The organism is Kovacikia sp. CALU 1929, from assembly GCF_056784235.1.
Genome location: NZ_JBXBCF010000055.1, coordinates 1 through 57,671, shown reverse-complemented (window position 1 = coordinate 57,671; position 57,671 = coordinate 1). Strand labels below are relative to the sequence as shown.

Sequence of the window (57,671 nt, the reverse complement as noted above, 5' to 3'; positions counted from 1 at the left end):
GGCTGGCAGCCTCCCATTTTCATCCCCAGGGTAGTCTCAGTCTGGTCAGTGCAGGCAGTGTGGCTTGCGATCGCCACCCCCAACTGGGAATGTTCATGGCAGCCGGTTTCTGGTTCGCGTCTTCCCGGTTGATCCAGGAAGTCCCCTACGAGCCTCATCTTTACTTCTACGGCGAGGAAGTCAATTTGGCGGTCCGTGCCTGGACAAACGGATGGGACATCTACCACCCTCATCAAATTGTTTGCTATCACGAGTACACCCGAATTGGTAAACCCCGTCATTGGGAAGATCATCCGCAATGGTGGCAGTTTGACCAGGTTGCTCAGCAACGCCTGCAACAACTTCTACAACTGGAACCAGGCAGAAGTCATTTAGGTCAGTATGGCTTGGGTTCTAGCCGTAGTCTCAGCGCTTACCAAATGTTCAGCGGCATCGATTTTAGCAATCGAACTATTACCGATAGAGCCAGGAAGGGCATGCCACAGGTTGAAACAGTTGAATGGGTTTTTCCTGGTTGAGACCTGGGAGCCTATCCAATGCTGCCATCCAAGCAACTATCGCTACAATGGGAATTAAAACCTATTCGAAAAACCCCCAACTGCCAAAGCCCAGTCATCCATCCAGGAAGTTTTCGGATAGGCTTTAAAGGTCAATTGCAATTTTTCTTGAGTTCCCTATTGGGCTGACCATTTCTGCAAGATCCTGTACCAGGAGAACATACTTTAAATGTCGGGACAACTCTTGTTAGTAGATGATGAACCGGGTTTGCGCGAGGCAGTGCAGGCTTATCTGGAAGACAGTGGTTTTGCGGTTGATGTGGCCAGCAATGCAACCGAGGGACTGGAACTGGCACACCAAAAGCTGCCCGATCTGGTCATCACTGACATTATGATGCCCCAGGTGGATGGATACCAGTTTCTTAGACAACTACGAGAAGATCCCCAGTTCAAAACCCTGCCGGTGGTATTTTTGACCGCACGGGGTATGACATCCGATCGCATCCAGGGCTATAACGCAGGTTGCGATGCCTACCTCTCCAAGCCTTTTGATCCGGATGAACTGGTGGCAATTGTCACTAATTTGTTGGAGAAACAAACTGCCCTGCGTCAGTCAGTCGAAGGCGATGAGTCCCACAACATCGCAGATATGGCGCGGCAGATCGCTGAAATCCGCTCCATGCTAATGCAGAAAGGGGCGATCGCCCAATCTCCTTCCTCCATCAAAATCGACTTCACCCCTCGCGAACAGAGCGTCCTGGAACTGGTTGTTGACGGCTTAATGAACAAAGAAATTGCCCGCCGTCTGGAAACAAGCGTCCGCAATGTCGAGAAATATGTTAGCCGCCTATTCAGCAAAACGGGCACCAACAGCCGTACAGAGCTAGTCAGGTATGCCCTGGAAAATGGCTTGACAAGAACCTAGTGGTCTGTCAAAAAAATTATTTTGTGAGTTGAAAACCCTAAAATAATCATCCCGTTCCTATCCCAGACTCATAAGCACAAAGTTGACAAATCACTAGGGTGGATGGGTAGATGGGGGGATAGGTAAATGGGTGAGTGGGTAAATGAGGAATAGGTAGATGATCCCCTCATCCACTCCCCGCCCATCCACTCCCTACTCCCCCCTCCCCTCTATATGGCATCGAAAATTCCAGTAACGGTCATTACAGGCTTTCTCGGCAGCGGAAAAACCACCTTAATCCGTAATCTGCTCCAGAACAATCAAGGCAAACGAATTGCTGTTCTGGTCAATGAGTTTGGTGAATTAGGCATTGATGGAGATCTGCTGCGCTCCTGCCAGGTTTGTGACGAAGAAGGGGGCGATGATCAGGGCACACCTACATCCTCAACCTTTGATCCCCAAGTCCCCCAAATCGTGGAACTGACCAACGGTTGCCTCTGTTGCACCGTTCAGGAAGAATTTCTGCCGACAATGCTAGAACTGATCAAGCGGCGAGACAGTTTGGACTATATCCTGATTGAAACCTCCGGGCTGGCACTTCCCAAACCGCTGATCAAAGCCTTCCGCTGGCAGGAAATCCGCCATGCGGCAACCGTTGACGGTGTAATTACGGTGGTAGACTGTGAAGCGGTTTCCAGTGGCGCGATCGCCAGTGATTTAGCGGCATTGGAAGCACAGCGTCAGGCAGATCCCAATCTAGATCATGAAACGCCCATTCAAGAGTTATTTGAAGACCAGTTAGCCTGTGCGGATCTGGTGATTTTAAATAAAACCGACCTGGTTACTTCGGACACCCTGTCTCAAGCCATGGAACGGGTACGACAGGAACTACCCAGATCAGTGAAAATGGTTTCAACCAGTCATGGAAAACTCGATCCCGATGTGTTACTGGGTTTTGCGGCAGCCGTTGAAGATAATTTAGAAAGCCGTCCCAGCCATCACGACGATCAAGAAGACCATGACCATGATGACGAAATTAGCTCTACCCACCTGATCCTGAATCGTACTTTTGATCCCGAGGCGCTCAAGCAGCAGTTAGAAGCCTTGGTGCAAGAACAGGAAATCTATCGAGTCAAAGGATTTGTTGCGGTTCCCCAAAAATCAATGCGCCTGGTTTTGCAAGGAGTGGGAACTCGTTTTGATCAGTTCTACGATCGCCCCTGGTCTGCTGAAGAATCCCGCCAGACTCGTCTGGTGTTTATTGGTCGCTGCCTCAATGCTGGAGAAATTGAGTCCAGATTAGCCAATCTACCTGGATAGTGGTTCACTAAAGGAGCTTTGCCTGGTAGTCTAAACTCAGAAAAACCAATTTGCGGAACTTTGAAGGATTTGCAGCCCTTTAAAATCTGCTTAGCAGACGGCTAGCAGGATGAGTCACTAAATTCTTTCGCCACAGACATCAACTAGGTAGCAGAGTGAACGAAATCGTAAGCTTACCAACTGTTCATACAGGGGGTTTAACTTACAGAGGGGGGGAATGTGCGCCAGTTTACGCCCGAACAGGATTAGATCTCTTTCAAACGGGCACTGACCGGGGATCACTTTGTAGATGAGCCGCGCTAAGCGGCGGTTATTAACTTCTAGACCATCAAGCCACTGACGAAGTGGGTTTAAAGCGTCAAAACTGAAGGAATTGGATTGGACTGCTTTCGTGGCGTGCAGACTTTCACCGAATATGGAATCAGACATGGTACTACTCCCTGTTGTCTGGATGACCTCAATTACGTTTGTGAGTTCTGTGTTTGTGGGTTTTATAAGGCTTTTGATGTTGTAATTGATTGATTGTTCCCTCTCTATCAAGATACAAATCAAAATTTGGGTTTCCGTAAAGTTAAGGAGAGAATTCGCAGACTTAAAGTGAACTTGCAGTGAAATACAAAACTCCATTCCATGCTAAGACTGACTCTATCTGTCACCGAAAAGATGAGTAGAGCTTAAGAGAGTTTTCAGAATGAGCTTTAATATTGGCGCTTTATAAAAGCTAAATAGAAGTTCCCAATCGGAAGATCTAACTTCCATCTTCATCCTTGGATTACCTCATACAAGGCTCTTCAACGGGATCCGGATTTCTATATTTTCCTTTGCGTTATCTTGATCAAAGCAAAACCTTAGTAAAAACACCCAGTACCCTAAGGGGGAAATTTTCCTACTTATAAAGTTTCAGTAAAAACTAGGAATTTTTTTTAACCCTTCATCCAAAAGATAGAGAGTCCTAATATTTATCCTGATTCGATTGTGATTAACATCACAGGAAAATAGGATTTAAATCTCCTGATTAGATAGCAGAATATTTGAAAATTGGATGAAGTTCGATACATCATTGCATCGGTTCCTGAAATGACAACACAGGCTCATCTACCTCGCCCGAATATTGAGCAGATGGTGAATAAAATTACTACTTGTGGCAAGATTACTCGCGCTGATCAGCAACAGTTTATGTCTGCTCTTTTATCCCAAAAAGTAATTAATCAGGCAGAGCAAGAGTTGATCAACCGAGTCTTTGAGCTTTTGCGTGCTGGTCGGCTCAGGGTCGTTGACTAGCCAGGGTCGCTGACTAGCATAGTAAGTTGGGTTGACAATAAGGAAATCCAACATCACCAACCCCGCAGGCTACACAGGCTCAACCCAGCCGACAGCGAGGGGCGATCTCACTCTTGATGGAAAGCTGTGCGATCTCGGTATTGGATGGATTGATGCGCTAACGTTGGATTCACCTGATACCTACCACCTACGCCCTCATTTCCTAGGCGATCGGACTATTTGGCGACAGCAACGTTGCTCGAGTAAGCGGCTCAGTTTCGGATGCCGCCCATTTGTAATAGTCTGCTAACAGATGATGCATAAGGCGTTGTTTGACGGTCATCAGCACACTCTTCAGCAGACCGTTGCCAGTAGTTTCCAAAATTGGTTTGGGGGTGAACATAAGTGGGGGGGGCATTTCTACCCGCACTTCCAGATCTGCTTTGCCCTTCAAATGGGTTGTTCCCTTAATCTGGCAGGATTGCAGCTTACCAATCAGGTTGAGAGAGAATCGTTGGTTAATGTACTCAACCCCTCGGATTTCGCAGGCGAGCGATCGCAAATGAAGGGTTCCATCCGGTTCTGTCCAGACCCGCATATCCACCGTAGGCTGGATACTTAGCATCATGAAGCTGAGAGGGCGCATCTTTAACCGAAACAGGTCATCACCCAACTGCTCAATCTGGCTGGAAGTTGCCAGAGCATTGACGAGACGCTGCGGCTGGCGCAGATAGTGCTGGATGGGGATGGGTTGTTCTAGAACCACCATCTCAACTGTTTGGGAAGCCGTGAAGCGAGTATCCATTTGGAGAAACCAACGAATTAATTGAGCTTACTGTAAACAATTCTAAACAATTCTTAAGGGATTGAACGGCTAATACGGCAGTGTAAATACTGAGATCCTATGACAAATCATTTTTACAGAGTTTGGCACCCTAAATTCACAGTTTTTAAAGAGTCAAGTGTGTAGATTTATGAAATCGTTACATTTGTTTTCAGTATCTACCACGTTTAGAACCTTCAAACGCTAATAGACGGGAGGAAGATGGAAGAACGCTGATGGCTTTGTGCCTGTCCGCCGGGGTGGTCTGTCAAGAATTATTTTGTGGGTTGAAATTACCCCTTTCCTTCCCAGACTCACAAACACAAAGTTGACAAACCACTAGGATAGTTCTGGATTCTATTTTCTCAAGTTGAGCTTTATGACCTTATCTATTGCCCATTTGGGACCATCGGGCACGAATGCAGAAACGGCAGCCATCCTATATGCCAACTGGTTCGTTCAAGTGATGGGGCAGAATCTATCTTTGTGCCCATACCCCAGCATCGCTCAAACACTCTCTGCTGTTACCCAGGGAGAGGTTGCTCTGGCAATCGTCCCAGTTGAAAACTCGGTTGAGGGTAGTGTCACCTTTACCCTGGATACGTTATGGCGGTTGGATAAACTTCAAATTCAACAAGGGTTGGTATTACCCATTGTCCATGCTCTGATTTCCCAGGCGCAGGATTTTGAGGCGATTCAAACGATCTATTCCCATCCTCAGGCTTTGGCACAGTGCCAGGGATGGTTAGACAAATTTCTCCCTCAAGCCCAGTTGATTTCCACCAATTCAACGACTGAAGCCTTGCAATATCTCGAAGCTAATTTAGCGGTGGGGGCGATCGCTTCTCCACGGGCAGCCCAGCTTTACCAGTTACCCATTCTTGCCTGCCCGATTAATGACTCCCCAGATAACTGCACCCGCTTCTGGGTTCTAGGTTTACAACTGTCTCCTGGAGGTAAGCACACCTCCTTAGCATTCACGGTGCATGATACGCCTGGTGCCCTGGTTAAACCGCTTCAGGTATTTGCTAACCGGGGCATTAACATGAGCAAAATTGAATCCCGCCCAACCAAGCGATCGCTGGGCGATTATCTGTTTTTCGTTGACTTGGAGGCAGATACCCATGATCCCGCTATCCAGCTAGCTTTGGAGGAGTTGACCCAGGAAACAGCGACATTGAAGGTTTTCGGTAGCTACAACATTCTGCCGGTTGACACCGATTCGGCATCAAGTTTCCCCTAACAAGGAAATCTCACGGGATTTTTCCGAATTAGCAACAGGATTTGGTGTTGCTTAAAAGCAGGATGAGTTGAAACAAAATCTTAATCCATCTAACTCTGCATTTATCCCTGGAATCAGCAATGCCCAGGATTTTAGTAGGAATGTACTGCATCAGTTACACCCAAAAACTCTCGAATCAAATTCAGGTAGGTGGGTGTATCCTCCAGCATGGGGAAGTGAGCCGTGTCGGGAATAGACACGAACTCAATCAGGTCATTCAGATCCGCCGCCTTACGTCCCATTTCAGCGGGAATGATGATGTCGCGATCGCCGGACACCATCAACGTAGGCACGGTCACTTTGGCAAACTCCTGAGGCATGACCTCAGCCGCCCTCTGGCTAACGCAGGTGAAGATGGTTCCCAAAGCAGCCCCATAGTCTGCCATTAAAAAATCATTCAGAAAGGAGCGGCTAATTGCCCCGGACAGGGGACGGTAGAGAAACCGCTTCATGAACATCCGATCCATGAAGGGTAAGCCATAGAGCCAGCGCGGGCGAAACTTAACCACGTATCCGCCAAATTTGTGAAAGGCAGTGAATGCCCTTTCGTCGTATTCAAAAATCCCGTTGCAGGTCAGGATTGCCCGGTTAACTCGTTCTGGATAAAGGTTGAGAAAATAAACGGCAATGGAAGCACCCGCGGAATGGGCGTTTAGATAAATCCGCTTTAAGCCCAGCATATCCAGCAAAATTGCCAGATCTTCCGCATAGGTTTCTAGCTCATAGCCAGGGCATTCAAATCCTTCGGCGGGAACAATATTCGATCGCCCAAAGCCACGCATGTCATACAGCAAACAATCAAACGCATCGAAAATGGCACGGGCAGTACTTTCCCAGTACCGGGCGGAACCACCCCAGCCGTGCATGAACACCATGACTGGCTTACCCGTGGGTTTTGACTCTTCCGAATCCGTTATCCATTCGTAGTAATGGTTAAAACCGCGAATTTGAATCTGAGGCATCGTGAAAGAAATTTGTAAAACTGGATACTCAGGTGTGGGGGTATTGGTCAAACAAGGTTTTTCTGGCAGGCACTACACCTGCCCTTTGGTTAACGGATGAAACGAGAATGACTATAAAACATTCGAGAATGACTATAAAACATTGTAGAGGCACGCAATTTAGCACCTCTACAAGACTACAAAAATCTTCAGGTTGTTAATTATTGGCTGGACTAAGCCGATTCTGGTTTGGGAATGGACGAGGGATGTAACAGTAACTCTGCCGTAGAGCGCTTCTCAACCATTTCGCGGGTAATCATGCACCGGGTCACATCTTTACGAGAGGGTAACTCGTACATCACATCCAGCATCAGTTCTTCCACAATGCTCCGCAGTGCCCGTGCTCCAGTCTTGCGGCGGTATGCTTCCTGGGCGATCGCCCGAACCGCGTCATGCCTGAACTCCAGCAACACATTGTCCATTTTTAGAAGCTTTTGATACTGCTTCACCAAGGCATTCTTCGGTTCAGTCAGAATGGCGGTTAACGCATCCTCATCCAGCGGATCCACCACTGCCATCACCGGAACCCGCCCAATGAACTCTGGTATCATCCCAAACTTCACCAGGTCATCTGGTTCCAGATGCTTCAGAATATCGGCTGACCGCTTCTCCTTCGGCTGGTTTTCACCAGGCTGAATAAAGCCAATGGACTTCTTGCCAATTCGCTGCTCAATGGCCTTGTCCAGCCCTACAAAGGCACCACCACAGATAAACAGAATATTACTGGTGTCAATTTGAATGCAGTCCTGGTAAGGATGCTTGCGCCCACCCTGGGGAGGAACATTGGCAACCGTCCCCTCCAGCATCTTTAGTAAAGCCTGTTGTACCCCTTCCCCTGAGACATCCCGCGTAATGGAAGGATTTTCACTCTTGCGGGCAATTTTGTCGATCTCATCAATGTAAATAATCCCGCGTTGTGCCTCCTCCACATCTAAGTCGGCGACCTGTAACAGACGCAGCAGAATGTTTTCCACATCCTCACCGACGTAACCCGCTTCGGTCAGGGTGGTGGCATCGGCAACCGCAAACGGCACATCCAAAATTTCTGCCAGGGTTTGGGCAAGCAGAGTCTTACCACAGCCAGTCGGTCCAATCAGGAGAATATTGGACTTTTGCAGTTCTACCAGGTCATCGGGAGCCGCTTTGCCATTCCCCTTGGCATGGACAAAACTGAGGCGCTTATAGTGGTTATAAACCGCAACAGAGAGAATCTTCTTTGCCTCATCCTGCCCAATCACATGCTCATCCAGATATTTCTTGATTTCCCGTGGCTTCGGGATCTGGTTGAGGGACAGGCTAGAAGCGCGGGTTTTACGCTTTTCAGGAGACTGTTCGCGACGGGGAACTGGCTGCGGAGCGGCAGCACTAGAGTCAAATAGTTCCTCATCCAGAATCTCGTTACAGAGATCAACGCATTCATCGCAAATGTAGACTCCCGGTCCGGCAATCAACTTACGGACTTGCTCCTGGGATTTGCCACAGAAGGAACATTTGAGATGGGAGTCATACTTGGACATATCTGCCTCTTATTGAACTGCAACGATAGTCTCTCCCGCTTTTGGGAGGTTTTGCCGAGAAATGACCTGGTCGATTAAACCATAGTCCCTGGCTTCGTTGGCGGACATGAAAAAGTCGCGATCGGTATCAATCTCTACCTTCTCCAGCGGTTGCCCGGTATGGAGAGACAGAATTTCATTGAGCTTGCGCTTATGATAAAGGATTTCTCTGGCTTGAATCTCAATATCTACTGCCTGCCCCTGGGCACCGCCTAACGGCTGGTGAATCATAATCCGCGAACTGGGCAGTGACATCCGTTTCCCGGCTGCACCAGCCGCCAGTAAAAAGGCACCCATGCTCGCAGCTAATCCGTAGCAAATCGTAACCACATCGGGACGAACCTGCTGCATGGTGTCGTAAACTGCCATCCCCGATGTGACGGAACCACCGGGGGAATTAATGTATAGCTGAATGTCTCTCTCTGGATCTTCAGCGTCTAGAAACAGGAGTTGAGCCACGAGGGAGTCGGCAACGTTGTCATCAATCGGGGTGCCCAGAAAAATGATGCGCTCACGCAAAAGGCGGGAGTAGATGTCAAATGCACGCTCACCCCGACCTGATTGCTCAACCACCATTGGCACAACGTTGTTGCTATCGAAAGAAAGCACTTCCAGGGAATTGAGGCTGTGAATTGAATAGTTGTCCGATCGGGAAGTAACCATAACTCAAATTTTTGGGTTGATCTAGAAATCACTGATGACGGATGAATTGATCGTAGCAGCGATCTTCTAATAGAAGGGAGGTACTGGAAATTTCAGATAGGTCTATCCAAAATTATGCCTCAACATCTCCAGGACTTGGTGAGACTTGGGCAACCCCTAGCAAAATGTTCTGGTTATTCTAACGTGGGTACTTCAGGGTGTAACAGGTCTGACTAAAAGATCTTAGAAAGAACCTGGGAAGATCAAGGTGTCACTCACTGTCAGATGACTTGGATTTTGTCTTAGAAGCTTTGCGCTTGGGGGCAGGCTCCTCGGCTGGTGTGGGTTCTTCGACGGGAGTAAGTGCTTCAGCAGTTGAAGCTTCTGCTTCTGCACCACTGGCTTTTTTGGCGGTTTTCTTCGCTTTTGCGGCTGGCACTTCAGCGGTTTCCTCAGTTGCGGCGGATACGGTCTCTGCCACAACATCGATCACCGCTGTTTCTGCGGTAGCTTCTTCGGCTGTGGTTTCGGTTTCGTCCGTAGATTCGAGAGCCTCAGATTCTAACTCTGTGGCTTCGGGTTCCTCTACCTGAAGCGTCCCTTCGGGAACCAGTTCAAGCGTAGAGTGCTGAATCAGCCAGGACACAATTTTTTCCCGTAACAAATCTTCGGAAACGACGCTTTTGAGGCGATCGCGATCAATATCCTTGCTTTCATCACCCAACTCAGACAGAATTTCTTCCATCTTGCCGGTCACTTCCTCTGCTTCGACTTTGATCTCTTCCCGCTTGGCAATTTCCCCTAACGCCAGCGTGCGCTTGAGTCGGTCAATTGCTTCTGGTCGCGATCGTTCCTTCAGCATGGGAATGGTTTCCTCCGTAAATAGCTGGCGGATGTCCATGCCTTGATTCTGAAGTTGCATCGCGGTCTGGTTGATCATGTAATTGAGTTCTCGCTCAATCAGCGTTTCAGGCAGATCCACCTCCACATATTTGAGCAACTCATTCAAAATCGCCTGCTCTTTATTGGCGGCTGTCTTATCATCGGCTTCTTCCTGGTAACGTTTTTCCAGGGATTCTCGCAGCTCTGCCAGGGTTTCGTATTCACTCACTTCCTGGGCAAACTCATCGTCCAGTTCGGGCAGTTCCTTTTCCTTCAATTCTTTCAAGGTAATCGTAAACCTTACCTTCCTCCCTGCCAGGGTTTCCTGGGGATAGTCCTCCGGAAAATCCAGGGGAATGTCTTTGGTTTCCCCCAGAGCCATGCCTACGATCCCCTCGACGAAACCTGGAATAAACTTACTTTCGTCCAGTTCCACCTTAAAGTCTTCTGCCTCACCACCAGGAAACTCCTCTGGCTCAGCCTCCGGGTCATCCCTCAACAGCACGCCTTTATAATCCACGACGCTCACATCTTTGAGTTGAGCGGAGCGCCCTTCTACAGGTATCAGGGTTGCGACCTGTTCCCGATATTGCTCCAACACTCGATCAACCCGTTCGGGATCCGGTTTAATTTCCTCTGCCTGAATCTGCAAATCCTGATATTGGCTAATCGTCACTTCTGGTTCAACATCAACGGATGCTGAAAAAGTCAGGGGAGATCCGGGTTCATATTGGGTGATGAGATTCTCAAACGAAGAGCGCAGTTGAAAATTACCTAAAGCGCCAATTTTTTCCTGCTCCAGCGCATGTTTCAGGCTGTCATCAATCAAGTCTTCCAGCGCTGCCGCCTTGAGTTGCAATGCACCGAAGCGCTGAATCAGCACCTGCCGGGGCACCTTGCCCTTGCGAAACCCAGGAATATTGGCTGTACGGGTATATTTTTGAATGACCTTCTCATACGCCTGTTTGGTCATTTCAGACGTAATCTCTATTTCTAAGCCAATTTGGCTGGCGGGAAGTTTTTCCTGGGTTACTTTCATCGTAATAATTGCTTCAGACTGAATAATGGCTTCATACAATAGTGGGGTTTCGGACAATCTGGTTTCAGATAATATTTCTAAGATGTGTGGAGTTCTCTAGCCCATGAACAGGGACTAACTCCTAATCAGACACATACCAGACACGCAAGAGGGGGCGATCGCTTAGATCGCATCACTGCAATAAACAATGGTAACTGATTCTGAAGAAGGGTTACTGGGTTGAGGGGAGGAATCTTAAAGATTGGCTGTCTCCAAAATCCGCTAGAATTTGGGAATTCATTTATTTCAAGGATTACTTCGGTTTGGCTGAATCCTATCGGGTCGCCATTTTGGGGGCGACAGGTGCCGTTGGTACTGAGCTATTGGAACTGCTGGAGCAGCGAAGATTTCCCCTGGCAAAACTGAAATTGCTGGCATCGGCAAGATCGGCAGGGCGCACGCTCCCATTCAGGGGGGAGTCGATTTCCGTTGAGGCAGTCGATGAAACAGCCTTTGATGGCATTGACATTGTGCTGGCATCTGCTGGAGGCTCTACTTCCAAGCAATGGTCACCCAAAGCTGTTGCCGCTGGAGCTGTGGTGATTGATAATTCCAGCGCTTTTCGGATGGATCCAACAGTTCCCCTAGTGGTGCCAGAGGTCAACCCCCAGGCAGCGGCTTCGCACCGGGGCATCATTGCCAATCCCAACTGCACAACGATTCTGATGGCAGTGGCAATTTATCCCCTGCATCGGGTACATCCAATCCGGCGGGTTGTGGCAGCCACCTATCAGTCTGCCAGTGGAGCCGGGGCACGGGCAATGGAAGAGGTAAAAGTACAGGCACAGGCAATTTTGGATGGTCAGGAACCTGTGACAGAATTATTTCCTTACCCGCTGGCGTTTAACCTGTTTCCCCACAATACGAAACTAAATTCGCAGGGTTACTGCGAAGAAGAAATGAAGATGGTGAACGAAACTCGTAAGATTTTCGATGCGCCAGATTTGAGGGTGACGGCAACCTGTGTACGGGTTCCCGTCCTGCGGGCACATTCAGAAGCAATTAACCTGGAATTTGACCAACCCTTCCCCCCGGCTAAGGCGAAGGAAATTTTAAGTCAGGCTCCGGGGGTCAAGGTGGTGGAAGACTGGCAGGCAAATTATTTTCCCATGCCAATTGATGCCAGCGGTCAGGATGAGGTGCTGGTCGGTCGAATTCGTCAAGATCTTTCTCACCCCTGTGGTTTGGAACTCTGGCTCTGTGGCGACCAGATTCGCAAAGGAGCCGCTCTGAATGCGGTTCAAATTGCCGAACTGCTGGTCGAGAACAATTGGGTGAAACCTTTAGTAGCAACCAGGGGTTAGTTAAAAGCCCCCTGTCCAACACAAAACACTGATAAGCTAAACCCGATTCGTTGAAGGAGCCTGAAACAGGTGTGGTGAATTTTGGAAGAGTGATAACTGCAATGATCACGCCATTTGGTCAGGATGGTGGTGTTGATTACGCGATCGCTGAGAAATTAGCGGTTTATTTGGCTGACAATGGCTCCGACGCGCTGGTGGTCTGTGGCACAACGGGAGAATCACCAACCCTGACCTGGGAGGAAGAGTATGAGCTATTCCGGGTGGTTCAGCAGGCGGTGGCAGGCAAAGCGAAGGTCATTGCCGGGACCGGATCAAACTCGACACGGGAGGCGATCGCAGCTACCCAAAAAGCCGCTAAACTAGGGTTAGATGGTTCGTTGCAAGTGGTTCCCTATTACAATAAACCGCCCCAGGAAGGGCTTTATCAGCATTTTAAGGCGATCGCAGAGTCTACCCCTGAATTACCGGTTATGCTATACAACATACCGGGGCGTACTGGGCAGGGATTGCAACTGGAAACGGTTAGCCGTCTCGCTGAAATCCCAAACATTGTGGCAATTAAGGAAGCTAGCGGTAGCCTTGACCACGCAAGCGAAATCCGTCGGATGACACCTCCTGATTTTTCGATCTATTCTGGAGACGACTCTTTGACAATGCCACTGCTGGCTGTTGGTGGCGTAGGCGTTGTGAGTGTTGCCAGTCATCTGGTTGGTTCCCAACTCCAGCAAATGATTCAAGCATTTGAGGTGGGGCAGGTTCAATCAGCTATTCGCACCCATCTCCAGCTATTTCCCTTATTTAAGGCTCTGTTTCTGACGACCAATCCAATTCCAGTCAAAGCTGCATTGCGGCTTCAGGGTTGGCAAGTGGGTAATCCCCGTCTTCCACTGGTTGACATTCCCACTGATTTAAGCGCAAAGTTAAAGTCTGTGATGGTTGATCTGTCGCTACTCTAAAACCATCCTTCATCAAGCTTTCTTGACAACTGAATAGGCGGCTTATTTGATTTCCTACTACCCACCCCCACGGATGGGATAGGGAGAATCTCAGCGCATTGAACTCTTTTTATACGTTCGCTAAGGATCCCAATGACCCAAACAAAATCTTCTCCTGCGCTCAAAATTATTCCTCTGGGTGGACTGCACGAAATTGGCAAAAATACTTGCGTCTTTGAGATCAACGACGAAATCATGTTGCTAGATGCGGGTTTAGCCTTTCCTACCGATGGGATGCACGGAGTCAATATTGTTCTGCCCGACACGACCTACCTGCGGGAGAATCGCCACAAAATCAAGGGCATGATCGTCACTCATGGTCACGAAGACCATATTGGGGGCATTCCCTTTCACCTGAAGCAGTTTGAAATTCCAGTCATCTACGGTCCCCGCCTGGCAATGGCTCTGTTGACCGAAAAGCTGAAAGAAGCTGGTGTGTCCAATCGCACCGAACTTCGCACAGTTGCCCCCCGTGAAGTCGTGCGGATTGGTAATTCCTTCTTTGTGGAGTTTATCCGCAATACCCATTCCATTGCTGATAGTTTTACCGTTGCCATTCGCACGCCTGTAGGGGTGGTTATCCATACCGGCGATTTTAAGGTGGATCACACTCCCGTAGATGGGGAGTTCTTCGACTTTCAGCGGTTGGCGGAATATGGCGAAAAGGGTGTTCATTGCCTGATCAGTGACTCAACCAATTCTGAAATACCCGGATCGACCCCTTCAGAGCGATCGGTCTATCCCAATCTCGATCGCGTGTTTGGTCAGGCACAAGGGCGGCTGCTGGTTACTACGTTTGCGTCCTCTGTCCACCGGATCAATATGATCCTTGAATTGGCAAAGAAGCATGGTCGCGTGGTGACCGTAGTTGGGCGTTCTATGCTTAACGTCATTGCCCACGCCCGCAATCTGGGCTACATCAAGTGTGAAGATGACCTGCTGCAACCGCTGCATGTGATTCAAAAGGTACCCGATGAAAATGTGCTAATCTTGACAACCGGTTCTCAAGGAGAACCAATGTCGGCGCTAACCCGAATTGCGAATGGTTCCCATCCCAAGATCAAGATTCAGTCAGGAGATACGGTAGTTTTTTCGGCAAATCCTATCCCCGGCAATACCATCGCTGTGGTTAACACCATTGATAAATTGATGATGAAAGGGGCGAAGGTTATCTATGGTCGTGATCAGGGAATTCATGTCTCCGGTCACGGTTGCCAGGAAGACCAGAAGCTAATGATTGGGCTGACCCGTCCCAAATTCTTTCTGCCGGTTCATGGGGAGCATCGGATGCTGGTGAAACACAGCCAGACGGCTCAGAGTATGGGTATTCCGGCAGAGAAAATGGTGATTATCGACAACGGTAATGTGGTCGAACTGAGTGAAACCGCGATCCGGATTGCGGGCAAAGTGCCTGCTGGTCTGGAACTGGTGGATTCTTCCCGTTCTGGTGTGGTGAACGACAGTGTGCTGAGAGAACGTCAGAAATTGGCGGAGGATGGCATTGTTACAGTTGCGGCAACGCTGGATTGGGAAGGGCAATTGGTCGCATCACCGGAAGTTCACCTGCGAGGAGTGGTGACTTCTATTGCACGGGCTGAACTGCAAAAGCGGGTGAAAGACACGATTGAACTGGTGGTTCGCGATCGCTGGACGGAGTTTGTCCGTCCTCTGGGCGAGAATGGCAAGCTAGAGATTGACCGGGTTGGGTTGCAAACCCAAATTGAGCGTGAGCTAGTTAGAATGCTGCGGCGAGAACTTCAGAGCAATTCGCTACTGGTCTTTTTGTTGCAGCTATCAGAAGAAGCCATGGCGAAGGTTCCCAGTCGGGAGCGGAGAGTGCAGGCGATCGCATCTTAATCGATAGTCCTTAGATTTTGGGTTTTGCCTGTCCCTCTACCCGATCTACATGGCACTGCTTTCCATTGGTTGACTCGTAGCCGTACTCCTTTTCTATTTCTTCCAAGTTCCTTCACACCAGACTTTGAGGAAGTGGTGTTATTGTGGTTCCAATGAGCAACTTACAATGGTGCTATCAAGTTCTGGAATTAAAGCCTGGTGCATCTCTTGAGGAGGTGAACCAGGCTTATAAAGATTTGGTGTTTATCTGGCATCCCGATCGCATTCCTAAAGATAATCCTCGTCTGCTGGAAAAAGCACAGGAAAAGCTCAAGGATTTGAACCATGCCCGCGATCGCCTGCGTGCTCACAGCTCCAACACTCCGCCGCAGAACGGGCACACTTCCCGCAGCCATCCTTACAAGCCCTATCCCCGTCCTCACGACTCCTACCCGTCCTCAAACTATCAGTCCTCTAATCCCCGTCAGTCTTCAAATTATCAATCCTCCAACCATCAATCCTCTAGCCCTCAGTCTTCAAACTATCAATCCTCAAATCATCAGTCTTCCACTCCCCAATCCTCAAATCATCAGCCACCAAACTATCAGTCCTCAAGCCAATCTCATCGTTCGTCATACTCCAGCCATCAGGCTCAAGAAACACGCAATCCCTATCAGCAAGCCTATTCTCGTACTCAAACCCAGACCCATTACGAGAAACAGGCAAGTGCCTATGGCAATCCTGATTACACCTCACCGTCCCAGCGTGCTAGCCAGCATCCTGATTTAAGTGGGGCTGATTTAAGTAGCGCAAATCTGGCAGAAAAAGATCTTTCGGGTAGAAATCTCAGTAATGCCAATTTAAGCAACGCAAATCTTAGTGATGCCTTTTTGCATCACGTTAACCTGAGCGGTGCAAATTTGCAGCGGGCAAATTTATTCCGGGCAAATTTGCTCCAGGCGAACTTACGTCAGGCAAATTTACGCGATTGTAATTTGATTGGAGCCGACCTCAGCGGTGCGGATCTTAGTGGAGCCGACCTCAGCGGCGCTCAGATTGGCTATCCCAATCGGGTCATGGTCAAACTAACCGGAGCAATCCTAGCCGGTACCACGATGCCGGATGGCACTATACATGGATAGGACGGTGCTGGATGGGGGCGCAGAGGGGCAGAGGAGCAGAGGGGCAGAGGAGCAGGACTCAATTTAATTCAAATTGACTTGGCTTTATAGTACAATTGCACTAGTCTCCCGTGAGAGGTGCTCCTATGAAATCTGCTGGCATTCAGCGAACCCTTGTAGAACAGGTATCTGCTTTTCTCCTGGCTCTTCCTCACAAACACCCAAGTTCATTCCCTCAGGGTAATGGGAATGATGCTCAAACCCCTAAACGCCTATCTGGAAAAACTTGATTCAGGGTAGTGCTGAATAGCAGTATGAGTTGGAACGAAGTTTCAATTCGTACTGCTCTCAATTCATACCCAAAATCAGCAACGTCTGATTGAGGGATGATAAGGCGATTAAGACATATGCGGAAGGCAATAATCAAAAGAATTGCTTTAGCCATTCAGCTTGAGCTTGTGTAGAATCAATCCTTGTAAGGTAAGGAGCCTGGTCGTAGCGGGTTCGATGGGTCCCTAAAAGAGGAAATGACTGATGGTACTGACAAACGGCAACAAAACTAAGCGGTCTATCCAGGAAACATCAGGGGTTGAAGATCTTGATGATGAAGAACTCGATGATGAAGAACTTGATGATGAAGAATTTGATGATGAAGAACTTGATGATGAAGTAACGGCGGAGAGTTCATCCGAGTCTGTGGTGAATACCCAGGATATTGATAATTGTCTAAACGCACTCAAGACATTACTGAGTACGGTAGAAAAGCTTCAGAAAGTCCGTCAGGATGTGGGTGACATTAAACCGTTGCTGGTCAGAATGCTGGACGGTGAAGTGATAACTGGAGAGGAGCTTGAACAACTCAAAACTGGAGTAGGAGGTCTCTTTCGCCTGGTTCGCGCTTACAGTGACCATCAATCAGCCCTGGTGAATGCCCAACCTGCTAGAAATCTCTTAGATCAGGTGTTGAAAGGATAGTGTGGTGAGCACTTGCAGCAATTTTTAGTCGGGTGGGCGGCATCCCTCACTGTCTTGCAAAACACCTCAGCATCGGGGGGTATGAAGTCCACTTGACTCGTGATGGTTACATCAAAACAGATATCTCACATCAATTGGGCATGACGGAACCTCCCGTTCAAATCCCTATTTTTGTTAGCCTGATGTATGAAGATAGGTAAACCCTCCCTGTTCCCTATCTTCCTGAACTCAGCATTTATGGCGCTTTCCTCAATTACTCGTGCTCTGGGGCGATCGCCCCTCACCTCAGAACTGTTAGCAAATCTCCAGCGGCATCAGCACCTGAAGCTAACTGGTTTGGCGCGGCTCCCAAAAGGGTTAGTTAGTTCTGCCCTGGCACAGGCACAAACCCGCAACCTGCTGGTCATTACTGCGACCCTGGAAGAAGCCAGCCGCTGGACTGCCCAGCTAGAAACGATGGGCTGGCAGACCGTCCACTTCTATCCCACCTCGGAAGCCTCCCCCTACGAACCGTTTGATCCAGAGTCAGAGATGACTTGGGGACAGTTGCAGGTTTTAGCAGATTTAGTCCGGCGAGCAGACTCCGGAGAACAGGGGGAAGAACTGCCAAACTCCGTTGCCAGTCCCCGCGCCCTTGCCATTGTTGCGACAGAACGGGCGCTACAACCCCATCTGCCCCCGCCCGAAACCTTCAAGCCCTATTGCCTGACCCTGAAGCAAAAGGCAGAACTGGACTTGGAAACCCTGTCTAAGGAACTTGCCAGATTGGGTTATGAGCGGGTACCTCTGGTGGAAACCGAAGGGCAGTGGAGCCGTCGGGGGGATATTGTGGATGTCTTTCCGGTGGCATCCGAGTTACCCGTTCGCCTGGAACTGTTTGGGGATGAATTGGATCAAATCCGGGAGTTTGACCCCTCCACCCAGCGATCGCTGGACCGGATTGAACAAATTGTCCTCACTCCCACCAGCTACGCCCCCATCGTTCAGGCGGCATTGACTGGGGAGAAAAGTTTCCAACTGAAGCGTTATCTCACGCCAGAAGAACAGGAAAAGCTTGATGAAGGACAAATGCCGGAAGGCTCCCGCCGCTTCATGGGGCTTGCCTTTCAAACATCGGCTTCCCTGCTGGACTATTTACCCACTAACACCCTGGTGGCGATGGATGAACCGGAGCAGTGTGAAGCACACGGAGATTTGTGGTTTGAGAACGTGGCTGAGCATTACGCTCAAGTGGGACAGGACTTACCCCCTACCCATCGCCGTCTGCAAGAGGCACTGCCCCAGTTAGAAACCTTCGATCGCCTCTATCTTTACGAACTGGCAGAAGAGTCTGCCCCTCGCTCAACCACCAACAAGGATAAAGGACCCTCTCCGATTAATTTATCCAGTCGCCCGGTGCCCGCCATTCCCCATCAATTTGCCCGCCTAGCGGAAACCCTGCGGCAAGAGCGCGATCGCGGCTTCTCGATCTGGCTCGTTTCTGCCCAACCGTCGCGATCGGTTGCCCTGTTGCAGGAGCATGACTGTCCCGCCCAGTTCATCCCCAATCCGCGTGACTTTCTGGCGATCGACAAACTTCAAGTGCAGCATGTTCCCGTTGCGGTGAAGTACTCCGGGCTGGCAGAACTGGAGGGCTTCATCCTGCCCACCTTCCGCCTGGTACTGATCACAGACCGGGAATTTTTTGGGCAGCATACCCTTGCCACACCCGGTTATGTCCGTAAACGTCGCCGCGCGGCTTCCAAACAGGTTGACCCCAACAAACTGCAACCGGGCGACTACGTCGTTCACCGCAGCCACGGAATTGGGCGTTTCCTCAAGCTAGAAAGCCTCGCCCTGAATCGAGAAACCCGCGACTATCTGGTAATTCAGTACGCGGATGGCTTGCTTCGGGTTGCGGCGGATCAGCTTAATGCCCTGTCGCGCTTCCGGGGAGCCGGGGATACCACCCCCGAACTGAACAAAATGTCCAGTAAAGCCTGGGAGCGCACCAAGAGCAAAGTCCGGAAGGCTCTCAAAAAAGTAGCAGTGGATCTGCTCCAGCTTTATGCCAACCGCGCCAGTCAGGAGGGTTTTGCTTACCCTGTGGATATGCCCTGGCAACAGGAAATGGAGGACTCCTTTCCCTACCAGCCCACCCCCGATCAACTTAAGGCAACGCAGGATGTTAAGCAAGACATGCAGAGCGATCGCCCGATGGATCGCCTGGTTTGTGGAGATGTAGGGTTTGGCAAAACGGAAGTCGCTATCCGCGCCATTTTTAAGGCGGTCACTGGCGGTAAACAGGTTGCCCTGCTTGCCCCTACCACCATCCTGACCCAGCAACACTACCACACCCTCAAAGAACGCTTTGCCCCCTACCCAATTCAGGTCGGCTTACTCAACCGCTTCCGTAGTGCCGAAGAACGGCGCAACATTCAGAAGCGGCTGGCATCGGGAGAAATGGATATCGTCGTTGGCACCCACCAACTGTTGGGCAAAGGCGTTCAGTTCAAAGACCTGGGGCTGCTGGTAGTGGATGAAGAACAGCGGTTTGGGGTGAACCAGAAGGAAAAGATCAAATCCCTCAAAACCCAGGTGGATGTCCTTACCCTTAGCGCCACTCCCATTCCCCGTACCCTTTACATGGCGCTTTCCGGGGTGCGCGAGATGAGTCTGATTACCACTCCACCCCCTTCCCGCCGCCCGATTAAGACCCACCTCGCCCCTTTTGACCCGGAAATGATTCGCAGTGCCATTCGGCAGGAACTGGATCGCGGTGGACAGGTTTTCTACGTGGTGCCCAGGGTGGAAGGGATTGAAGAGATTGCTGCTCGCATTCGGGAGATGGTATTAGGGGTGAGGCTGGCGATCGCCCACGGGCAAATGCCCGAAAGCGAACTGGAATCGACCATGCTGACGTTCAGCGAAGGGGAAGCCGATCTTCTCCTCTGCACCACTATCATTGAATCGGGGCTGGATATTCCCCGTGTCAATACCATTCTGATTGAAGATGCTCACCGCTTCGGGCTGTCACAGCTTTACCAGTTACGGGGACGGGTGGGACGTGCCGGAATTCAAGCACACGCCTGGTTGCTCTACCCGAAACAGAGCCAGCTTACGGATGCTGCCCGCCAACGGCTGCGAGCGATTCAGGAATTCACCCAACTAGGGTCTGGTTATCAACTCGCCATGCGGGATATGGAAATCCGAGGAGTAGGTAATCTGTTGGGGGCAGAACAATCGGGGCAAATGGACGCGATCGGCTTTGACCTTTATGTGGAGATGCTGGAAGAAGCCATCCGTGAAATTCGCGGTCAGGAAATTCCCCAGGTTGAAGATACCCAGATCGACCTCAACCTGACGGCGTTCATTCCTGCCGATTACATGCCTGACCTGGATCAAAAAATGAGTGCCTATCGGGTGATTGCCTCTGCTGCGACCCGGCAGGAGTTGACCCAGATTGCGGCGGACTGGAGCGATCGCTACGGTCCCCTTCCCACCGCCGCCCTCCAACTCATTCGGATTGTGGAATTGAAGCAAATCGCCAAAAAACTTGGATTTTCCCGCATCAAGCCCGAAGGTAGCCAACATGTCATCCTGGAAACCCCAATGGAAGAGCCTGCCTGGAATCTACTGAAGGCAAATCTGCCCGAACACCTCCATTCCCGGTTTGTCTACACCCCTGGAAAAGTTACCGTTCGGGGACTGGGTATCCTCAACGCCGATCAACAGCTTGAAAACCTGATCACCTGGCTCAACCGGATGCAGGGCGCTCTACTGGAACCGGCAAATGTTTGATTCACGCTCATCAGAGAGTTTCCTCTGTGTTAAGGGAACAATAAGTACAGCAGGTGTCAGGTTTCAAATGTTAGATGCCAGGGGAAGCGAGTTCATGAATTCTAAACTATCAGTTACAAACAAAATGCCCAATTACGTCTGATCAGATGAAAAGTAAATAATTGTAAAGAGTAAATAAAGATGCCATCAGGTGGTCGTCATGCCATTGGTGAATGGTGTTTCATACGAACATACAGTGGGATTTAAAGCCTGTCGGAAAACTGTCTGGGTCTAATTTTAGGCTTTGCCAGTTAAGGCTTTTCGGATCGGCTTTCAGACAAATTTCTCCCCTATTTTCTGCTGCCAACAGTTTTGTCCGTCTCATTCAGTGGAATCTATCCCAATGGTGCAAACGGTTGCTCAATCTTCAGTCTTTCCCAGCCAGGAGTACAACCCAGCGATCGCGATCTCAGCGACCTTTACCGTAGAGCCAGTAGAAGACTCACTTGCCTTCTGGGTTAAAGAACTTGATCTGCCAATGGCGATCGCCATTGCGCCTTACAACCAGGTGTTTCAACAACTGCTCAATCCGACCAGCCTGCTTTGCCAAAATCAGCAGGGAGTGAACATCATCCTGTTCCGGTTTGAAGACTGGCGACGCGATCAGGAAACCGAGACTGAAACCGCTTTAATGGCAAAAGTTGAGCAGAATCTACAAGATCTGATCCGGGCAATCAAAACCTCCGTTACGAACTCCTCGACTCCCCACATCCTCTGTCTTTGCCCAGACTCGCCAACTGCCCTTGCCCAACCCACCTGGTCTGCCTTTTGCCAGCGGCTAGAAGATCGTCTGGTATCTGAATTTGCGTCTATAGGTGGGCTATATCTGGTCACGGCTAAAGACTTCGAGCGGTACCCCGTCCCCGACTATTATGATCCGCAACGGGATCAGCTAGGGCACATTCCCTTCACGCCTCGATTCTTCACGGCTCTGGGCACTCTGCTGGCACGCAAAATCTTTGCGATCAAAAGTGCCCCTCACAAAGTCATTGCCCTGGACTGCGACAACACCCTCTGGAAGGGAGTCGTGGGTGAAGAAGGCGTGACGGGCATTCAGATGCCCCCCGCATGGAACGCTTTACAGGAGTTTATGCTGGCTCAACAGCAGGCAGGAATGATCCTCTGTCTGTGTAGTAAAAACGTAGAGCAAGATGTGTTGGATGTTTTTCAGCAACGCTCTGATATGCCGCTGAAGCTGGAGAACATTGTTTCCTGGCGTGTCAATTGGCTACCAAAGTCTGAAAATATTCGGTCTCTAGCACAGGAGCTTAACCTGGGGTTGGATAGTTTCATCTTCATCGACGATAATCCCGTGGAATGTGCCGAGATGCGGGCAAACTGTCCCGAAGTGTTAACCCTCCAATTACCAAGTGGCGATGATATTCCCCGATTCTTACAACACGTCTGGGCGTTTGACCACCTGAAGGTGACAGCAGAAGATCGGCAACGCACCGATCTCTATAAACAAAACGTGGAGCGTGAACGATTCCAAAAACAGGCATTAACCATTGATGATTTCCTGGCTGGGTTGGAATTGAAGATTGACATTTCAACGCCCACTCCCGATCAGATCCAGCGGGTTGCTCAACTCACTCAACGCACCAATCAATTCAATTTCACCACCCGTCGCCGTTCCGAGAGCGAGATTCGGCAGTTGAATCAGGCAGGGTTGGAATGCCGGGTCGTGGGAGTGAGCGATCGCTTTGGCGACTATGGATTGGTCGGTGTCATGATTTTTGCCACGGAGGCGGACACGCTCACCATTGATACCTTTCTTCTCAGTTGTCGGGTTCTGGGGCGAGGTGTTGAACATGCGATGTTGATCCACCTGGCTAAAATTGCTCAACAGCAAAATTTGCCCTGGGTGAATGCGCTGTTGATTCCCACTAACAAAAATCTGCCTGCCCTCAACTTTCTGGAAAGTGTTGCAACTGCCTACAAACAAGAAATTGACTACAAGCAAGAAACTGATTACAAGCAAAAAACTGACAGTGGCTTCCAGTTTGCGATTCCAACCGATGTTGCCGCAGCCGTCGCCTATGCCCCTGGTGCTACCACCCCTCCTTCCAGTGAGCAAGCTAGACAGTCCTCGGCAACTACATCAACTCAATCTCAAGTCAGTAAGTCTGAACGGTACGAACGGATCGCCAATCAACTGTTTAACCTGGAGCAAATCCTCTCCAGTGCTCAACTTACCCAGTCCAGCGATCGCCCCCAGCTAGAGCAACCCTTTGTCGCTCCCAGAACAGACACTGAGCGATCGCTGGCAGTTCTATGGTCTGAGTTGCTGCACATTAAAGGTATTGGGCTACAAGATAACTACTTTGACTTAGGCGGTACATCCTTGCTGGCGGTCGAACTATTCGCCCAGATTGAGAAAACCTTTGGTAAGAAGTTTCCGCTTACAACCCTGATTGAAGCACCCACCGTCGAGCAGTTGGCAAAACTGATCGCTGGAACAGCAGCCCTGCGCGACTCGCTGGTTTTGCTGCGGGATGGGGGTTCTCAACCCCCGGTGTTCCTAATTCACGATGGGGACGGGGAGACAATGCTCTACCGCAATCTGGCATACCGTCTCAATCTGGCACATAAGGTCTACGGGATTCAGCCCCACTCCAGAGAACACGTTTCGATTTTGCACACTCGAATTCCGGACATGGCAGCCTACTATGTCGAAAAAATTCGGAGTAAGCAAGCTCACGGTCCATACTTGCTGGGGGGCATGTGTGCGGGTGGTGTGATCGCCTTTGAAATTGCCCGTCAACTGCAATCTCAAGGTGAGACGGTTGGTATGGTTGCCTTAATTGATGCTGCTGATGTGGAAGCACCTAAACAATTTGGTCGCACTACCAGCCAGCGCCTGAAGAGTTTCGCTTCGATCTTCAACCAGGAGCAGAAAATCAGTCCTCTGACAAAAGTACTTTACATCTTTAACAAAGCCAGACAAAAAGCCATTAATTTGCTGACCTACGAAGTTCAATCCAGAGCAACTCGATCCTGGAACACTTTCCGCATTCAGCAATTCAGGAAGTATCTAGATCGGGGCGTTGCCCTACCTCCTTACCTCCATACCATTACAGTCCGAATGATTTACAACTTTGCCGAAACTGAATACCGCCCCGATACCCTACTTCAGGGAAATGTTCTTCTGCTACGAGCCGCCGCCGGAGAAGGAAATGATGAACCCTGGATCGAAGTCTACAGCGACCCTCTGTTTGGGTGGGAAAAACGCATTACTGGCATGGTTCAGGTGCATGATGTTCCAGGTGGGCACTCCAGTATGCTTCAGGAACCAAATGTACAGGTTATGGCTGAAGTGGTACAGGCTTACATTGACCATGCACTTGCGGCTGAACCCGCTTCTCAGGCTCAACTAGCAAGGCTTTGAGAGTAATCCTTACTCTATGCCAATCAAATTAATATTGTCTAAATCCTTTCCATCCAATTTATTTCAGCCACTTACTGAGCATATGAACGACATTGCCCAATCTGCCGAAAAGTGTTCGCTACTGATTGTGATCGTGAATTATCGAACGGCGGATTTAACGATCAACTGTTTGCACTCTCTAGAAGAAGAGGTGAAATCTCTACCCGGAACCCAGGTAGTGGTGGTAGACAATCCCTCTGGCGATGACTCCGTGGAAAAGATTCAACAGGCGATCGCGGCTCAAGGCTGGCAAAGCTGGGTATCTCTGGTGGCGGCTGAACATAACGGTGGCTTTGCCTATGGCAACAACCTGGCAGTGCGCCCAGCTCTACAATCTGACCATCCTCCCGATTACTACTGGTTGCTCAATCCAGACACCCTCGTTCGTCCCGGAGCGTTGAAAGCGCTGGTAAACTTTATTGTCCAGCATCCTGACGTAGGTATTGTCGGTAGTAGCTTTGAGGAAGCAGACGGCGAACCCTGGCCCATCACTTTTCGTTTTCCAAACATTTTGAGTGAATTAGACTCTGGTTTACGACTGGGTATTGTCACAAAGCTGCTGGAAAAATGGACGCTGGTTCGGGAAATGGACAATCAACCTGCTCCAGTTGACTGGTTGCCAGGAGCCAGTATGTTGATCCGGCGTGAAGTATTTGAATCGGTAGGCTTAATGGATGAAGCCTATTTCCTCTACTATGAGGAAACCGATTTTTGCTTACAAGCCAAACGGGCTGGTTGGTCTTGCTGGTATGTCCCTCAAAGCCGCATCATGCATATTGCTGGACAAAGTACAGGGGTGACTATTAGAAATGCTCAACCAAAGCGCCTACCCCAGTACTGGTTTGACTCTAGACGACGCTACTTTATCAAAAATCATGGTTGGTTCTATTCAGCCGTTGCAGATACTACGTGGATTGCTGGCCACGTACTCTGGCGATTCCGGCAGGTAATTCAACGTAAACCTGATACCGATCCGCCCCATCTGTTTGAAGATTTTCTTCGTAACACGGTTTTCATCAAACCTAATATGCCAGGTGGTGCTGAATAGCGGTATGAATTGGAACGAAGTTTCACTTCATACAACTCTCAGTTCATACCCAAAATCAGCAACGCCATATGCCAGGATAGGGGCTATCAAAATAGTACCGATTTAAACGGATTTGTGGGCACATCAAAGTTCAGAAGGGGCTTGGCACTGCCAAGCCCGTACCAGGATTTGTTGTGGTTGCAATTCAAATCGGTATAAGATAACTGTGCAGCCAGGCTTCGACTTTGCTCAATCCTCAGCCAATGAGAGTTGACGAAGTCGAAACCCGTGAGCATTTATTTTGTTTTGGCACAAATCTCTGACTGAGTTTGGGCATTCCCGACAGCGTTTGCTTCAGGTTACTTTGCTGGCAACCCTACGTCTTTTTGAAACTGGCTCTCTCGAACTCGCTACCACAACCCCTGCCAGACCTCCACAGGTCAAGGCAAAAACAGGATTCACCATTGCATTGAGAATGCAATCTAATGCATACATCACCAGGCTAACGGCTAAAGCAGCGGCTGGAGCGACCGCAGGATGAGACCATAGTTGGGCTGGATAGCGTATACAAAAAGCAACCACAGGAACCAGCAAAGCCATAAAAATGCTGACTAATCCAACATAACCATTGATACCAAAGGCGATAATCCATAGACTATCGGTTACGGAAATATCCTCACCGTACTCATCAAATACCCGATTCCGACCAAAGCCGCCCCATCCCCATATTGAATTTTGTCTTGCTTTCGCTGAAAGGATCTCTTCATTTTCAAATCTAAAATCGAGGGACTGCACCCTTTCAGGCGGGAAAACTTGAGCCATCGTACCCGTCACCTCTGCCCGTGGAAATTCTCCCGTTGCACCGAGGTTTAAATAAATACACATTCCCCCAATCAATAACCAGATCAGTAACGCATTGTGAAAATATTTGGCAATTAAAAGAATCGCCACTGCCGCCGCAAAAAGCATATAAGCACCAGTAGACCTGACTAATACAAAGGTAATTAGCAACAGACCTACCCACCAACTAATTGGGAAATTCCAAACTTTCTTGATGATTCCAGTTCTCCAAAGTACAACACCCATTAGAGAGGCTGACATCATCCACATGCCTACCATCAGCCCGTGGTTCATGAACACAGTTGGTCTGTAGCCTCCCAGCCGAATTGACATTAGAAAGCCACTGGGGTTAAAGCCATATAGTAGCTCGTGAAAGCTGAACATCATGCGCCCTTCATAAAGGCACAGTGGAATATACAGCAAACCACCGATAAAAGTACCAATTGCCAGGTTTCGCAGCCCTGCTAAATTATTGAGGTAAATCCTGCCGAGAAAATAAGGAATTCCCCAGGTAACCACCTGGGACAGAGTGGCAGATAGCCCATCATAGGGACCTAATCCATTCACCATAGACGAGAAAAATGGACAGATACACCAGATTGTCATCGGCACATCAATCCAGCTATACCGGAAGGTACTGAAGCGCCCCACATCAAAAATGATGGTCGAAAGCAGAATGCCGTAGCTGGCAGCCGACATTTTGTTGTAATCCGGGATACCTGGAAACTTAATGCTTGCCATTGGCAAAAACAACCAGGCTCCCAGAAAGCTGATTACCAAAGCTCGCTGTGCCGGGAACCGTGAAAAAATATAAACAACAATGGGTAGCCAGAGGAGAAGAACAAAGTTGGCAATTGCGTTCGCTTGTTGGGGCATGGATATTACTCAACGAATGCTGGTAGCGTTTCTAGACTCTGTTTTTGACGTTTTACCGCGAGGTATAAAGCCGCCTCAAACAATTCAGTCGCGTTGTCCCAAGTGTATTTGGTTGCCGTTATGTAAGCAGCATCAGACAGGCTTTTCCACTCTGCATTAGAAAGGGTAAGCACCTGTTGGATTGCCTTTGACATGTCTTTTGGGTTCTCTGGTTGAACCAGGACTCCTCCCCCTTGTGCAAGGAGTTCTGGAGCGGCACCCACTGGGGTGCCAATGACGGGGGTTCGACACGCCATTGCTTCCAGGATGGGTAATCCAAATCCCTCTGAGCGACTACCGAAAAGCCAGACATCACATTGGGCATATAGGTTCCTGATCTGATCCTGGGGAGGACGATAAACATAATTGCTATCATCAACTGGCAGAGGTAACTCGTCAGATAAGGGGTGGCTCCCAAATGTAATCAGTCGTATATCTGGGATTGCTTGAGCGGCGAGTGCAAGCGCTTCTAAACTAATATCGCAACCTTTCCAGTAAGTTGGAGCATATAACATGCCAACAGTGGGTACGGGTTGCTTATTCCGCTGAGGAGCATAGAACTGTTGGGTGTCAACACTGTTTGGAACCAGGGAAACATTGGAGTCCTGGTATCGAGTTTGCATTAAATCCAATAGCCACTGCGCGATCGTGATTTTATGTAGAGGCAGATAATAAGTTGCTTCTACTCTCTCCTTAGGCAGATAATCGAATACTTCATGATGCTGAATAAAATAAACTTTGGCACCTTTTGATTCGGATAGATTAGCGATCCATTCAGCCGTTTCCCACCATGTTGCAATAATAACATCGGCTTCAGGTACGTCATTGTCATTGATTGGACGATAACTATCAATCACCTTGTGATCAACGTCTAAATTATCTAGGTGAGAAGGGGTTTGCTTGGGTATCTTTAGCAACCCCTGACCTTTGACTACAGACTTGATCTGCTCCACGATACTGGGTTGTTTATAGGGTGTGGAGATAATCAATACTTCATGACCTCGCTGCTTTAACCGTTCGGCATAGGTCGCTACTACCCTGACTCCGCCGCTCAGATCGGCATGGGGAAGAACTATCGTAATCTTCATGTCAATTCAACTTGAAATTAGAAACTTCAATACATAGGTGAGGTTCAGTCTACTTTATTACTCCCTAAAAGCCCGTAGTTAATTCATTAAGGAATAAATTCGATTGGTACTCTGAATCTACTTAAAGATTACCTTTAATTTCTTGTGATTAGAGGGTAGCAATCACTCAGGTCAAATCCAGACTTTTGCCTGCTTTTTCTTTATCGAATTGGGGATGAAAAGCTTTGATCAAGCGATTCAATTGCTCTCATTCCATCTCAATATGAATGAAACTGGTAGAAATACGGTGAGCCAGTCAGCAATCTTTAATCATTCTTTTATATAGGACTTTTGCTTCCGGGAACTTGTGAATCTTATATAAAGTCCAGGCTTAAAGAATGGAGGCTCTGTCCGTAAATGTTCCATAATTGCAAATATCAATTCTGTGGGGGAACGCCATACCTATGGGGAATACTCCTGGTACGGTGTAGTTCAGTCGCACAGGGGCAACATGTCAATGTTTAGCACATGCCCGTAGGTCCCTGTCGAATTCTATTGAAATGGTTTAGTAACGCCAAGTTAAGAAGTGCTCAGGCAGTTGAAGCTTAGATTCGGGCTATAACGAAAGCTGACCATCTATTTAATTGTTTGCTGGAAATTTACCGTTTGCTGGAACTTTCAATGTCTAAAGGAACTACCCGACTCGTCGCTGGACTAACATTGTCCGTCTTCATCGGGGCAACTCAAGCCCTGCCAGCGATCGCTCAAACTCAAACTTCCCAGGTCAGCCCACCTCGGAGTGCAGCGGCTTCTCTGGTTGAGGATGCTTACACCCTTGGATCAGGGGATGTAATCAAGGTTGATAGTTTTGATACTCAAGAATTGGTTTTGGAACCTCGCTACACAGTGCTACCCGATGGTTCAGTCAATTTGCCATGGGTGGGGAATGTGGCAGTCAATGGTATGACCCTGAGAGGGGCAGCCGAGGTTCTGACGCAGCGGTATAGTCGCTTTATCCGCAAACCAATCATTACAATTAGTCTGGTCGCTCCCCGTCCACTCAAGGTGGGTGTCATTGGGGAAGTGAACCGACCGGGTTCCTACATCATCAGTGTTATCAGTAATGAGACGACGGTTGCCAGCCTAAATCAACGGACTGCTGACGGTGGCGGCGGCGGCGGCGCAAACCAGTGGCCCACGATTATTAAAGCCATTCAAACGGCTGGAGGAATCACCCAATCAGCTAATATTCGTCAAATCCAGATCCGCCGCCCCCAAGAGCCTAACGTTGAACGGTTCATTGATGTTGACCTCTGGAGCTTCTTGCAAACTGGAGAACTGTCTCAGGATGTCAGCCTAAGGGATGGGGATACCATTATTATTCCTAAATCAACGACTTTAGACCCGGCTGAGATTACTCAAGTTGCCATTACAAATTTCTCGCCAGAGGTGATTCGGGTAAATGTGGTGGGTGAGGTTGTGACTCCTGGTACAGTTCAAGTTCGCCCCAGTTCTACTCTGAATCAAGGCATTATGGCGGCTGGCGGGTTTAAGCTGGGTCGGAACAAAAAGGATGTTGAATTGGTTCGGCTCAACCTGGATGGTACGGTGACACGGAGAAAAATCCGGGTTGATCTCTCAAAGGGATTGAGTGAAGGAGATAATCCGCCGCTATACAATAACGACATCATCGTTGTAAATCGCAACGCGATCGCCGGGGTCTCCGATTTTCTGGGAGGCACCTTAGGACCTTTCCTGGGTCTGTTAGGGATTGTCAACATTTTTGGGGGCAACAACTAGTAATTGTGGTCTTTCCTCAGTTAAAGTTGCCGCTAAAGTTGCTGTTCAGGGTGGGCTATTGGTGGATTCAGAGTAGGAGCGCGAGAGGTTAACATGAGAGCCGAAGAAAATATTCAAGATTTGTCCCTCAATGGTTCCAATAGACCCCTGGGATTTAACGATGGGCTAGAGGACGATTTGCCTGAGCCATCCTCCAAGCAACAAGGCTTGAATCTGGGCTTTATTGTCAGATTGGCTCGTAGAAATGCTCTCCTGATTTCGGCGATCGCCCTGGCGACGACCGGAGCCGCTGCTTTTTCTGCCTTTGGTCCACCTACCTACCAGGGGCAATTTAGCATTTTGGTAGAACCGATTACGTCCCAGGCACGGTCCACCGACCCCTCCGCGATTTCCCGCGATAGTGGAGCTGAAAACGACACCATTGATTATCCGACGCTTCTAAGAGTTCTTCAAAGCCCTGAACTGCTCTCTAAAATTGCTGGAGAAATTCAAAGTCGCTACCCTAATGTCACGGCTGGCTCTCTACGGGATGATATTGCCAGAAAAAATCTGGTGGTACAGCGTCCTGGAACCAACATGATGGACACAGCAAAAATACTGGAAGTTACCTATGAAGGGGTCGATCCAGATCGAACTCAATACATTTTGCAAAAGCTATCTGATGGCTTCTTAAAATTCAGCCTTGAATATCGGCGAACTCGTATTGGTGGTGGAATTCAATTTATCGAAGATCAACTTCCGAGCTTGCAACAGCGGGTGAATAGCCTAGAAGCCGAAATCCAGGCACTGAAGCAACGTTATCGGATTACCGATCCATTAGCTGAAGGAACTTCCCTGTCTAGACAACTGCAAGAGACTCAAGCGGCACGTTCTAGCGCTCAAAGGGAGTTAGCCGAACAACAAATGCTTTACGGGACCTTGCAAAGGCAGCTAGGTCTGACACCAACTGAGGCTTTGGCAGCCGCCTCCTTGAGTGAAAATCCCCGCTACCAGACTTTACTCACCCAACTCAAGACGGTCGAAACTCAGATTGCCGTTAAAGCTGCCCGGTTTAATGAGGAAAGTCCTGTGATTGAGGCACTACGGGATCAGCAGCAGAATCTGATTCAGCTATTGAATGAAGAGTCACAGATTAACTTAGGCGAAACCTCTGCCACACCCGTAGGACCAAGGGTACTGGCTTTTCAAAACCCGACTCGGATTGAGCTAATCAGGCAATATGTTGCGGCGGGTAATGTCGTCCGGCAGTTGCAGGTTCGCAATCAGGCGGTTGCCCAATCTGAAGCGTTTTTGGACCAGAGACTCCAGCAATTCCCTGCTATTTCTCGCCAGTACAATGACTTGCAGCAACAGCTAGACATGAGTACACGAACGTTGAATCAGTTTTTGACTCAGCGGGAAACATTGCGGATTGAAGCGGCTCAGAAGGAAGTTCCCTGGACTGTGATTTCGCCTGCAACGCTTGCCAGGGACGCGACAGGTAAGCCCCTTGCCCAGCCGGTTAAGTCTGTCAGGAACCTGGCGATGGGAGCGATCGCGGGCTTAATTCTGGGGTTTGCCGCTGCAATGTTGCGAGAGAAGCGACGAGATATTTTCTACGATGTGGCAGATATTCGAGGATCATTGAAACCCCAATTTCTGGGATCTATTCCTTTTAGAGAAGGCTCTAATCAGATTATGAATCCCCTTGCTGGAAATTCTGATTCCTTCTCGAAGGCGTTTAGTTCTCTCTACACCAACATCCGGTTTTTGAAATCTGATCCGTCTGTGCGATCGCTAGTGGTTGGGTCAGCAGGTTCCGGTGACGGCAAAACCACCATTGCCTTGAATTTGGCTTTGGCGGCTGCTTCGATGGGCGGGCGAGTGCTGCTGGTGGATGGCAACTTACGCGCTCCCCACATCCATAGCCTGCTTGGATTGTCCAACTCAATCGGGTTGAGTGAAATGCTCACAGATCGGGTGCAGGTTAGTGAGGCGATTCAGCCATCATCCTTGGACAAAAACCTTTCAGTGTTAACGGCTGGTCAGTCCTCTGTAGACTCCATCAGGGCATTAGGAACCGCTGCGATGCAGCAGCTCGACCAACAACTGCGGTCAAGCTTTGATTTGATTATTTACGATACTCCAGACCTTTCAGAGTTTTCAGATGCTAAATTCCTGGCGGCTCAATCGGATGGAATTTTGATGGCGGTAGGTATTGGCAGAACCAAGCGATCGATGGTGGCTCAAGTAATGACCGAGTTAAGTCGGTTTCACTTACCTGTCCTGGGGGTTATTTCAAACCAGTCTGGCAGGAGTGTAAATGCTTCCTATGCCCAGGCACAAAAGCAGCGGCATACTCAAGAGCAGGCTACGATTCTTGAGAATCTGGGAATCTTGAAGCCAGGACTGCCAACGTCTACAAAACATTAGATTGCCAGAGATTTTGGTTTTTTAGGGACGGATTGCTTCGGTGTGGGGTTCTTCTGTTCCGTCTGGGTATTCTAGACCCAGGCGGATTCTGACATGCTTATAGCGATTCTCAGACGAGTGCGGTTCAAACTAATGCCAAAAAGCCTTACTGGATAACCAGTTTGACCGCACACACAAATGGGGATTGGTATAAAAGGTATTGAATTGAGTGCTTTTAGAGACTTCTTTTTTGATGGCTTTACTTTTGGTTGTAATTTCACTGACGGCAGCATTGGTGCTGCTAATCCCAACTACGCTCCTCTTAGTGGAATGTGTAGCAGCGGTTTGCGGTGGGAGGCGGCAGGTTTGGGAGCAAACGGTACCTCGACCAACGATAGCGGTTCTGGTTCCGGCACATAATGAGGACCTGGGAATTGGCGCAACTTTGACACCATTGATGGCTCAGATGACTGCCCAGGATCGGTTAATTGTGATTGCAGACAACTGTGAGGATGGAACCGCTGAGATTGCCCGAAATTATGGTGCCACTGTAATCGAGCGGCAGGATTCGGTACGGCGCGGTAAGGGATATGCCCTTGATTTTGGCTTACAGTTTCTTAAAACCGCTCCCCCGCAAGTCGTCGTGATCGTAGATGCAGATTGCAATGTCGCCCCAGGAGCGATTGAAACGATTGCTCGTCAAGCAATCACCCATCAGCGTCCAGTGCAGGCAACCTACTTGATGGCTCGACCGGAACGTTTGTCATCTAAGGCTGCCGTGTCTCTGTTAGCGTTTACAGTCAAGAATCTGGTTCGTCCCGTTGGGCTGAGCCGGCTTGGGCTTCCCTGCCTGTTAACTGGAACTGGCATGGCATTTCCGTGGACGGTGATGGAACAAATTTCCCTAGCCAGCGGCAATATTGTGGAGGATATGAAACTAGGACTGGATCTTGCCCTGGTCGGGCATCCGCCTATGTTTTGTGCAGAAGCCAATGTGACAGGCTCACTACCCCAGCAAGACAAGGCAGTGAAAAGCCAGAGAACCCGTTGGGAGCACGGTCACTTACAAACCCTGCTGACTCAGGTTCCGCGTTTACTTCGTGCCTCAATTCAAACGAAACGGTTTGACCTATTGGCGATCGCCCTTGACCTTTGTATCCCACCCCTCTCTCTACTCGTTATGGTGTGGCTGGTGGCAACCATCGTCGCTTTGATGGCTGGCATCTGGGGTGGATCTCAGGTTCCAATTTTCATCCTGGCATTAGAGGGAATTTTCATTCTGGTCGCTATCCTGACATCCTGGACAAAATATGCCAGGACAGAGATTCCTCTGGGTATGCTACTGGCGGTTCCTTTCTATGTTTTCTGGAAAATTCCGCTCTACTTTGCCTTTCTGGTAAAACCCCAAACCAAGTGGATACGGACCGAGCGAGATCGGGTTGACTCCTCTAATCTTTAAGGCTTTTGGTGCCATCAACCCCTCTCCGGAGAGACTGAATCGTTGCGATCGCCCACTCCACTACCCGGTCTATTTCCGCTTCTGTATTGAACCGCCCGATGCCAAACCGAATGGAGGCATAGGCTAACGTTTCCGAATGCCCTAATGCCTGAAGAACGTGGGAGGGGGCAACTTTAGCAGAGGAACAGGCGGCTCCCGATGAAACTGCCATCACAGGCTGTAAACCCAGATGTAATGCTTGTCCATCCACTCCAGAAATGCTGATGTTGAGGTTTCCGGCCAACCGTTGGGTAGGGTGTCCATTCAGATATACGCCTTCTAACCGTTCAAGCTGCTGCCAGAGGCGATCGCGCAGCCAGGTTAACCGCTGCGTTTCAGTAGCCATCTCCGCTAGCCCTAGTTCTACCGCCTTTGCAAACCCGACAATCTGGGGGGTGTAGAGGGTACCAGAGCGTAACCCCCGCTCATGTCCGCCCCCGTGAAGCTGGGGCACCAGGTTTACCCTGGGGTTGCGTCGCCGGACATAGAGCGCCCCAATCCCCTTGGGTCCATAAACTTTATGGGTGGTCAGAGACATGAGATCGATATTCATTGCCTCGACATCAAGCGGAATTTTTGCGATCGCCTGGGCAGCATCCGTATGGAAAAGAACCTGGTGTGCCCGACAGAGCATCCCAATCTCTGCCAGCGGTTGCAGAACACCGATCTCATTGTTGGCAGCCATGACCGAAACCAGAATGGTTTCGGGTCTAAACGCCTGCTCTAAATCGTTTAAGTCAATCAGCCCATCGGCTTGCACCGGCAGAAACGTGACCTCAAAGCCGAGGGATTGCAAGTAACGGCAAGGATCCAGTACGGCACTGTGCTCTGTTGCAACCGTAATCATGTGCCGACCTCGATTGAAGGATGCTTCTGCCACCCCCTTGATTGCCAGGTTATTTGCCTCTGTTGCCCCACTGGTGAAAATAATTTCTTCAGGGGTTGCATGAATTGCCTCAGCCAGGGTTTCCCGCGATCGCTGCACGGCTGCCTCTGCTTCCCAACGATAGAAGTGACCAACACTGGCAGCATTGCCAAAATGCTCTGTGAAAAACGGTAGCATAACTGCCAATACCCGTTCATCCACAGGTGTTGTCGCATGAGAGTCGAGGTAAATAGGACGGGACGACATTTCAGGCAAGTATTGACGGTTACAACTTTAGGTTTTTAATATTAGATTAAGATTAACAAGTGTAAAGAAAATTTACACGCTCTCCGTTATCCGGTTCTGCTGGTTGGCAGTTTTATGTCTATTCTCCAAAGTTTCACCCGTCATTTTTCTAGTCGGTTCCATTTTCGCTACTCCTGGCGATTTGTAGCTTCTGCGGTCTTTGCGCTGCTTATTTGGGTTCATCCGTTTGCGGCTTCGGCAGCTTATGCCTACAACAACCCGGATTTATTGCCTGCAACCCAAACTCCAGTGATTGATCTGGCAAAGGCACTGAGCAGTGTCCAAGAAGAATCTCTTGTCAAGAATTTAGAAGACTTTGAAAAAGAGACTGGTTGGAAACTGAGAGTTTTAACTCAGTTTGAGCGTACCCCCGGAGCAGCCGTCAAAGATTACTGGGGGCTTGATGACCATAGCGTTCTGCTTGTGGCTGATCCTCGCGGCGGTAATTTACTGAATTTCAGCGTGGGGGATGATTTCTATCCCTTGCTTCCCCGAACCTTTTGGATTGAGCTACAGACCCGATTCGGCAATCAATTCTTTGTGCGAGAACACGGAGAGGATCAATCGATTTTAGAGGCATTGAACTCCATCCGAACCTGTCTGCGCCAGGGTGGTTGTCAGGTGGTTCCGGGATTACCTCAAGAACAGTGGATTTTAACGCTGATTACCTCCATCGTAGGTGGTCTAGTGTGTGGGTTTGCGGCTCACCCTCGCAAGGAAGGTCAGGTTTTTGCATGGCAGTGGGCACTAATTTTCTCACCTCTGTGGGGCATTTTATTTATTGCGTTTGGGATTGGTCCCGTTGTTTCTCGTACAACCGATTGGTTACCCCTGTTCCGCAATTTTGCTGGGTTTTTGATTGGGGCATTGGTTGCCTTCCTATCTCCTGTACTCAATCGCCCTTCTCCACCTGAAGCCTGATTTGATTATTTCTAAATTCTCTGAAACAGAGACGATCTAGCTCAACCATCGCTTATTCTGTTGCTAGGGCTTTACCGATCGCTTGAATTGAAACCATGGTTTTATCAACGATTGGGTTCATGGGCGATCGCGCCAAGGCGCTCAATTTAGCCCGCACAAAAGCTTTAGCCTTTCTGGAAGGGGTCGCAATGGAATGGCATGCAACGGACGCTCAAAGTCTGGCAATTATTGACCGCGAAATGGGCGATCATGCTTTTTCTCCAGCCGAATATGAAATTGTTCGACGGGTGATTTATTCTACGGCGGATTTTGAGTACAAGTCGTTAATTCATTTCTCAGAACTGGCGCTTCAGTCTGGTGCAGCAGCTTTAGCAGCGCGCAGCACGATCGTAGTGGACGTGCCAATGGTTCAGGTGGGGATTACGACAAACATTCAAAACACCTTTGCCAATCCGGTTTATTGCAGCATGGATGCCCTAACCCGCCCTCAAAAGGAAAAGACTCGTGCTGCTTGGGGAATTGAAACTCTGGCACGGCGATACCCAGAAGGAATTTTTGTGGTGGGTCAGGCACAAACTGCTTTGACTTCGCTGGTGGAATTAATTGAGTCAGAGGAGATTCGACCCGCCCTGGTCATTGGCACGCCTTCTGGATTTGTCGATGTTGAGGTTGCAAAGGAGCGCTTAGCAGATTCGCTCATTCCACACATCCGAATTGATGGACGAAAAGGGAGTTCAGTGGTTGCCGCTGCCATTGTTAACGGACTGGTTGATCTTGCCTGGCAGGCATACGGTCGAGAGCGGAGTGGGCTGGTCTAGCCTTTCTACCAATCCATCGTTTGCTTTTTGCGCGGCGATCGCTTCCTGGGTGGTCTTCGCTCTATACGGCTACTTGTGGATTCGTTACGGTAGGTATTCTCGTCTTGGACAGGACGTTTTGGACGACTCTCCCGATCACCCGGCTCATACCTTTCTCGAGAGCGAATCCGCCGACTCACCTCAATGAAGTCCTCTCGCTGTAGATAAGGGTAGTCACTGACCCATATATCGTGATTGGGAATGTAAACATCGGAAGTTTTATTGATGCGACCGAGGTCTCCCCGATTAGACATCACAACCATCTGGGCAGTGTCTCCGGGGGCGATCGCCTGATGGTTGCGCTTCAGAGGAACGCGCACCCAGGTCGAGAACCCGGAATCATCACCCACTTCAATGTTGATGCACCGCTCCCGGTTTTCAACAATCACCAGGTCTCCCCGCTCATTCACATTCTCTTCTTGCCCAATCAATTCTTCTGTGACGTAAACATCCAGAACTTCCCCTTGCCAAAAACCACTGTAAGCAAACTTACGATATTCCAGGTTTCGCAGGCTTGCCCACAAAACGGGACCCCATAACCAGTAAAGCCCAACCATAATCCCCAGCAGAAAGCGGAAAAAACCAATTTCTGGACCAACAATCAAACCAAGACCCAGAATGACAACGGTTACTCCTACTATCGAAATCAACAACCGTCGTAGGAAGTCCGACAGTTTTCCCCAAGCGTAGACATATTGGGCTCCCGTAGCGACCTTAGGAATCAAGGACTCAAAAGTTTGGCGTGTTAAGGGGATGAGCATGAAGGGTGCCAACGTACTGTAATAACGGGATAGGTAGCGTTCTAAGAATCCTGTTACGAGCCTAGCATTTTATCCAATACGGAACATTGGAGGAAGTGTAATAGGAGGAATTGCCAATCCTGGTAGGTAAGAAAAAGCTGCTGGATAAGTCGCTTCAACTCATCTATCTATTCAGCAACGCCGTGCATAAGAACTCATACGCAGAAAAAAAGGTGATTTATGAAACTAAAGTGACGAATCTCTAATGTGTAGAGGTTAGTATGCAAGTATGCCAATTCGCTTTCTGAGTGGGAGGAGTAGATTCACTGAAGAAACTTCCAAAAGTTCACTCCATTTTTGAATAAAATTTAGTACTATATCGGATGGTTTTACTACTAAAAAGTAGCAAAATCTAAATATATCTGAGGAACGCACTCGGAAAAGCTGGGCAACTATAGGGGGCAACTATGTTTGTTTAGCTTTTTCGGTTAACAAAGCGTCCTTACAGGTAGACTGCCTGATCCTGGGGGCTTATTAAGGATCAGGCAATTTTTTTGGCTAATTGCCGTCTCTTCAGCCATTAATCTGCATCCATTAATCAGCATTCATTAATAAAGATTTGTGCTTCTGATATTGCTGGCTATGGGCAATGGAGATCGCAATATCCCCATCATGTTTGCTACCAAACATAGTCCAGGGGCACTCCCACCGTAGGATAAGCAAGGTCCAGCTATTGGAATCCTGGTTTGCTAACCCCTACCGACTGGCTGATGTCTCAATCCAACCTTCATTCCTCAAATTTGTTAAGGGGAGATTCTCCAAAGCGGCGTTCTCACCATAGTCTTGCCCAGCTTGCTTTGGTGGCTGTTGCCACTTTCATCAGCCTTAGCCACCTGAACCAGCCAGCTCTGGCTGAAATGAGGCAAATTCGCTCGACGCTTCGCCCTGCTAAGCAACAGACCTTTGTAGAACTGATGGAGGAAGCAGAGGCAACGGCTGAAAATCTAGTGAGGCAAACCTTTGCAGCAAATCGAACTGTAAACGAAGTATCAATTACGGTTTTGGGAGAGCGCAACGGTCAGGAAGCCCCCCTGCTGCTTTCGTCGGTTTCCCGATCTAACTGGCAGAAAACTCCTCAGATTCAGCGTTGGACAATCTACTTCAACAATTTCTCGATCGCCCTGCTGGGGTATCGCAAACCTCCCGCTTCACCCGTTCCCACTCCTGACCCGGTTGTGCCGGTTTCCCAGGAAGTGCTACCCGGCACCCCCCAACCCTCTCCCAGTGGCACCCTTCCAACAGCAGGAACTCCTGCTTCCCCCCCCGCGCCTTCCGCTCCCCCGATCAGCCTTCAATATGGCGACAACGCTTCATTTAGAGAACGGTTGAAAAACGATCCCGCTTACCGGGACGATTAAGCCTACTACCACCACTTACGCCCATTCAAAAGCCAGGGGCGACGTTTGGCAGAGGTTTCTGGCAGAGGTTTACCGCGCAAGACGCGCCAGGTAATGGAGTCCACAATGCCATTGGCTTTTAACTTGTGTTCCTGTTGAAAGGCAACCACCGCTTGTTTAGTTTCTCGATTAAAAACTCCGTTCCGGTGAGTGTTGTACCCACAAACTTGTAACAATCCCTGGAGTTCCCATACATCTGCCCCAGTGTGCCCCAGACGAAGAATACGGCTCCCCGGTTGCAGGGTAGTTTTTAAAGCGACACGAGTTTTGGGTCCAATGATGCCATCGATTCTTAACTGGCGCTGTCTCTGAAATTCCTTTACTGCTACTTCAGTGATATAGCCATAGTCACCGTCTACTCTGAGCTTAAAGCCATGAGCATTGAGGGTTTCCTGTAACTCCGCGATCGCCGGTCCGGTGTCCCAGGGATAAAGGATAGGACCCGTCAGCGCAGCGGGACTCATACCATGCACAAATTCAGCGTGAGTATCTGTTGACATGTGACATTGCCCTTCGTACTCGTTCCTAACTCCTGTATTCTAATCACAGGTTTTGAGGATAGAAAATGGCTTGGCAGCGTCCAGACGGGCGAAACCCCGATCAACTGCGTCCCGTCAGTTTTGAGCGTAATTTTACACGGTTTCCGACCGCATCTGTTCTGGCAAAGTCGGGAGACACTCAAGTTCTCTGTACGGTTTCGATTCAGCCTAAGGTGCCCCGGTTTTTAGAAGGCAAAGGGCAGGGTTGGCTGACCGCTGAGTACCGCATGTTGCCTGGAGCAACACCCGATCGCCAGGAACGGGAGTTCATGAGGCTTTCTGGGAGAACCCAGGAGATTCAACGGTTGATTGGACGCAGCCTGCGCTCAACCCTGGACATGGAAGCTTTGGGAGAGCGGACGATTATGATTGATGCTGATGTTTTGCAAGCCGATGCTGGCACCCGCACCACTTCCATTACAGGCAGTTTTGTTGCCCTCAAAGACGCGATTGATAAGCTAGTTGCCGGTGGAGATCTGGAGCGATCGCCCCTGCGCCATCAAGTCGCTGCCATTTCAGTTGGTCTTTTGCACGGCGAACCTTTCCTCGACCTTAACTACCAAGAAGACGTAGCTGCCGAGATCGATTTTAATGTAGTTATGAACGAGAATCTGGAACTGATTGAAATCCAGGGGACAGCGGAGTCGGATAGCTTCAGTCGGCAGCAGCTTAATCAAATCCTGGATTTCGCTGAAAAAGGGATTCGAGAGTTGATGGACTTCCAGTTGCAGGTGTTTCAGAACCACTAGTTATTAGGGGGTGAGGGGTGAGGGGTGAGGGGTCAGTCGCCTAAAACTCTCAACTCAAAACTCTCAACTCCCAATACCCAGTACCCCACTCATCTACTCATGGGAAATGTTGATATGAAGTTGCAGCAAGTCATTCCGGTAGAGGCAATTCAATACGATAGCCGGGGACTGGTTCCTGCTATTGTGCAAGATTATCTGGATGGCACCGTGCTGATGATGGCGTGGATGAACCAGGAATCCCTGCAAAAAACCCTGGAAACTGGTGAAACCTGGTTCTGGAGTCGATCGCGTCAGGAACTCTGGCATAAGGGAGCCTCCTCCGGGCACCTCCAGATTGTGAAAACCCTCCGCTATGACTGCGACAGCGATTGCTTACTAATCAGTGTGGAGCAGATTGGCGACATTGCCTGCCATACGGGCGAACGAAGCTGTTTCCATCGGGTGAACAGTCACATTGAGCCACCCCATGCGGATACATTGTCCCAGGTGTATGCCGTTGTCTGCGATCGCCGCGATCACCCGACTGAAACTTCCTATACCTGCAAACTGTTTGAAGGCGGCGATAACAAAATTCTCAAGAAGATTGGGGAAGAAGCCGCAGAAGTTGTGATGGCATTCAAAGATGACGACCCGGAAGCGATCGCGGGTGAAGTGGCTGACTTGTTCTACCACTCCTTGGTTGCCCTGGCTCACCACAAGGTAGACCTGAAAGCTGTTTACCGGAAGTTACAGGAACGGCGGCGATAGGAAACGAGGGGAGGGAGTTTTGAGTTGAGAGTTTTGAGTTGAGAGTTTTAGGCGACTGACACCTGACACCTGACACCTCACACCTTTTCACCCTCCACTTTTTCCCTACTGGCGATGCTCCTGGATGAATGCATCATGCGATCGAGGGCTTGCAGAATCAAAATCGCCACGATCACACTGGCAGCCATGACCAGCCAGTAGCCATAAACAATCGGTTTAGACTGGTCTAATGCCCACCCACCCAGGGGGGGACCAATCATGTAACCCAGCGCCCAGCACTGGGAGTTGACTGCTAGATAGACTCCCCTTAGTGGCTCTGGTGCCAGTTCTACCGTTGTTGAGGCAGCCGCGGGCATATAGGCAGAGGTGGCGATCGCCAGGACACCTGTTGCCAGAATTGCCCAGATTAGATGACCGGCGGGGGCAACCCCTGTAAGCCAGACCAGGACAAACCCGATGCTCCACAGTATGGCTGAGCCGATCAACCCCTGGACATGGGAGAAGCGATTGAGAAATCGCACGGTGGGCATTTGGGACAGCACAGCAGCTACCAGATGCCATGCAAACAGATTGCTAATGACTTCGGGAGAGAATCCCCTGGCGGGTGCCTGTCCTGGGACAAAATTGTTCAGATAAAGGGGAAGGGTGCTGCTGACCTGCACCAGATAGGTGGTAAACATCACGTTGGGAATGATGTAGGTGAGCAGGTAGCGATCGCGCAGGGCTGCCATCCATCCCTTGATCGCTTGATGGTTTTCAGTGAACTGACCCGACTCGGCGATCGCCCAATAAACAACGCCTAACAGCACCAGAAACGAGATTCCATCAATCACAAACAGCATCCGGTAAGCCCCAGTGATGCCAATCAACCGTCCACCTAGCACCACTCCCAACCCCAACCCCAAACTGTCACAGAGCCGAGTAATCGCAAACGCTTCATTCCGCTGCTCCGGTGGCGACAGGTCGGCAACCATTGCTTCATTGGGGGGCCAATAAAGTCCCAGTCCCAGCCCGACCAGCAAATTGCCTAGAACTAGCATGGGAAAGTCATTGGCTGCTGCCAGCACAAAGGATGCTGCCGCTGACACGATCGCCGCCAGCATCAACGTCCGCCTGCGACCCCAGGTGCGCGAATCGGTAAACGAGCCGCCCATCAGCCGACCCACAATCCCAGAAACGGCTGAACTCCCAATTGCAAGTCCAACCTGGGTCGCAGACAGCCCTACTTGGTTGACAAAGAAAATAGGTGCCGCAAACAAAGTAAAGCCAGAACCCGTCTGGGACAGAAGCCGCCCCAATGCGAGAATCCAGACCTGGTAATTCAAGCTGGGAACCCAGGAGAACAGCTTCGACGGGCGAAAGGACATAGTTTAGGGTATTAAGAAAGCATCCTTCAGTTTAAGGTGAAGCGGCTTTCTCTGTTGTTTGCTAAGGAGCGGAATTGGTCAGTGGTCAACTTTAGTAGTCAGGAGTTAGGAACCCACTGTGCCTTTCGCCTTCACCCCTCTACCTCTACTACCCATTACCTACTACCTGTTATCTAACACCAGTGAGCAAACTCCCGTAAAGATCGCGGTGCCAGTCTGGCTAGCTGGGCTATAGTGAAGCGGAAGATTTTACCCCAACCTATGAACGCCGAAGATTTTTTCAACCAGGGTTTAATGAAGGCTCAAAAGGGTGACCACAAGGGCGCGATCGCTGATATGACGGAAGCGATTAAGATCTACCCGAAGTATGCCGGGGCATACCTCAACCGGGGTAACTCTCGGTTGGCGATGCAGGATAACCGGGGGGCAGTGGAAGACTTTAACCTGGTGTTACAAATCAATCCCAAGGCGGCAGAGGCGCTAGTGGGAAGGGGAACTGCCCGCGCCCGTGCGGGGGATAGACAGGGGGCATTGGATGACTTCAATCAGGCACTTCAGCTTAAACCTAAGTTCCCTGGCATCTTCATTCAGCGGGGCACTGTGCGGGCTGAACTGAATGATCTGGAAGGCGCACTCGAAGATTTGAATCAAGCGATTCAGCTTGCGCCGAATGCGGTGCCTGCCTACGTGCAACGGGGCGTGGTGCGGGCAGGGATGAACGATCGCGAAGGGGCGATCGCGGACTTTAGTCAGGCTCTTCAGCTTTCTCCTAATGCCATTCCTGCCTTTGTCCAGCGGGGTGTCGTCTACGCGGAAATGGGAGATAAGGATCGTGCACTCGCCGATTTTGACCAGGCGCTCCAGATCAGTCCCAAAGCTGCCCAGGTTTATTTGCAGCGAGGCATGGTGCGGGCGACGCTGCAAGACCCTCTGGGGGCGATCGCCGACTTTAACCAGGCACTCCAACTCAACCCCAACCTGCTACCTGCTTACATCCAACGGGGGGCAGTGCGTTCTACGCTGGGTGATCCTCAAGGGGGGTTAGAAGACCTGACCCAGGTATTGAAACGCAATCCCCATGTGGTTCCTGCTTACATTCAGCGGGGGCTGCTCTGTTCAGAACTGGGAAATAAACTCCAGGCGCTAGAGGACTTTAACCAGGCATTACAGCGCGAACCGGGTTCTGTGGATGCCCTCCTGAACCGGGGGCGGGTACGGGCAGAACTGAACGATCGCGAAGGGGCGATCGAGGACTTTACTGAAGCTCTCAAGCTTGACCCCAATAATGCTTCTGCCCATCTCTGCCGTAGCGTGATCCATCTAGAACTGGACGATCGCCAGAAAGCATCCGAAGATTTCAACCTGGCAGTGCAAATGCTGCCCAGTTCTGCGGATGCCTATATTGAGCGCGGCATGTTTCGAGCCAGTATGGGCGCTTTACGGGAGGCGGTAGAAGATTTCAATCGCTGTCTGCGCATGCATTCTGACTCCACTAGGGGCTATCTCCAACGGGGTATTATCCGCAACCTGATGGCGGATCGGGAGGGTGCCCTAACCGATTTTGACCAAGCGCTCAGTTTGGATGCCAGCGTTGATGTGGCTTACCTGTATCGGGGATTGGTCAAAGCTCAGCAGGCAGACTATACAACCGCCCTGGAAGATCTGCATCAGGCAATCAAACTCAATCCCAATCTGATTCCCGCCTATTTGAACCGCAGTGCCGTACAGACCAAGATGGGAAATCCGGAGGGAGCCGCCACCGATTTTCAAGGCGCTCTCAAAGTTGGTCCCAATCCTGCGGCTGCTCACCTGAGCCGGGGCATGATTCTTGCTCAACTGGGTGATGAACAGGGGGCACTGGATGACTTCAACCGGGTGATTGAGCTTTATCCCAGGGCGATCGCCGTCTATTACAATCGGGGCATTCTGCTGGCATCTCTAGGAGACCAACAGGGGGCACTGGATGACTTTAACCAGGAACTTCAAATTAACCCTGCCTCTGCTCCTGCTTACCTGCATCGGGGTGCGCTGCGGGCAGAACTGGGTGAAACCGACACCGCGCTCCAAGATCTCGATCGGGCATTGCAGTTGACTCCCCGTTCGCTGGTGACGCGCTTTCAGCGGGGCTTCCTGCGGGCAGAACTGGGGGATCCCTATGGAGCGGCTGAAGATTTCAACGTTCTCCTGGCAACCCGGACTCCCTCCATTCCTGCTTATGTTCGACGGGCACTGGCATTTCTAGAGTTAGGCAAGCGGAAGCTGGCAATGGATGATTTGAGTGAAGCCGTTCGGCTTGAGCCGAAAAATCCCGAAGATTTTCTGCATCTGGCCGTTGCCCGCACCCGCATGGGAGAAGATAAAGCCGCCAATCAGGACTTTAACCAGGCAGTGGAAAGCAGTCTTTACCCGGTACGTGCCTGCCTGCAACGGGGCATGCTACAACTCAAGCTGGGTGAACTGGTTGGCGCAATGACGGATCTGGACTATGTGATTCAGGTAAACCCAACGCTGGTGTCTGCTTACCTGTATCGGGGCATTGTCCACGCCAAGAAAGGCAACCAGGCAGCAGCGCTGGAAGACTTTACCCAGGTGTTGAACTTCCATCCTGCGTCTGCTCTGGCATATCTCAGCCGTAGCGCAATCTATCTGCTCCAGGAAAATCAAACTGCCGCAAACCAGGACTTTGAGCAGGCAAGCAAACTAGGGGGCGAATCTGGAAAAGTGTGGTTCCATCGTGGCAGAATTCGGGTGGAATTGGGGGACCCATCGGGAGCCTTGAGCGATTTTGACCGGGCGATCGCCACCCACCCTGAATTTGCCCCTGCTTATTTGCACCGTGGCAAAGTGCTAGCTGAATTGGGAGAACAAGGGCGATCGGAGGAAGATTTGCAAATGGCGGCTCAACTCTTTCCAGCGGTGGATCCTAAAGTTCAGACAGATCGGTAATTTGGAAAGCTGACAACAAACCCTATGGTTTGGTAGAGTTCGTTGTCGTGGGCAATGTACTCAACAACCGACTCAACGTGTAATCCTGTGAATTCTTTTCTGTTCATCACTGATCTGGACAACACCCTGGTAGGTGATGATGCCACAATGGCAGAACTCATCCGTCAGTTAGAACGGCATCGTCATGAATATGGCACCCAAATCGTTTATTCGACGGGGCGATCGCTGACCCTCTATCGCCAGCTTGTTGCTGAAAAGGGGCTGCTAAAGCCAGATGTTTTGATTGCAGGCGTCGGTACGGAGGTTTATTACAACGGTAGTGATACCCCCGACCCGGTCTGGTCAGAAAAGCTATCCTACCGCTGGAACCGGGATGAAGTCGTTGCCTGTGCCGCGCACTTTGCTGACCTCACCCCCCAACCGGATACAGAGCAGCGTCCCTTTAAAGCCAGCTACTTTCTAACTGAAGAGGCGGCAGTAGAAGTATTGCCCCAGTTAGAGAGAATGTTGGGCGATCGCGACCTGGACACACAACTGATCTACAGCGGCAGTCAGGATCTGGACATTCTGCCCCGTCAGGCAAACAAAGGGATGGCAATGACCTTTGTTCGGCAAAATCTGAGGGTTGACCCAGCACGAACCGTTGCCTGTGGCGACTCTGGTAACGATATTGCTCTCTTTGCTAATCGGGAAGAATACGGCATCATCGTCGGTAATGCCATGCCTGAGCTACTCCAGTGGCATCACGCAAACCCCAACTCTAACCGCTATTTAGCAACAGCCGCTTGCGCAGGCGGAATTTTAGAAGGACTAAAGCGTTTTGGTTTTCTCTAAAAGCGTGTTAGCCCACCTACTTTAGCCAGTTGTCTAGCACAGGATGACGTTGGCTTTAGGTATTAACCAGCAGCCAACGCAGATAATCCTTGCCCCAGGCTCAACCCAGACGTTGAGTTGTTTTCTGCTTGAGAAAAGCATAAAACAGGGGTTGACCAAAGGGTTATGATCCCCGAATATACGAAAGTTAATTTATAGCAAAAGCCACCAGGCTTAAGACCAATGGAAAGCGTACTTTGAGTAGAGCGATTCTCAGATGAGTGTGGTACGAACTAATGCCGAAAACTCTCACTGAGTAAGCAGTTTAACCGTACCACAAATGGGAATTTATATCTCCCTTCACCTCTGAACCCTGACTTCTGCTTATAGCTTTACGGCTGTTCCCGTTGCGGTGATGAGGAGCAATACGCCTGACTCATCTACATTAATCGTGCCGGTGTTTAGCTCGATTCCCACTACGGCATCTGCCCCCAACTGTGCAGCCCGTTTTTCCAGTTCCGCGATCGCCTCCCGTTGCCCCTGCTCAAATACCCGCTCGTAGCTACCTGTACGCCCACCAATCATGTCACGAATTCCGGCAAAGAAGTCCCGCAGTGCATTGCTACCGTAAACGACCTCTGCTGTGACAACTCCCAGGTAGCTGGTTACGTTTACGCCCTGAAGCACATCAGTGGTTGATAGAATCATTGACCATTCTCCTGCTAGAAAACCCAGCAGTACTCTCTCATATCTTGTTAAGTCTTTGCTAACTATGTCTGGAAAATTGATCATCAGAAAGCAACCCCTCCTGGTTTTGAGCCTGCTGTTTTTGATTGGCGTTTCTGCCCCCCATTTCGCACCACAGAGCGCCCATGCCCAGGGTGCACCTGGTCGTGGCAAACAGCAGGATGACCGTTTGACTGAATTGCTAAAGGAAGGGCGCAAACTGGTAGATGCTGGCAACTTTCCTGGAGCAATCGCAGTTTACCGGCAGGCTGCCGAACTGGACAACCAAAATGCAAAGATTTTCTCTGGCATCGGCTATTTACAAGCCAAACAGGGAAACTTTCAAGAGGCAACGACTTACTACCAGCAAGCGATCGCCCTGGATCCTAAAAATGCTGAATTTCAGTATGCTCTTGGTTATAACCTGGCAAACCTGGGTAGGAACGATGAGGCGATCGCAGCCTACCAGGGAGCGACAAGACTCAATCCACGCCACGTTAACGCCTTTTTAGGCTTGGGTGTGGTTTACTCCCGTATTGATCGGTATAGCGAAGCCGCCAATGCTTACAGGCAGGTAACTGCCATTGATGCCCGTAATGCCAAAGCGTTTGAACTGCTGGGGGCGATGCTGATTCAGCAGGAACGTCCAAAAGAAGCGATCAACCCTCTGAAAAAGGCAATCCAGCTATCCCCTAGATCGGGCACTGCCCATGTCACATTAGGGGCAGCATGGTTGAGTATGGGCAACCTGACCGAAGGAATGTCTGCCTTCAATCGAGCGGCGCAACTGGAACCCCGCAATGGACTAATTCAGCTTCAAATGGGCAAAATTTGGAAAGCTAAGGGTCGTACACAAGATGCACTCAAAGCCTTCCAGCGAGCCGCATCCTTGCAGCCCAGCCTGGTGGAAGCCCACCTGGCACAGGGCGATATCTATCTGGAACAGAAGGACTATTTAGGGGCAATCATCTCCTATCGTCAGTACACCACCCTGCAACCTAAGGATCCCGACGGGTACTTCAAACTGGGTGATGCTTTAAAGGCCCGCGATCGCAAACAAGAAGCCGTCGCCGCCTTTGACCAGGCAAAGCGCCTCTATCAACAGCAAGGCAAATCTGACAGAGTCAGGGATGTGGAGAAGGCGATCAAGGAGATTAAGTAGAGGGGGTTGCTGGTTGTTAGTTGTTTGTAGAGCCTCCAGACCTCCGAGGTTTTCAAAACCTCGGAGGTCTAAGCTGGCAAGTTAATATCTTTAACTCCCACCTCTCAACTTCCCTTCCCCCGCTGCCGCAGAATGAACTCGGCGATCGCCAGGTCTACCGAGGTGGTTACTTTTAAGTTGGTTTCTTCGCCTTCTACGATTTTGACGGGTAGCCCACACTGTTCAAACAGGGCAGCATCATCGGTGACTTCCCATCCCTGGCGAACTCCCTCATCATGGCAACGGGTCAGGTGTTCGACTTCAAAGCCCTGGGGAGTCTGGGCTGCCCAAAGTTGACGGCGATCGGGGGTACTGGTTACCTCATGGGTGGAAGGTTCCACTACTTTGATCGTGTCCTTTACCGGGATCGCGGCAATCAGCCCTGGACAGTGGCGTAATTCCTCAGAGCAGCGATCGAACAGTTCGGACGTGACCAGGCAGCGGGCACCATCATGGATTAATACTTGCTGGGCAACGGCTGGTAGCGCCTGTAATCCTCGATAAACCGACTCCTGACGGGTTGCACCACCCTGGATGAAGTGAACCATCTTGGTCATCCCAAGTTTGACCACAATCTCCTTAAAGTCTTGAAAATCCTCTGGTTGACCGATCAATCCAATTCTGCGAATCGATTGGGCGGCACGGGCGGCAGAAAGCGTCCAGGCAAGGAGGGGTTTTTCGAGCAGGGGCAGCAACAATTTGTTGCGATCGCTCCCCATTCGACGACCTGAACCAGCGGCTGGAATTAGTAAGTACACAGCATCCCTCAGCTAGAACTTCTTCGTTCATGGTTGACAGTCCTATCGTTTGGCAGTTTCAGGAACCCCCGATGGAAATAGGGGACTGAGCGTAGTCTGTACAACGCAAAACTTACTGTATCTTCCCCTAAATTTTGGAAGAGATATCCGTATTCTGCGAAGTTCACCCTTTGGCAACGGGTCAGGTTTGCGATCGCAACAACCAGCCAAGCTCTGTTAAAGCCATCCAAGTTGAGCACTGGCGATTTTTACAAGGAAAAAGTATGGGTTTCTAAATTGGTGAGGTTTCGCACAAGTTTTTTCTATCTTGAGCTTGCCAGTTGAGATGAAACCTCTTAAGGTCATTAAGGAGCGAGTTTAGCGTAAAGAAGTATTTAACCCTGCATTATGCGAATCGTAGCCTTCGTCCCTGGTGGGATTGGCGACCAAATTTTATTCTTTCCGACACTGGATGACTTGAAACAGGTTTATCCCAATGCCCAGATCGATGTTGTCATTGAACCCAGGGCAAAGGATGCTTACCGGGTTTCCAAATCCGTTCACAATACCATTCTGTTTGATTACAAAGACCGAAACAGCCTCGCAGATTTTGGCAATCTGTTGGGTTCTGTCCGCGAACAGGAGTACGATATTGCTATTTCCCTGGGGCAGCGTTGGGGAATTGGGCTTGTGCTCTGGCTGACGGGGATTCCAGTTCGGGTTGGTTATGCGGGCACGGCTGGGCAGCCTTTTCTAACCAACGCTGTCCCATTGAAGCAGGATCAGTATGCTGCCTGCATGTATCATGACTTGCTAAAGGGCTTAGACATTAATACGCCCTGCCCAGAGTTATCGATCAACGTTTCGACCAAAGACCTCGACTGGGCAGATGCCGAACGTAAGCGATTGGGCTTGCAAAGCAGCGGCTACGTGTTAATTCATGGAGGTTCCAGCCAACTTTCAAAAGATAAGAGAATTGATAAGCTCTATCCGGTGGAAAGCTGGAAAGGAATTATCCAGGATTTTCAACAGCGGCAGCCGGATCTGCCTTTAGTCGTGGCTGAGGGACCAGAAGATAGCAAGTTTGTTCAGGATCTGGTTCAGGCTAGTCCAAGGCTGAAAGTGACGGCTCCTAAAGATATTGGTAAATTAGCCGCAATGATTGCTGGGGCGAACCTGATGCTATGTACTGATAGTGCTCCGATGCATCTCGCGGTTGCTGTAAAAACCTACACGCTGGCATTATTTGGTCCTACGGTTCCGAAGCGATTACTGCCAGAAAGCAATCGCTTTGTTGGTATCAAATCCCTGACTGGTCAAATGTCTGATATTTCTCCTCAAATGGTGCTGGAGAAGGTTTGGGGCGGTAGAGAGAATTGATCGGGGGGAGTGGAGGCAGATGGCAGATCTGCCCATTTCCTTTCCTCTCACTCCCCAGCTTGAGAAGGCAGTGCTCGCAGGTAATGAAGAAACTCCATCAACTGGTCTTCATTCAGTTCAGACCGGGTCTGCTTGCTGTAGGTCCGCTTTAGGTGGCTTTGACCCCGCTTCTTACTCCATCCAATCCGTTCCATTTCTACATCCGTAAAAGCTATCAGTTCTGATAGGTCTACAGGTTCAACAGCCGCATCATCGTTGCTTTCCTCTAAAGCATCCAGGTCAGGTACCTCCAAATCACGTTCACCAGAATAGGAAGCGGCTGGTTTCTCAGGTAGGGTTTCTACCAAAGCAGGACCACCAGGTACCGAAAACGCAGGAAATTCTTGAATCGGCTGAAGATCTTGATCCTTCGGCTTAGAAGGTACTGACTTTGGTTTAGAAGCTGGTTTAGAAGTTGGTTTAGAGATCGCCTGTGGTTCCAGGGGTAAGGATGGAACTACCGCAGGCGGAGAATTTTCAGGGGAGAAACTTTCAGGGGAAGCGTTGATGGGGGATGGCTTGTCTGGCAAGGGCGATTGCATGAGTTCAATCGGCGGAAATCCCCCGTTTAGTGGGGGACTTGAGGGCAGTGCTGAGGGTTGGGTGAACCCAGAAACCGAATAGGGAACTGGCGAACTCGAGATCGCAGCAATTCCCAGCACATGCAACGCACGCAACCGAGCCTCGTCTTCTGCCTGTTCGATCGTCGCAGCCGCTGCCATGCCCGTTGCCAGGGTCACTCCTCCCAGTTGCACCAGGGCACGCACAACAAAGCGATCGCCATGTACCTGAACCAGTTCAGACACCAGGCTACTGGTAGGATAACGAGTTTGTAGTTGCGCAAATAATAAATGAACGTTAGCTGAGTCAGTCACAGATACCACCTACCACCTTTCTAAAGCCAATGCCCAAATGCTGCTTTGAAACTGCCATTAAAGATAGCGCTACGAATTCTCTGAGTAAAGCGCACCAGTTCCGTAATGTTGTGAATTGAGAGTAGGGTGTAGCCCAGGAGTTCCTGTGCCCGTAGCAGATGGCTTAAGTAAGCACGGGTAAAGTGTTGGCAGGTGTAGCAGGGACACTCCTGATCTAATGGTGTGAAGTCTTCACGAAACCGGGCGTTTCGCATATTCCAGCGATCGCCTGCGACCAGGGCATTAGCATGACGCGCTAAACGGGTCGGAATCACACAGTCGAACAGGTCCATGCCAGCGGCGATCGCCTGCACCATTTCCCGGTAAGTGCCTACACCCATCAGGTAGCGGGGTTTCTCTGGTGGTAGCAACGGAGTCGTGACCCCAACAATGTGCTGAATCAGTTCAGGGGGTTCACCAACACTGACTCCTCCAATGGCGTACCCAGGTAGATCAAGATCTGCCAACATGCGGGCGGCATCCTGGCGTAAATCGGGGTACACGCCCCCCTGCACAATCCCAAACAATGCCTGGTCACTCCGCTGGTGAGCCGTGATACACCGTTTGAGCCAGCGATAGGTGCGATCAGTTGCTTCTATCACACTCTCACGGTTTGCCGGGTAGGGCGGGCATTCATCAAATGCCATGATCACATCTGCCCCCAGAGCATTTTGAATCTCAATGGAGCGCTCAGGAGTCAGGTGAATCATCTGCCCATCCTTTGGAGAGCGAAAGGTCACTCCCTCATCGGAAATTTGCCGCATTTCGCTCAGGCTAAACACCTGAAAACCACCTGAGTCGGTCAAAAGCGGGCCATCCCACGCCATGAAGCGGTGTAACCCACCTGCCTGAGCCACAATAGTTTCCCCAGGTTGCAAATGCAGGTGATAAGTGTTTGCCAGCACCATTTGTGCCCCAGTCGCCCGGAGCTGGTCTGGGGTGATGGTTTTGACATTCGCCAACGTCCCCACCGGCATAAAACGGGGAGTTTCTACCGGACCATGGGGAGTTGTTAAGACCCCTGCCCGCGCATGGGTGTCGCAGCAATATGCCTGACACTGAAACGAAAATTCCTTAGTCAACGTTTGCCCGCCGTGCCTGCTCTAAAACGAAAAATGTTCTTCGTCATCAATCTGCACATCCCAGTTGGCAGAGAGGACTTCAGCCACAACGGCTTCTAATGCAGCCACATTGAGGCGATGGGTGTTTTGCTCTTGCAAAGGATTGGAAAGTGGGATCAGACGAAGCTGGCGATTGTCCTGAACCAGATCAAAGAAAGGCTCCAGATCATCCGACTGACCCAACTCCAGGTAATCAAAACTAGAAATGTTGATGTAAACTGCGTGATTGGCAATCAACGTCGATCGCTGGGGATCGGCAAAGACCTCCAGGACGCAACCCTCTCCTTCATTGATGAGGATGCCATCTTGTCTATGCTGGTAATGAACATGGCTCAGGTCAGCGAGTACGCGCTGCATATCCTGCTTATTAATCACAGTGCCGGTGTCAACAATACAGGGAGCAGGCATTCGCTTGCTGCGAGAAATTGGATCGTGACTCATGGAGAGAACGCCTCTGGTCTAAGGGTGCCTGCGGCTTCAACAAATGGTTTCGGCTCAAGGCAAACGTGGACTCTAAAAAAATGTGAAAGCCTGAAATAAAAAAAAGCCTTAACGGAACAACGCTGTGGCTGAGAAGAGACGAGGCGAGTTTATGCAACGATGGGAAGCCAGTAACAGAATCATCCAATAAAGAATTGCCCAATAAACTCGTGAAACTCGTCGTGTAAAGCAATCCCTGAAGTAGGTATGGCATCAAGCCGATCCGAAAAGCAGGAGTAGCTAAAGCTCAATACTGAATTTAAGGAATTCTCGAAAGAAAACTCAAGGTAGTTTTACGGATTAGTGATGTACGCAACAATTTTATCTCAACTTCTCAGGCTACCTCCTGATGGAATTTACTGAATTGGTTTATCGCAATTGCGAGAGGGGATACTGAAACTGAAACTTCCCTTCCAGGTTATCCCGTTAAGGGGGAACAGAGACACCCATTTGAATACTGAAAGTGATTAAAATTCCATGTCAGATAATAAATCGCTACCGTAGAAAAGCGATCGCCACCTCCAAAAGTACTCTTCTGGCTCCCCTTTCTACCCTGCTGGGAGCGATCGCGTTCTACACCTGCATTCCCATTCCCCAGCGCTGGACATTAAATTTTAATGGCATTGCTCGTTGGATTTCGGTTGTGGGGCTGCTAATCGGTGGGCTACTAGGACTGCTGGACTGGGGACTGGATTGGCTGGGAATGCCGGTACTGGTTCGTAGTGGGCTGGTGGTTGCCGCCTGGGTTGCCATTACCGGGGGCTTGCATCTGGATGGCGCAATGGATGCTGCGGACGGGTTGGCAGTGCTTGACCCCCAACGTCGCCTATCTGTCATGGCAGATAGCCACACAGGGGCGTTTGGTGTCATGGCAGCGGGGCTGATCCTGCTTCTGAAAACCACTGCCCTGGCTAGTCTGGGTTCTTCTCGCTGGTTGGTCCTATTAACCGTTATCGGCTGGGCAAGATGGGGACAACTGGTAGCGATCGCCCGTTATCCCTACCTGAGGGCAACGGGCAAAGGGGCACTCCATAAAGCGGCGATTGACTCAACTCTAGAAGCGGTTCCCAGCCTATTTTTGCTTCTGGGGCTGAGTGGATTACAGCTATGGCTTAATCCACAGCAGTGGGTGATCCCTGGGGTAATGGCGATCGGAGGATGTGCGATCGCCCTCCTGACCGGAGCCTGGTTTAACCACAAACTCGGTGGGCATACGGGTGATACCTATGGAGCCACGGTTGAGTGGACAGAGGCACTGTTGTTGTGCCTCTTGACGGTGGTTTGGAGATAGGGATCGGCATTGAGGTTATGGGATTACCCCCCATTCGCCTTTACCGTGACCCTTAGTGACCTTTATTCCTATCTACCTCAGCCCGCCCTCAGCCCCTCCCCTGAGAGGCAGAGAAATTGTAAACTTTGCGCCCTGTTGTGGTCCGGACTCTAATAGAACAGTGCCGCCATGAAGTTCTGCCAATTTGCGGGTAATCACCAAGCCTAAACCTGTTCCCTGGTGTTTGCGGGATAGGGAACTGTCGATTTGTGAGAAGGGCGCAAAAAGACGTTGTTGATCGTCTTCGGTAATCCCGATTCCGGTATCCCACACCTGGAAATGGATCACTCCTGAGAGATTGGGAATGGGAAACCGATGGTTTGAGTCATTGGGTGTCGCAGATTCTCTGGGATCGGCGAGCAAGGATTGAGCATAAACGGTCAGACCAACACTGCCTATTTGGGTGAACTTGACTGCATTGGTCAACAGATTGAGCAGCATTTGTTTGAGGCGTCTGGGATCGGCAACCATCCAGTCGATTTTGGGATCAATGTCAACCTTGACCTCCAGCCCCTGGTGCAATGCACGCTCCTGGATCAGGCTGATCACTCCCTCACAAACATCGGGAACAAAGATGGTTTGTAAATCCAGTTCCAGGCGATCGGCTTCCAGGCGAGAAAGGTCAAGGATGTCGTTAATCAAGTCCAGCAAGTGTTGACCACTGGCATGAATTCGCTCTAGGTAATCTTTTTGCTTGGGATTTAGTTCTCCAAAAAACTCTTGCAGCAATACGTTAGAAAATCCCAGGATAGCAGTGAGCGGGGTCCGTAACTCGTGACTGGTGGTGGCAACAAATTCCTCTTTCAGGCGAGTGGTTTCGGCTAGTTGGTGGTTACGGGTTTCCAAGAGTTGCCATTGATTCTTAAACTCGGTCACATCCCGCCATACTCCTATCACCCGCTGAACCATGCCTGAGCGGCTAGTGATGGGGGCATATACCGTTTCAAACACACACACATCACCGAGCGGCAATGACATTTCATGATCAACAAACACCTTTTCCCCCGTGTCAAATGCCTGTTGGATCAGCGGTTCTATTTCATCGGCGAAGGAGCCGAATAACTCTCGATTGGTTTTGCCAATGATGACTGTAGCAGGTAGTCCTAAAAGAGCGCACCCAGCGGGGTTAATCGAGATGTAACGAAGTTGGGGGTCATATTCGACAAAAATATCAACTGATTTATCCAGAAAAGAGCGGAAGTATTCAGCACTGAGCCGTTGTTCGTGCTCCTGGCGCGAAAGATGAGCCTGACGCAGGGCGATCGCACATTGACTGGCAACCTGTTCAATCAGATTAATTTCATCCGGTTCAAATTGGCGGGACTGAAGTTGAAAAATAGTCAGCGCCCCAATTAACCCCTGGTCGTCCATGATTGGACTCATGACTTCCGACAGAATTGGGGGCGAGTTCTCATCCACAGATGGGCTGCCTCCAAACCGCTCCAAGGTTGGGTCGATAGGCTTGGGCGAGGAAGGATGGGCAATTGGAAAGCTAGTAACGTAGGTTTTGCGATTCAGGAGATGGTGGCGGCACACTTCAGACCAGGCAGTGAGCGGAAATGATTGATTGATCAGCGGTTGGGTTGGATGGATTGTTGCCTTAAAGAACTCATAACGAACCTCTAAGCGGCAGGTCGAGGCATCAAACAGACTGGAAATACAACCGTCCAGATCCAGTGTCTTGACCAAACCTTGAACAGCGGCTTTCAACATCTGGTCTTCATCCAGATCGGTTCGCAGCGCCTCAGTCAGGCTACGGATCAATTGTTCAAACTGAAGCGATCGCTCCAGCGATCGCGTCCGCTGGCTTACCCGTTCTTCTAACTCATGGGTGTAGATCTGGAGTTGATGGAGCAACCGGGTCTGCTCCAGCGCCATCGCAATTTGGTTAGCCACTGCCCGCACAAGCTGTTGTTCATCCTCTGTCCACAATCGGGGACCCCGGCAATGATGAACCACCAGCAAACCCCACAGGGTACGGTTCTGTGGCTCCAGCGTTTCATCCATACTGACAATCGCAGAGGCAATCATGCCACGGACCCGAAACTGAGTCAGCATTCCCTGATAGCAGTCAGACAAACCCGCATTATGCACGTCTGCCGCACTCCACAACCGCCCCTGGCGATAGGCATCTAAATAAATAGGGGGGATGCACTCAGACGGAAGGGTTAGCCCCTGCATGACAGGATAGGGCACGGAAACACTCTCCGCCAAACAAACGCCGCTGTTGTCACAAAAGAATTGGTAAGCCAACACCCGGTCGGTTTCGAGTGCCTGTTGCAGACGTTGAACCGCCACCTGCAAAATGCTCTGTAAGTCTAGTGTGGAGCGAATTTGGGCAGAAATATCGTTTAACAGCGCTTCTCGTTCGCGGTGCTGATGAATTTCTTGCTCTGCCAGTCGGCGATCGCTCAAGTCGGTGACAAACACCAGCAAATCTTCGCCAGTGTTCTCATCGCCACTTAAAGAAACCTTAACCTCAGTCCAGACAAACGTGCCATCGCAACAGTGGTAACGCTTCTGCATTATGTGATGGCGTTGTCCGCCTCCCAGCAAATGCTGGAGCATTCGCATTTCTATGACAAAATCCTCTGGATGGGTAATTGCCCGGTTGTCCAGGTGCCGAAGTTGTGTCTCCGTGTAGCCCGTCAGCTTGCAGAAGGCTGGGTTTGCCTTAGAAATACCTCCATCTAGCCCAAGATGCAGAATGCCAATAGGGGCTTGGTGTATTAAAAAGTCTGTTGAGATGGGTGGAGGGAATGAATGCATGAAACAGGCAAGAGGAATCTGACCAGGTCTGTCCGAAGACTCCTGAGGGTATTTAGTGAGACGCTAAGCCAAATGCAAAATGACCTGACCTGATAATGCAAATAGTTTATGTCTCAACTGGCTTTGGTTTTCTTATTGTGCCCCTTGAGTTCTGGTGGAACGAAGCAGTTCTTGTAAAACTTTATATGGATTTCCTGTTTTTGGAGTTTTGCAGCGGTGGGGCTGGACCTACAGCAGCTTTTAGATGAGTAAACCACAACAGCGGGGAAAGGGGGAGAGGGGGCTACTGTGTATACACAAGTGTGAAAGTTGAATCGGTAGGTGATCGCAGAGTCAACGGTGAATGCCAAAACCCTGCTTGGGGGGCTGCCCCCCAAACCCCCCGTGGCAGGTGACGGTTGCGTCCC

At 50.1% G+C, this 57,671-nt stretch carries 44 protein-coding genes (1 of these 44 running past the window's edge); 26 read left to right on the top strand and 18 right to left on the bottom strand.

Going from position 1 to position 57,671, the window contains the following annotated elements; all coding sequences use genetic code 11:
- From AC1S52_RS05445 to cobW, 3 genes are all read left to right on the top strand, one after another.
- Positions 1–518, top strand: partial view of a GlcNAc-transferase family protein gene (locus tag AC1S52_RS05445; protein WP_482027995.1) — the 3' portion only. It extends 409 nt beyond the left edge of the window; 518 of the gene's 927 nt are visible here — the last part of the coding sequence; its start codon lies off the left edge, out of view; the stop codon is at positions 516–518.
- Between the two features lie 208 nt (positions 519–726).
- The gene (locus AC1S52_RS05440; protein WP_482027994.1) at positions 727–1,422 is read left to right on the top strand and encodes a response regulator transcription factor; all 696 of its coding nucleotides are present in this window, start codon (positions 727–729) and stop codon (positions 1,420–1,422) included.
- A gap of 213 nt (positions 1,423–1,635) precedes the next feature.
- A complete protein-coding gene (cobW, locus tag AC1S52_RS05435) occupies positions 1,636–2,721 on the top strand; it encodes a cobalamin biosynthesis protein CobW (RefSeq protein ID WP_482027993.1) in 1,086 nt (361 codons plus the stop codon).
- A 117-nt stretch (positions 2,722–2,838) separates the two neighbouring features.
- On the opposite strand, the gene AC1S52_RS05430 is transcribed toward cobW, so the two are convergent.
- On the bottom strand, positions 2,839–3,150 hold the full coding sequence (locus AC1S52_RS05430) for a Mo-dependent nitrogenase C-terminal domain-containing protein (RefSeq protein WP_482027992.1): 312 nt from the start codon (positions 3,148–3,150) through the stop codon (positions 2,839–2,841).
- 648 nt (positions 3,151–3,798) lie between these two features.
- Here AC1S52_RS05430 and AC1S52_RS05425 point away from each other — a divergent pair.
- A complete protein-coding gene (locus tag AC1S52_RS05425; protein WP_482027991.1) occupies positions 3,799–4,002 on the top strand; it encodes a hypothetical protein in 204 nt (67 codons plus the stop codon).
- A 202-nt stretch (positions 4,003–4,204) separates the two neighbouring features.
- Here AC1S52_RS05425 and AC1S52_RS05420 read toward each other — a convergent pair whose 3' ends face one another.
- Positions 4,205–4,786, bottom strand: a complete 582-nt coding sequence (locus tag AC1S52_RS05420; protein WP_482027990.1) for a DUF1997 domain-containing protein — start codon at positions 4,784–4,786, stop codon at positions 4,205–4,207.
- 397 nt (positions 4,787–5,183) lie between these two features.
- On the opposite strand from AC1S52_RS05420, the gene pheA reads away from it, so the two are divergent.
- Entirely contained in the window at positions 5,184–6,047 is an 864-nt protein-coding gene (pheA, locus tag AC1S52_RS05415) for a prephenate dehydratase (RefSeq protein WP_482027989.1), read from the top strand.
- Positions 6,048–6,178: 131 nt separating this feature from the next.
- Here pheA and AC1S52_RS05410 read toward each other — a convergent pair whose 3' ends face one another.
- The 4 genes from AC1S52_RS05410 to tig form a co-directional block, all read right to left on the bottom strand.
- A complete protein-coding gene (locus AC1S52_RS05410; protein WP_482027988.1) occupies positions 6,179–7,048 on the bottom strand; it encodes an alpha/beta fold hydrolase in 870 nt (289 codons plus the stop codon).
- Positions 7,049–7,260: 212 nt separating this feature from the next.
- Positions 7,261–8,604 carry an ATP-dependent protease ATP-binding subunit ClpX gene (gene clpX, locus AC1S52_RS05405; RefSeq protein WP_482027987.1) on the bottom strand — a complete coding sequence of 448 codons (1,344 nt, stop codon included), beginning with the start codon at positions 8,602–8,604 and terminating at the stop codon, positions 7,261–7,263.
- A 9-nt stretch (positions 8,605–8,613) separates the two neighbouring features.
- On the bottom strand, positions 8,614–9,306 hold the full coding sequence (gene clpP / locus AC1S52_RS05400; RefSeq protein WP_482027986.1) for an ATP-dependent Clp endopeptidase proteolytic subunit ClpP: 693 nt from the start codon (positions 9,304–9,306) through the stop codon (positions 8,614–8,616).
- A gap of 250 nt (positions 9,307–9,556) precedes the next feature.
- On the bottom strand, positions 9,557–11,263 hold the full coding sequence (tig, locus tag AC1S52_RS05395; protein ID WP_482027985.1) for a trigger factor: 1,707 nt from the start codon (positions 11,261–11,263) through the stop codon (positions 9,557–9,559).
- Positions 11,264–11,508: 245 nt separating this feature from the next.
- On the opposite strand from tig, the gene AC1S52_RS05390 reads away from it, so the two are divergent.
- From AC1S52_RS05390 to AC1S52_RS05355, 8 genes are all read left to right on the top strand, one after another.
- The gene (locus AC1S52_RS05390) at positions 11,509–12,549 is read left to right on the top strand and encodes an aspartate-semialdehyde dehydrogenase (protein WP_482027984.1); all 1,041 of its coding nucleotides are present in this window, start codon (positions 11,509–11,511) and stop codon (positions 12,547–12,549) included.
- A gap of 71 nt (positions 12,550–12,620) precedes the next feature.
- Positions 12,621–13,505 carry a 4-hydroxy-tetrahydrodipicolinate synthase gene (dapA, locus tag AC1S52_RS05385; protein WP_482027983.1) on the top strand — a complete coding sequence of 295 codons (885 nt, stop codon included), beginning with the start codon at positions 12,621–12,623 and terminating at the stop codon, positions 13,503–13,505.
- A 132-nt stretch (positions 13,506–13,637) separates the two neighbouring features.
- Positions 13,638–15,401, top strand: a complete 1,764-nt coding sequence (locus AC1S52_RS05380) for a ribonuclease J (protein WP_482027982.1) — start codon at positions 13,638–13,640, stop codon at positions 15,399–15,401.
- 152 nt (positions 15,402–15,553) lie between these two features.
- Complete coding sequence (locus tag AC1S52_RS05375) at positions 15,554–16,522, top strand: pentapeptide repeat-containing protein (RefSeq protein ID WP_482027981.1); 969 nt, start codon at positions 15,554–15,556, stop codon at positions 16,520–16,522.
- Between the two features lie 513 nt (positions 16,523–17,035).
- On the top strand, positions 17,036–17,476 hold the full coding sequence (locus tag AC1S52_RS05370) for a hypothetical protein (protein WP_482027980.1): 441 nt from the start codon (positions 17,036–17,038) through the stop codon (positions 17,474–17,476).
- A gap of 237 nt (positions 17,477–17,713) precedes the next feature.
- The gene (gene mfd / locus AC1S52_RS05365; protein WP_482027979.1) at positions 17,714–21,256 is read left to right on the top strand and encodes a transcription-repair coupling factor; all 3,543 of its coding nucleotides are present in this window, start codon (positions 17,714–17,716) and stop codon (positions 21,254–21,256) included.
- A gap of 382 nt (positions 21,257–21,638) precedes the next feature.
- Positions 21,639–24,683 (top strand): HAD-IIIC family phosphatase, encoded by a 3,045-nt coding sequence (locus tag AC1S52_RS05360; RefSeq protein ID WP_482027978.1) that lies wholly within the window; start codon positions 21,639–21,641, stop codon positions 24,681–24,683.
- A 16-nt stretch (positions 24,684–24,699) separates the two neighbouring features.
- Positions 24,700–25,770 carry a glycosyltransferase family 2 protein gene (locus AC1S52_RS05355; RefSeq protein WP_482027977.1) on the top strand — a complete coding sequence of 357 codons (1,071 nt, stop codon included), beginning with the start codon at positions 24,700–24,702 and terminating at the stop codon, positions 25,768–25,770.
- 333 nt (positions 25,771–26,103) lie between these two features.
- On the opposite strand, the gene AC1S52_RS05350 is transcribed toward AC1S52_RS05355, so the two are convergent.
- Positions 26,104–27,465, bottom strand: a complete 1,362-nt coding sequence (locus AC1S52_RS05350; RefSeq protein WP_482027976.1) for an O-antigen ligase domain-containing protein — start codon at positions 27,463–27,465, stop codon at positions 26,104–26,106.
- Positions 27,466–27,470: 5 nt separating this feature from the next.
- Complete coding sequence (locus tag AC1S52_RS05345) at positions 27,471–28,592, bottom strand: glycosyltransferase family 4 protein (RefSeq protein WP_482027975.1); 1,122 nt, start codon at positions 28,590–28,592, stop codon at positions 27,471–27,473.
- Positions 28,593–29,252: 660 nt separating this feature from the next.
- Here AC1S52_RS05345 and AC1S52_RS05340 point away from each other — a divergent pair.
- The 3 genes from AC1S52_RS05340 to AC1S52_RS05330 all read left to right on the top strand — a co-directional run bounded on the left by AC1S52_RS05340 (position 29,253) and on the right by AC1S52_RS05330 (position 34,221).
- Positions 29,253–30,371 carry a polysaccharide biosynthesis/export family protein gene (locus tag AC1S52_RS05340; protein WP_482027974.1) on the top strand — a complete coding sequence of 373 codons (1,119 nt, stop codon included), beginning with the start codon at positions 29,253–29,255 and terminating at the stop codon, positions 30,369–30,371.
- 93 nt (positions 30,372–30,464) lie between these two features.
- Complete coding sequence (locus tag AC1S52_RS05335; RefSeq protein ID WP_482027973.1) at positions 30,465–32,783, top strand: GumC family protein; 2,319 nt, start codon at positions 30,465–30,467, stop codon at positions 32,781–32,783.
- 232 nt (positions 32,784–33,015) lie between these two features.
- A complete protein-coding gene (locus AC1S52_RS05330) occupies positions 33,016–34,221 on the top strand; it encodes a glycosyltransferase family 2 protein (RefSeq protein WP_482027972.1) in 1,206 nt (401 codons plus the stop codon).
- On the opposite strand, the gene AC1S52_RS05325 is transcribed toward AC1S52_RS05330, so the two are convergent.
- On the bottom strand, positions 34,211–35,392 hold the full coding sequence (locus AC1S52_RS05325; protein ID WP_482027971.1) for a cysteine desulfurase family protein: 1,182 nt from the start codon (positions 35,390–35,392) through the stop codon (positions 34,211–34,213). The two genes, AC1S52_RS05330 and AC1S52_RS05325, sit on opposite strands and share 11 nt — an antisense overlap.
- Positions 35,393–35,506: 114 nt before the next feature.
- On the opposite strand from AC1S52_RS05325, the gene AC1S52_RS05320 reads away from it, so the two are divergent.
- Both AC1S52_RS05320 and AC1S52_RS05315 read left to right on the top strand, forming a co-directional pair.
- Entirely contained in the window at positions 35,507–36,352 is an 846-nt protein-coding gene (locus tag AC1S52_RS05320; protein ID WP_482027970.1) for a TPM domain-containing protein, read from the top strand.
- Positions 36,353–36,447: 95 nt separating this feature from the next.
- Positions 36,448–37,170 (top strand): precorrin-8X methylmutase, encoded by a 723-nt coding sequence (locus AC1S52_RS05315; RefSeq protein WP_482027969.1) that lies wholly within the window; start codon positions 36,448–36,450, stop codon positions 37,168–37,170.
- Positions 37,171–37,175: 5 nt separating this feature from the next.
- On the opposite strand, the gene AC1S52_RS05310 is transcribed toward AC1S52_RS05315, so the two are convergent.
- Complete coding sequence (locus AC1S52_RS05310; RefSeq protein WP_482027968.1) at positions 37,176–37,970, bottom strand: phosphate ABC transporter permease; 795 nt, start codon at positions 37,968–37,970, stop codon at positions 37,176–37,178.
- Positions 37,971–38,719: 749 nt separating this feature from the next.
- Here AC1S52_RS05310 and AC1S52_RS05305 point away from each other — a divergent pair.
- Entirely contained in the window at positions 38,720–39,367 is a 648-nt protein-coding gene (locus AC1S52_RS05305; protein ID WP_482027967.1) for a hypothetical protein, read from the top strand.
- Positions 39,368–39,372: 5 nt separating this feature from the next.
- On the opposite strand, the gene AC1S52_RS05300 is transcribed toward AC1S52_RS05305, so the two are convergent.
- Complete coding sequence (locus tag AC1S52_RS05300; RefSeq protein WP_482027966.1) at positions 39,373–39,906, bottom strand: peptidoglycan-binding domain-containing protein; 534 nt, start codon at positions 39,904–39,906, stop codon at positions 39,373–39,375.
- Between the two features lie 65 nt (positions 39,907–39,971).
- Here AC1S52_RS05300 and rph point away from each other — a divergent pair, with 65 nt between their 5' ends.
- A complete protein-coding gene (gene rph, locus AC1S52_RS05295; RefSeq protein WP_482027965.1) occupies positions 39,972–40,694 on the top strand; it encodes a ribonuclease PH in 723 nt (240 codons plus the stop codon).
- 114 nt (positions 40,695–40,808) lie between these two features.
- On the top strand, positions 40,809–41,441 hold the full coding sequence (gene hisIE / locus AC1S52_RS05290) for a bifunctional phosphoribosyl-AMP cyclohydrolase/phosphoribosyl-ATP diphosphatase HisIE (protein WP_482027964.1): 633 nt from the start codon (positions 40,809–40,811) through the stop codon (positions 41,439–41,441).
- A gap of 77 nt (positions 41,442–41,518) precedes the next feature.
- On the opposite strand, the gene AC1S52_RS05285 is transcribed toward hisIE, so the two are convergent.
- Positions 41,519–42,808, bottom strand: coding sequence for an MFS transporter (locus tag AC1S52_RS05285; protein WP_482027963.1), 1,290 nt, complete (start codon positions 42,806–42,808; stop codon positions 41,519–41,521).
- Positions 42,809–43,069: 261 nt separating this feature from the next.
- Here AC1S52_RS05285 and AC1S52_RS05280 point away from each other — a divergent pair, with 261 nt between their 5' ends.
- Positions 43,070–45,754, top strand: coding sequence for a tetratricopeptide repeat protein (locus AC1S52_RS05280; protein ID WP_482027962.1), 2,685 nt, complete (start codon positions 43,070–43,072; stop codon positions 45,752–45,754).
- An 87-nt stretch (positions 45,755–45,841) separates the two neighbouring features.
- A complete protein-coding gene (locus AC1S52_RS05275; RefSeq protein ID WP_482027961.1) occupies positions 45,842–46,588 on the top strand; it encodes a sucrose-phosphate phosphatase in 747 nt (248 codons plus the stop codon).
- 363 nt (positions 46,589–46,951) lie between these two features.
- On the opposite strand, the gene AC1S52_RS05270 is transcribed toward AC1S52_RS05275, so the two are convergent.
- Positions 46,952–47,275, bottom strand: coding sequence for a YbjQ family protein (locus AC1S52_RS05270; RefSeq protein WP_482027960.1), 324 nt, complete (start codon positions 47,273–47,275; stop codon positions 46,952–46,954).
- 64 nt (positions 47,276–47,339) lie between these two features.
- Here AC1S52_RS05270 and AC1S52_RS05265 point away from each other — a divergent pair, with 64 nt between their 5' ends.
- Entirely contained in the window at positions 47,340–48,455 is a 1,116-nt protein-coding gene (locus tag AC1S52_RS05265; RefSeq protein ID WP_482027959.1) for a tetratricopeptide repeat protein, read from the top strand.
- A gap of 104 nt (positions 48,456–48,559) precedes the next feature.
- Here the strand turns inward: AC1S52_RS05265 and ispD are convergent, their stop codons facing one another.
- Positions 48,560–49,252 carry a 2-C-methyl-D-erythritol 4-phosphate cytidylyltransferase gene (gene ispD, locus AC1S52_RS05260; protein ID WP_482027958.1) on the bottom strand — a complete coding sequence of 231 codons (693 nt, stop codon included), beginning with the start codon at positions 49,250–49,252 and terminating at the stop codon, positions 48,560–48,562.
- Positions 49,253–49,639: 387 nt separating this feature from the next.
- On the opposite strand from ispD, the gene AC1S52_RS05255 reads away from it, so the two are divergent.
- A complete protein-coding gene (locus AC1S52_RS05255) occupies positions 49,640–50,611 on the top strand; it encodes a glycosyltransferase family 9 protein (RefSeq protein ID WP_482027957.1) in 972 nt (323 codons plus the stop codon).
- A 47-nt stretch (positions 50,612–50,658) separates the two neighbouring features.
- Here AC1S52_RS05255 and AC1S52_RS05250 read toward each other — a convergent pair whose 3' ends face one another.
- Genes AC1S52_RS05250 through AC1S52_RS05240 form a run of 3 tightly spaced genes read right to left on the bottom strand, consistent with a single transcriptional unit; the run spans position 50,659 to position 53,126 of the window.
- On the bottom strand, positions 50,659–51,525 hold the full coding sequence (locus tag AC1S52_RS05250) for a hypothetical protein (protein WP_482027956.1): 867 nt from the start codon (positions 51,523–51,525) through the stop codon (positions 50,659–50,661).
- 20 nt (positions 51,526–51,545) lie between these two features.
- The gene (tgt, locus tag AC1S52_RS05245) at positions 51,546–52,646 is read right to left on the bottom strand and encodes a tRNA guanosine(34) transglycosylase Tgt (protein ID WP_482027955.1); all 1,101 of its coding nucleotides are present in this window, start codon (positions 52,644–52,646) and stop codon (positions 51,546–51,548) included.
- 21 nt (positions 52,647–52,667) lie between these two features.
- The gene (locus AC1S52_RS05240) at positions 52,668–53,126 is read right to left on the bottom strand and encodes a hypothetical protein (protein ID WP_482027954.1); all 459 of its coding nucleotides are present in this window, start codon (positions 53,124–53,126) and stop codon (positions 52,668–52,670) included.
- A 502-nt stretch (positions 53,127–53,628) separates the two neighbouring features.
- Here AC1S52_RS05240 and cobS point away from each other — a divergent pair.
- The gene (gene cobS, locus AC1S52_RS05235; protein WP_482027953.1) at positions 53,629–54,456 is read left to right on the top strand and encodes an adenosylcobinamide-GDP ribazoletransferase; all 828 of its coding nucleotides are present in this window, start codon (positions 53,629–53,631) and stop codon (positions 54,454–54,456) included.
- A 72-nt stretch (positions 54,457–54,528) separates the two neighbouring features.
- Here cobS and AC1S52_RS05230 read toward each other — a convergent pair whose 3' ends face one another.
- Complete coding sequence (locus AC1S52_RS05230) at positions 54,529–57,264, bottom strand: PAS domain S-box protein (protein WP_482027952.1); 2,736 nt, start codon at positions 57,262–57,264, stop codon at positions 54,529–54,531.
- Between the last annotated feature and the right edge of the window lie 407 nt (positions 57,265–57,671).

What these genes read in the sequence shown, in the direction of transcription:
- AC1S52_RS05375 (WP_482027981.1), top strand. Translation starts at nt 15,554, where the DNA reads ATGAGCAACTTACAATGGTGCTATCAAGTTCTGGAATTAAAGCCTGGT.
- AC1S52_RS05265 (WP_482027959.1), top strand. Translation starts at nt 47,340, where the DNA reads ATGTCTGGAAAATTGATCATCAGAAAGCAACCCCTCCTGGTTTTGAGC.
- AC1S52_RS05320 (WP_482027970.1), top strand. Translation starts at nt 35,507, where the DNA reads ATGTCTATTCTCCAAAGTTTCACCCGTCATTTTTCTAGTCGGTTCCAT.
- AC1S52_RS05380 (WP_482027982.1), top strand. Translation starts at nt 13,638, where the DNA reads ATGACCCAAACAAAATCTTCTCCTGCGCTCAAAATTATTCCTCTGGGT.
- AC1S52_RS05230 (WP_482027952.1), bottom strand. Translation starts at nt 57,264, where the DNA reads ATGCATTCATTCCCTCCACCCATCTCAACAGACTTTTTAATACACCAA.
- AC1S52_RS05370 (WP_482027980.1), top strand. Translation starts at nt 17,036, where the DNA reads ATGGTACTGACAAACGGCAACAAAACTAAGCGGTCTATCCAGGAAACA.
- AC1S52_RS05335 (WP_482027973.1), top strand. Translation starts at nt 30,465, where the DNA reads ATGAGAGCCGAAGAAAATATTCAAGATTTGTCCCTCAATGGTTCCAAT.
- mfd (WP_482027979.1), top strand. Translation starts at nt 17,714, where the DNA reads ATGGCGCTTTCCTCAATTACTCGTGCTCTGGGGCGATCGCCCCTCACC.
- pheA (WP_482027989.1), top strand. Translation starts at nt 5,184, where the DNA reads ATGACCTTATCTATTGCCCATTTGGGACCATCGGGCACGAATGCAGAA.
- AC1S52_RS05425 (WP_482027991.1), top strand. Translation starts at nt 3,799, where the DNA reads ATGACAACACAGGCTCATCTACCTCGCCCGAATATTGAGCAGATGGTG.
- AC1S52_RS05240 (WP_482027954.1), bottom strand. Translation starts at nt 53,126, where the DNA reads ATGAGTCACGATCCAATTTCTCGCAGCAAGCGAATGCCTGCTCCCTGT.
- cobW (WP_482027993.1), top strand. Translation starts at nt 1,636, where the DNA reads ATGGCATCGAAAATTCCAGTAACGGTCATTACAGGCTTTCTCGGCAGC.
- AC1S52_RS05310 (WP_482027968.1), bottom strand. Translation starts at nt 37,970, where the DNA reads ATGCTCATCCCCTTAACACGCCAAACTTTTGAGTCCTTGATTCCTAAG.
- AC1S52_RS05420 (WP_482027990.1), bottom strand. Translation starts at nt 4,786, where the DNA reads ATGGATACTCGCTTCACGGCTTCCCAAACAGTTGAGATGGTGGTTCTA.
- AC1S52_RS05440 (WP_482027994.1), top strand. Translation starts at nt 727, where the DNA reads ATGTCGGGACAACTCTTGTTAGTAGATGATGAACCGGGTTTGCGCGAG.
- AC1S52_RS05355 (WP_482027977.1), top strand. Translation starts at nt 24,700, where the DNA reads ATGCCAATCAAATTAATATTGTCTAAATCCTTTCCATCCAATTTATTT.
- AC1S52_RS05350 (WP_482027976.1), bottom strand. Translation starts at nt 27,465, where the DNA reads ATGCCCCAACAAGCGAACGCAATTGCCAACTTTGTTCTTCTCCTCTGG.
- AC1S52_RS05315 (WP_482027969.1), top strand. Translation starts at nt 36,448, where the DNA reads ATGGTTTTATCAACGATTGGGTTCATGGGCGATCGCGCCAAGGCGCTC.
- AC1S52_RS05270 (WP_482027960.1), bottom strand. Translation starts at nt 47,275, where the DNA reads ATGATTCTATCAACCACTGATGTGCTTCAGGGCGTAAACGTAACCAGC.
- AC1S52_RS05305 (WP_482027967.1), top strand. Translation starts at nt 38,720, where the DNA reads ATGTCTCAATCCAACCTTCATTCCTCAAATTTGTTAAGGGGAGATTCT.
- rph (WP_482027965.1), top strand. Translation starts at nt 39,972, where the DNA reads ATGGCTTGGCAGCGTCCAGACGGGCGAAACCCCGATCAACTGCGTCCC.
- clpX (WP_482027987.1), bottom strand. Translation starts at nt 8,604, where the DNA reads ATGTCCAAGTATGACTCCCATCTCAAATGTTCCTTCTGTGGCAAATCC.
- AC1S52_RS05280 (WP_482027962.1), top strand. Translation starts at nt 43,070, where the DNA reads ATGAACGCCGAAGATTTTTTCAACCAGGGTTTAATGAAGGCTCAAAAG.
- AC1S52_RS05255 (WP_482027957.1), top strand. Translation starts at nt 49,640, where the DNA reads ATGCGAATCGTAGCCTTCGTCCCTGGTGGGATTGGCGACCAAATTTTA.
- AC1S52_RS05410 (WP_482027988.1), bottom strand. Translation starts at nt 7,048, where the DNA reads ATGCCTCAGATTCAAATTCGCGGTTTTAACCATTACTACGAATGGATA.
- clpP (WP_482027986.1), bottom strand. Translation starts at nt 9,306, where the DNA reads ATGGTTACTTCCCGATCGGACAACTATTCAATTCACAGCCTCAATTCC.
- AC1S52_RS05430 (WP_482027992.1), bottom strand. Translation starts at nt 3,150, where the DNA reads ATGTCTGATTCCATATTCGGTGAAAGTCTGCACGCCACGAAAGCAGTC.
- AC1S52_RS05345 (WP_482027975.1), bottom strand. Translation starts at nt 28,592, where the DNA reads ATGAAGATTACGATAGTTCTTCCCCATGCCGATCTGAGCGGCGGAGTC.
- AC1S52_RS05285 (WP_482027963.1), bottom strand. Translation starts at nt 42,808, where the DNA reads ATGTCCTTTCGCCCGTCGAAGCTGTTCTCCTGGGTTCCCAGCTTGAAT.
- AC1S52_RS05300 (WP_482027966.1), bottom strand. Translation starts at nt 39,906, where the DNA reads ATGTCAACAGATACTCACGCTGAATTTGTGCATGGTATGAGTCCCGCT.
- AC1S52_RS05360 (WP_482027978.1), top strand. Translation starts at nt 21,639, where the DNA reads ATGGTGCAAACGGTTGCTCAATCTTCAGTCTTTCCCAGCCAGGAGTAC.
- hisIE (WP_482027964.1), top strand. Translation starts at nt 40,809, where the DNA reads ATGAAGTTGCAGCAAGTCATTCCGGTAGAGGCAATTCAATACGATAGC.
- AC1S52_RS05330 (WP_482027972.1), top strand. Translation starts at nt 33,016, where the DNA reads ATGGCTTTACTTTTGGTTGTAATTTCACTGACGGCAGCATTGGTGCTG.
- AC1S52_RS05325 (WP_482027971.1), bottom strand. Translation starts at nt 35,392, where the DNA reads ATGTCGTCCCGTCCTATTTACCTCGACTCTCATGCGACAACACCTGTG.
- AC1S52_RS05340 (WP_482027974.1), top strand. Translation starts at nt 29,253, where the DNA reads ATGTCTAAAGGAACTACCCGACTCGTCGCTGGACTAACATTGTCCGTC.